Source organism: Fibrobacter sp. (assembly GCA_024398965.1).
In the GTDB taxonomy this organism is placed as follows: Bacteria; Fibrobacterota; Fibrobacteria; order Fibrobacterales; family Fibrobacteraceae; genus Fibrobacter.
Window position 1 is genome coordinate 57672 of record JAKSIF010000008.1, and the last position, 43032, is coordinate 100703.

30 protein-coding genes (1 of these 30 cut by a window edge) are annotated in these 43032 nt (G+C 50.8%); 17 read left to right on the forward strand and 13 right to left on the reverse strand.

What is annotated here, in order from left to right; genetic code table 11:
* Together MJZ26_05555 and fabF are read left to right on the forward strand one after the other, a co-directional pair.
* Positions 1-1192 carry the 3' portion of an AMP-binding protein gene (locus MJZ26_05555; protein MCQ2105238.1) on the forward strand. Its footprint begins 551 nt before the window's first position, so the window shows 1192 of its 1743 coding nt (coding positions 552-1743); its start codon lies off the left edge, out of view; it ends in the stop codon at positions 1190-1192.
* Between the two features lie 10 nt (positions 1193-1202).
* Positions 1203-2453 (forward strand): beta-ketoacyl-ACP synthase II, encoded by a 1251-nt coding sequence (gene fabF, locus MJZ26_05560; protein ID MCQ2105239.1) that lies wholly within the window; start codon positions 1203-1205, stop codon positions 2451-2453.
* Positions 2454-2490: 37 nt separating this feature from the next.
* Here the strand turns inward: fabF and MJZ26_05565 are convergent, their stop codons facing one another.
* Entirely contained in the window at positions 2491-3432 is a 942-nt protein-coding gene (locus MJZ26_05565; GenBank protein ID MCQ2105240.1) for an Rpn family recombination-promoting nuclease/putative transposase, read from the reverse strand.
* Positions 3433-3736: 304 nt separating this feature from the next.
* Here MJZ26_05565 and MJZ26_05570 point away from each other — a divergent pair, with 304 nt between their 5' ends.
* Positions 3737-4054 (forward strand): hypothetical protein, encoded by a 318-nt coding sequence (locus MJZ26_05570; protein MCQ2105241.1) that lies wholly within the window; start codon positions 3737-3739, stop codon positions 4052-4054.
* A gap of 123 nt (positions 4055-4177) precedes the next feature.
* Here MJZ26_05570 and MJZ26_05575 read toward each other — a convergent pair whose 3' ends face one another.
* From MJZ26_05575 to sstT, 4 genes are all read right to left on the reverse strand, one after another.
* Positions 4178-4441, reverse strand: coding sequence for a type II toxin-antitoxin system RelE/ParE family toxin (locus MJZ26_05575; protein MCQ2105242.1), 264 nt, complete (start codon positions 4439-4441; stop codon positions 4178-4180).
* A 73-nt stretch (positions 4442-4514) separates the two neighbouring features.
* Entirely contained in the window at positions 4515-4817 is a 303-nt protein-coding gene (locus tag MJZ26_05580; protein MCQ2105243.1) for a type II toxin-antitoxin system RelB/DinJ family antitoxin, read from the reverse strand.
* A gap of 158 nt (positions 4818-4975) precedes the next feature.
* The gene (cysS, locus tag MJZ26_05585) at positions 4976-6436 is read right to left on the reverse strand and encodes a cysteine--tRNA ligase (GenBank protein ID MCQ2105244.1); all 1461 of its coding nucleotides are present in this window, start codon (positions 6434-6436) and stop codon (positions 4976-4978) included.
* Between the two features lie 177 nt (positions 6437-6613).
* Positions 6614-7834, reverse strand: coding sequence for a serine/threonine transporter SstT (sstT, locus tag MJZ26_05590; GenBank protein ID MCQ2105245.1), 1221 nt, complete (start codon positions 7832-7834; stop codon positions 6614-6616).
* Between the two features lie 61 nt (positions 7835-7895).
* Between sstT and MJZ26_05595 the strand changes: the two genes are divergently transcribed.
* The 3 genes from MJZ26_05595 to MJZ26_05605 are packed head-to-tail and all read left to right on the forward strand — an operon-like array spanning position 7896 to position 10246.
* The gene (locus MJZ26_05595) at positions 7896-9026 is read left to right on the forward strand and encodes an adenosylhomocysteinase (protein MCQ2105246.1); all 1131 of its coding nucleotides are present in this window, start codon (positions 7896-7898) and stop codon (positions 9024-9026) included.
* A 51-nt stretch (positions 9027-9077) separates the two neighbouring features.
* Positions 9078-9680, forward strand: a complete 603-nt coding sequence (locus MJZ26_05600) for a hypothetical protein (protein MCQ2105247.1) — start codon at positions 9078-9080, stop codon at positions 9678-9680.
* A gap of 5 nt (positions 9681-9685) precedes the next feature.
* A complete protein-coding gene (locus MJZ26_05605; GenBank protein ID MCQ2105248.1) occupies positions 9686-10246 on the forward strand; it encodes a 3'-5' exonuclease in 561 nt (186 codons plus the stop codon).
* A gap of 6 nt (positions 10247-10252) precedes the next feature.
* Here the strand turns inward: MJZ26_05605 and MJZ26_05610 are convergent, their stop codons facing one another.
* The 3 genes from MJZ26_05610 to MJZ26_05620 are packed head-to-tail and all read right to left on the reverse strand — an operon-like array spanning position 10253 to position 15292.
* Positions 10253-11575, reverse strand: coding sequence for a hypothetical protein (locus tag MJZ26_05610; protein MCQ2105249.1), 1323 nt, complete (start codon positions 11573-11575; stop codon positions 10253-10255).
* Positions 11576-11581: 6 nt separating this feature from the next.
* The gene (locus MJZ26_05615) at positions 11582-14152 is read right to left on the reverse strand and encodes a DNA topoisomerase III (GenBank protein MCQ2105250.1); all 2571 of its coding nucleotides are present in this window, start codon (positions 14150-14152) and stop codon (positions 11582-11584) included.
* A gap of 3 nt (positions 14153-14155) precedes the next feature.
* Positions 14156-15292, reverse strand: a complete 1137-nt coding sequence (locus tag MJZ26_05620) for a glycosyltransferase (protein ID MCQ2105251.1) — start codon at positions 15290-15292, stop codon at positions 14156-14158.
* A 205-nt stretch (positions 15293-15497) separates the two neighbouring features.
* Between MJZ26_05620 and MJZ26_05625 the strand changes: the two genes are divergently transcribed.
* The 3 genes from MJZ26_05625 (at position 15498) to plsX (ending at position 17313) form a co-directional block, all read left to right on the forward strand.
* The gene (locus MJZ26_05625) at positions 15498-16025 is read left to right on the forward strand and encodes a DUF177 domain-containing protein (protein MCQ2105252.1); all 528 of its coding nucleotides are present in this window, start codon (positions 15498-15500) and stop codon (positions 16023-16025) included.
* Positions 16026-16042: 17 nt separating this feature from the next.
* Positions 16043-16228 carry a 50S ribosomal protein L32 gene (gene rpmF / locus MJZ26_05630; protein MCQ2105253.1) on the forward strand — a complete coding sequence of 62 codons (186 nt, stop codon included), beginning with the start codon at positions 16043-16045 and terminating at the stop codon, positions 16226-16228.
* Positions 16229-16308: 80 nt separating this feature from the next.
* Positions 16309-17313 (forward strand): phosphate acyltransferase PlsX, encoded by a 1005-nt coding sequence (gene plsX, locus MJZ26_05635; GenBank protein ID MCQ2105254.1) that lies wholly within the window; start codon positions 16309-16311, stop codon positions 17311-17313.
* 98 nt (positions 17314-17411) lie between these two features.
* Here the strand turns inward: plsX and MJZ26_05640 are convergent, their stop codons facing one another.
* The gene (locus MJZ26_05640; GenBank protein MCQ2105255.1) at positions 17412-18353 is read right to left on the reverse strand and encodes an Rpn family recombination-promoting nuclease/putative transposase; all 942 of its coding nucleotides are present in this window, start codon (positions 18351-18353) and stop codon (positions 17412-17414) included.
* A gap of 434 nt (positions 18354-18787) precedes the next feature.
* On the opposite strand from MJZ26_05640, the gene fabD reads away from it, so the two are divergent.
* The 6 genes from fabD (at position 18788) to MJZ26_05670 (ending at position 24045) form a co-directional block, all read left to right on the forward strand.
* Positions 18788-19708 carry an ACP S-malonyltransferase gene (gene fabD / locus MJZ26_05645; protein ID MCQ2105256.1) on the forward strand — a complete coding sequence of 307 codons (921 nt, stop codon included), beginning with the start codon at positions 18788-18790 and terminating at the stop codon, positions 19706-19708.
* Positions 19709-19824: 116 nt separating this feature from the next.
* Positions 19825-20565: a 3-oxoacyl-[acyl-carrier-protein] reductase gene (gene fabG, locus MJZ26_05650; GenBank protein ID MCQ2105257.1), complete on the forward strand. Its 741-nt coding sequence runs from the start codon at positions 19825-19827 to the stop codon at positions 20563-20565.
* A gap of 53 nt (positions 20566-20618) precedes the next feature.
* Positions 20619-20858, forward strand: a complete 240-nt coding sequence (gene acpP, locus MJZ26_05655) for an acyl carrier protein (GenBank protein ID MCQ2105258.1) — start codon at positions 20619-20621, stop codon at positions 20856-20858.
* Between the two features lie 139 nt (positions 20859-20997).
* Complete coding sequence (gene rnc / locus MJZ26_05660; protein ID MCQ2105259.1) at positions 20998-21816, forward strand: ribonuclease III; 819 nt, start codon at positions 20998-21000, stop codon at positions 21814-21816.
* A gap of 55 nt (positions 21817-21871) precedes the next feature.
* Positions 21872-22234: a four helix bundle protein gene (locus MJZ26_05665; GenBank protein MCQ2105260.1), complete on the forward strand. Its 363-nt coding sequence runs from the start codon at positions 21872-21874 to the stop codon at positions 22232-22234.
* Positions 22235-22296: 62 nt separating this feature from the next.
* Positions 22297-24045 carry an extracellular solute-binding protein gene (locus tag MJZ26_05670; GenBank protein MCQ2105261.1) on the forward strand — a complete coding sequence of 583 codons (1749 nt, stop codon included), beginning with the start codon at positions 22297-22299 and terminating at the stop codon, positions 24043-24045.
* Between the two features lie 6 nt (positions 24046-24051).
* Here the strand turns inward: MJZ26_05670 and MJZ26_05675 are convergent, their stop codons facing one another.
* The 4 genes from MJZ26_05675 to MJZ26_05690 all read right to left on the reverse strand — a co-directional run bounded on the left by MJZ26_05675 (position 24052) and on the right by MJZ26_05690 (position 28242).
* Positions 24052-25674 carry a hypothetical protein gene (locus tag MJZ26_05675; GenBank protein MCQ2105262.1) on the reverse strand — a complete coding sequence of 541 codons (1623 nt, stop codon included), beginning with the start codon at positions 25672-25674 and terminating at the stop codon, positions 24052-24054.
* A 91-nt stretch (positions 25675-25765) separates the two neighbouring features.
* The gene (locus MJZ26_05680) at positions 25766-26527 is read right to left on the reverse strand and encodes a transporter (GenBank protein ID MCQ2105263.1); all 762 of its coding nucleotides are present in this window, start codon (positions 26525-26527) and stop codon (positions 25766-25768) included.
* 105 nt (positions 26528-26632) lie between these two features.
* Positions 26633-27394 (reverse strand): porin family protein, encoded by a 762-nt coding sequence (locus MJZ26_05685; GenBank protein MCQ2105264.1) that lies wholly within the window; start codon positions 27392-27394, stop codon positions 26633-26635.
* Between the two features lie 257 nt (positions 27395-27651).
* Entirely contained in the window at positions 27652-28242 is a 591-nt protein-coding gene (locus tag MJZ26_05690; protein MCQ2105265.1) for a PorT family protein, read from the reverse strand.
* 207 nt (positions 28243-28449) lie between these two features.
* Between MJZ26_05690 and MJZ26_05695 the strand changes: the two genes are divergently transcribed.
* Positions 28450-34527 carry an InlB B-repeat-containing protein gene (locus MJZ26_05695; GenBank protein ID MCQ2105266.1) on the forward strand — a complete coding sequence of 2026 codons (6078 nt, stop codon included), beginning with the start codon at positions 28450-28452 and terminating at the stop codon, positions 34525-34527.
* 159 nt (positions 34528-34686) lie between these two features.
* Positions 34687-43032, forward strand: an 8346-nt coding sequence (locus MJZ26_05700) for a hypothetical protein (GenBank protein MCQ2105267.1), incomplete at its 3' end; no start/stop codon positions are given.

Consider the following 43032-nt stretch of genomic DNA (forward strand, 5'->3'; position numbering starts at 1 on the left):
GGAGTTTGCCCGTCCTACAGGTGAGGCTGGAACCCGTAATGATGATATTATGCTGGTCTACTTTACCAGCGGTACTTCTAGCAATCCCAAGATGGTGGCACACACCTTTACTTATCCGTTGGGACACATCAATACCGCTCGCTTTTGGCAGCATGTTGTTGATGGCGGCCGTCACCTGAGCATTGCCGAGACCGGTTGGGCAAAGGCCATGTGGGGTAAGATTTACGGCCAGTGGATTGCAGGTTCTGCCGTATTCGTTTACGACATGAAGGTGTTCATTCCCGGTAAGATGCTGGAAAAGATGGCTCAGTTCAAGATTACCACCTTCTGCGCACCTCCTACTGCTTACCGCGCCTTGCTGCTGCAGGACCTGAGCAAGTACGACTTGTCTAGCCTTACCTACTGCGTAACTGCAGGTGAAGCTCTTAGTTCCGACATTTACAACAAGTGGCTGGAAAAGACCGGCCATAAGCTTCGCGAAGGCTACGGCCAGACCGAATCTACCCTTATTACGGGAAACTACGAATGGATGGAACCCAGACCGGGTTCCATGGGCATGCCTTCTCCGGGTTACAAGCTGGACATCATTAACGCCGACGGTACATCTTGCGGTGTTGGGGACGTTGGCGAAATTATCATCCGCATTGACGACGGCAAGCCCTTTGGTCTGTTCGGCGGTTACTACCGTGATCCTGAACGTACCGAAAAGGTTTTTGAAGGCGGCGTGTACCACACGGGCGACACTGCCTGGCGCGATAAGGATGGCTACTTCTGGTTCGTTGGCCGTACCGACGACTTGATCAAGACCTCCGGCTATCGTGTAAGCCCCTTCGAAGTGGAAGAAGTTCTCCATCAGCACCCTGCTGTAATGGAAGTGGCTGTGACTGGTGTTGAAGACGCCACCCGCGGTCAGGCCGTGAAGGCTACTATCGTGCTCCACAAGGGCTACGAAGCTTCCAGGGAACTGGCTAAGGAAATCCAGCTGTTCACAAAGAAGGTGGCTGCCTCCTACAAGAGCCCCCGCTTTATCGACTTTGTATCTGAGCTTCCCAAGACCATTAGCGGTAAGATCCGTCGTGCCACCATCCGTGACAACGACAAGGCCGAGGCCGAAGCCAAGGCTAACGAAGCCGCCAGTGCAACTCCAGATAACCAGATCCAGTTCCCGGAAAAGAAAGTTTCTGAAAACTAGTGAGACATAGATGAACCGTAGAAGAATTGTAATTACCGGTATGGGTGCGGTGACACCCGTTGGCAAGAATGTTGACGAGTTGTGGGATGCTATCCAGCACGAAAAGTGCGGTGTTGGCCCTATCACCTTGTTTGATGCTACCGATTGCCCGGTAAAGATTGCTGCCGAAGTGAAGGATTTCAAGCCCGAAGAACACGGAATCGATCCCAAGGAAGCCCGCCGTATGGCCCGCTTCACCCAGTTCCTGCTGGCTGCATCCAAGGAAGCTGTTGCCGATGCAAAGCTTACTGAAGATGACCTCCACGGAGACAACATCGGTGTTATCGCAGGCTGCGGCCTTGGCGGTATCGACGTAGTTGACTCCACTTTCAACCAGTACGTTGCTGGTGGCAAGCGTCGCGTTTCTCCCTTGGCCATGGCCGAGCTTATTCCTAACGAAGGTGCCGCAAACGTTTCCATCAATCTTGGAATTACGGGCTGCGCCTGGACCGTCGCAACAGCTTGTGCCTCCGGCACTGACGCCATCGGCGTCGCCTTGGATGCTGTGCGTTCCGGCCGTCTGGATATCTGCCTTGCTGGCGGTTCCGAAAGCGGTATCAACGACTATTCCATCAAGGCCTTTGCCGGCATGCACGCCCTGACTGACAAGTTCAACGACTGCCCCGAAAAGGCTAGCCGCCCCTTCGACAAGGACCGTTCCGGCTTTATCATGGGTGAAGGCGGTGCCGTTCTCGTTCTCGAGGAATTGGAACATGCAAAGGCTCGCGGTGCAAAGATCTATGCAGAACTTGCCGGTTACGGTGCAAGCGCTGACGCCTACCATATCACTAGCCCCAAGCCCGATGGAAGCGGCTGTGCCAAGGCAATGCTTCGTGCCATCAAGGATGCTGGCATTGAACCTACCGACATTGACTACTACAATGCCCACGGTACTTCCACTCACCTGAACGACGTGACGGAAACTGCAATGCTGAAGATCGCTCTAGGCGAACACGCTTACAAGATCAAGGTCTCCAGCACCAAGAGCATGACCGGCCACTGCGTTGGCGCCGCCGGTGTCTGCGAAGCCATCATCAGTACTCTTGCTGTTCGCGATTCCTTCTTCCCGGCTACCATCAACCTGGAAAATCCGGATCCAGAATGCGACCTGGACTACGTTCCCAATAAAGGCGTGAAGGGTAACATCGATGTTGCCGCTTCTGCTTCTCTTGGCTTCGGCGGTCACAACGGTGTTGTGATTATCAAGAAGTACAACGGCTAACTCAGCAGCCACTTTGAAATAAACAAATTGGTTTCATCTATTTTCCAATCTTTTCGGCGGCTATTTTGCATGCCAGTTCCTGCACCTTTTCGAGAGGCAACTTAAGAACTCGAGCGACTCGTTCCACAGGGTCGTTATCTCGAAGAAACGCTTCTGCAGCACTCAGATTGGCTTCTTCACGGCCCTCGCGGCGGGCGGTACCGATGCGCGTACTGATTTCAGCTTCTGTGACCATACCTGTTGCAATCTCCGTGATAAAGTTCTTCTCGAGGGCGTTCACCGCCAGACGGCTGTAAACATCCGCTATGACGGGATCCTTCGTTTTGGGGGCATCCTTCGCAGAGGCCATCTTGGTGAAAAGCTCCAGCCATTCCGTCTCGGCAGTGTTCAGGTTCAAGACCTTCGCATCCACCTTACTCAAGTCGATTACAATATACCTTTTTTTATCATATACAGGCAAGGCGCCGGGATCACCGATGCTAGAAAAGCGGAAGAGGCCCAGTTCCTCGCGGTAGCTTTTGCAAAAGCTAACCGGGAAGTTGCAAATCCACACGCTGTAGGTTGTAGGCATCAGATAGGGATGGTCTTCCTTCTCGGCCTCGGTGCGCTGGCTGTCAAAGTGAATCTTCGACTCGATGGAAAGCTGGTCCGCATAAAGTTCCACACGGTCCGTAAAATCCTCGTGAGACGCCCGCTGCATCTCCAGGTCCACGAACTCATCGTTGTTGAGCTTGGCGTGTACATCGAAACGGACCTCCTCCACATCGATTGCGGAGGTCAGCGTCGATGCGGGCTTCTTGCGTTCGATGCTTACGATCTTGCGCTCTTCGGGCAAGTGCAGAATCGCATTCAAAAAGTGAATCAGTGTAACGTCCTTCGAAAAGATTTCCTTGAAGACCTTGTCCCGGGTCGGATCCAGGAACGCATGCTGTTTAATGATTTCGACTTGCTTTTTGACTTTTTCCTCAAATGTCGCCATTGTAATTCCAAAGCGGGAACGCCCCCGCAATAGCGCAAGGCGGATTCGCCCTACATATTATTAACACGCGAAAAATCGAGAAATGTCCTGTATTTTTAGGTAAAACAAATGTAAAACTGTGATTCTTTGGAAACATTACGCCTGGATTTCTCCGGGCGTTTTTTGTTACAAAGAGATATCAACGATTCCACAGAACGAACTAATTGGCTTCAGAAAAATTCACTAGGGAAATACCTGGTTAAGAAAAGAATAAATCATGAACCTCTGATTCGAAATGCTTTTCTAAATTCTATTAGAGGCTTGGATGATTATGTTGAAAAATAGATGGCTGTTCATTTTGTGCTGGATGTTGTTTTTCGGGACTTGTTTCGCTGCAAATCTTCTGAATGAATTGAGTGATGAAGAAATGACGGAACTTCAGGAACTTATTAAACAGCCTCCTCCAGGCCCTTGTCATGGCGTTGTTTATGTTGAGGAATGCATTCGCTGGGTTAACGATTCCACAAACGTCAAAAAGGAAAAACATCCTGATTACAAGTGGGAGGTGTGGCGTCAATGTTGCGATGATATTCGTGATTCCATTGATGCTACGAAACCTAAGCGAAAGAAAAAGCGAAAATAGATTGCTGGCTAAAAATATCCCCCGACTCCCTCACAGTCATCGGAGAATTCTTTTCAGAGTAGAAAATTTCTGAACGAAATAAATATTTCAGAAAATGTTAATTTACTTGCGAAAGGAATACTGTTATGGTCTGGCTTTATAGTTTGCTTGCGGTTCGTTCAACAAAGATGGAACATCTTGACCGACATAAAATACTCGCAAGACCACGACCTGTATTTTTTGTACTACGTAAAAGATATTGTAATTGCCTTCGTTCATTTTTCGAACGCCACGACTTTGCCAAGGCTCTTCCGCATATATTGGGTATCGTTCCGGAAAAACAGATAGTCCCAGAATAGAATCCTGTAACTTTTTCAAAATTTTTTGTGCTGCAACAGGAGCATTCAAGGAATTGCATATATAATCTGCGATTCCCTCTAAGTCGTTTTTTTTGCGTTATCGGAGACCAGAACCTGGTAGCTCATACATGGTATTTTTTCTTGATGTCAGAAAAAACGGCGGCAGCGGGAGTCATGCGACCGGCCTTCATGTCTGCATAGCCTTTTTCTAGTTCAGCATCGAATTCCGCCTTGGACAATCTGGACTCATCAACAGGTCGTTTGGGTAACTTCACCTCAAAAGGCAGTCCCTGTTGCAAAATAATTTGCTTGTAAAACATGTTGATGGCGTTGGACACAGGAATCCCTAAAGCGTCCAAGATGCTTTCGGCTTCTTTCTTGACTTCGGGCTCAATACGAGCATAAAGGTTAGCACTTTTTGTCATATCTTAAATATATAAATTTGTGCGCACAAACGCAATACATTTGTTTTTGGTTGAAAATTTTCCTTGAACAGCAAAAACCAGCAGCCTAGGTCGACAAAGAAACCGCCCGGATTTCTCCGAGCGGTTTTCTTTAAGCTTTATCCTTTAACCTTTACGCTTTATTCCTTCACGCTCCAGGTGGTGCCTTCCTTGCTGTCCTTGATCACGATGTTCATGGCGGCAAGTTCGTCGCGGATGCGGTCGCTTTCGGCCCAGTTCTTGTTTGCGCGGGCTTCCTTGCGGAGGGCGAGAAGTTCTTCTACCTTGGCGACGTCAACGCCAGCGGCACCTTCGTCAGCCTTCTTCTTGTAATCCTGACGGGGTTCGTCCAGCTTCAGGCCAAAGACCTTGTCCATGTCCAGAACGAGGGCTGCCTTTTCGCCGTCGTCGATGTCGGACTTCAGCATGGTATTGAGGATACCGAGAGCGCGGGGCATGTTCAGGTCGTCACCGATGGCGGTCTTGAATTCTTCCTGGAAGGCCTTGGCGGCTTCGCTTGTAATTGCAGTTGCCTTGCCGATGAGGGCGTCGGTCTTCTTGTGCAGGCTCTTGAGGCCTTCCTTGGCGCCTTCCAGAGCTTCCCAGGTGAAGTTCAGGTAGTTGCGGTAGTGGCTGCCCACTGCGAAGAAGCGGTAATCCAGCGGATTGAAGCCGCGGTCTACCAACAGGTCAACGGTAAGGAATTCGCCGCTGGACTTGCTCATCTTGCCGAATGTTGTGGCGGTGGTGCCGTCTTCCAGCTTTTCTTCGCTGGCGGTACGGAGGAATTCTCCGTGCATCCAGAAGCGGGAGAACTGAACGCCGTTGGCGCATTCGCTCTGTGCAATTTCGTTAGTGTGGTGGACGCGGATGTGGTCGGTACCGCCGCAGTGAATGTCCAAGGTGGGGCCGTTGTACTTCATGGCCATGGCGGAGCATTCCACATGCCAGCCCGGGAAGCCTACGCCCCAGGGGGAATCCCATTCCATGGCGCGCTTCTTGTCGGTGGGACTGAACTTCCAGAGAGCGAAGTCGGTAGCGGCACGCTTTTCGCCCATGTCGATACGGCTGCCCTTGCGGAGGTTTTCAACGTCCAGGCGGGCGAAGTCGGCGTAACGGGGGAACTTGAGGCTATCGAAGTAGATGCCGTCGGAAGTGCGGTAGGTAAAGCCCTTTTCTTCCAGGGTCTTCACCAGGTCAATCTGTTCCTGGATGTGCTGGGTGGCGGGAGTCCAGCGGGTGGGTTCCTGAATGTTCAGACGATGCCAGTCGTTCATGAAGGCGTCGGTGTAGAACTTGGCGATATCCCAGACGGACTTGCCTTCGCGGGCGGCGCCCTTTTCCATCTTGTCGTCTCCGGAGTCGCCATCGCTAGTGAGGTGGCCTACGTCGGTGATGTTCACGATGTGGTTCACCTTGTAGCCGTAGTAGTTCAAGGTGCGGACCAGGAAGTCTTCAAAAATGTAGGTGCGGAGGTTGCCGATGTGGGCGAAGTGGTACACTGTAGGGCCACAACAGTACATACGCACGGCGGGAACGCCTTCTGGAAGAGTAAACAGTTCTTTCTTGCGTGATGCGGTGTTGTAGAATTGAAGTGCCATTTGAGCCTCCGGTTAAGTTGCGGGACCTTTGTTTGCTACAGTCCCATTTCGGCGCTGTAATTTAGAAAAAATGGTTCGCCTTGACTAATTGAAAAACTTTATGGTCTTTAATAAAAACCGCCTATGAAAAAGGTCTGCCTTAAAAGCAGACCTTTTACCACAATTTTTGTAAAAGAGTTAAATCTTTTCGCCGCACTTTTTTCTGTGGTGGTATTCTGCTGTGGCGGTAAAGATCACGTCACTGCTGGAGTTGAGGGCAGTTTCCATGGAGTCTTGCACCACGCCCAGGATAAAGCCTACGGCAACCGCCTGCATAGAGATGTCGCCGCTAATGCCCAGGATGGAACAGGTCATGGGAATCAGGAACAGGGAACCGCCGGCAATACCGGAAGTTCCGCAGGCGCCGATAGCGCTCATGACGCAGAGGATGCAGGCTGTCAAGAAGTCCACGTGGATGCCCAGGGTGTTGGCCACAGCCAAGGTCATGACGGCGATGGTCACTGCCGCACCGCACATGTTGATGGTGCAGCCCAGCGGGATGGAGACAGAGTAAAAATCTTTTTCGAGACCCAGGCGTTCGCAGAGGGTCATGTTCACCGGGACGTTTGCTGCGGAGCTGCGGGTGAAGAATGCGGTAACGCCGCTATCGCGAAGGCAGCGGAACACCAGGGGGTAGGGATTTTTGCGGAGTGTGATGGCAACGATAAGCGGGTTGAGAACGAGGGCGACCACCAGCATGCAGCCTACCAGCAGGCCAAGCAACTTGCCGTAGTCAGCAAAAATGCCCATGCCGTTTTCTGCCACGGAGGAGAATACAAGGCCGAGAATGCCGAAAGGTGCCATCTGGATGATCCAGCGGATAACCTGGGAAATGGCTGCAGAGGCGTCGGTAATGACGGTGACGCAATGGTCAACGGGAAGTTTCTTGAGGGCAAAGCCAAAGACGATGGACCAGAAGAGAATGCCGATGTAGTTGGCGCCAGCGAGAGCTGCTATCGGGTTCTGAACGCAGTTCTTTACCAGGTTGGTAAGCACTTCGCCGATGCCACTAGGTGCGGCACCCTCGGCTGCCGTTGCGGTCAGTTTCATGGTGACAGGGAACAGTTCGCTGCCAGCAACAGCCAAGGCTGCTGCGCCGATGGAGCTGATGATGTAAAGTATGATCACCTTGCGGAAACGGCTGCCGATGCCTTCACCAGCACCTGCAATGGAGCTTGCCACCAGGGCGAATACCAGGATGGGGGCGGCTCCCTTCAGGGCTCCTACAAACAGGGTGCCCAAAATTCCAATTCCGCTCAGTTGTGGAAAAAGAAGTCCCAAGACGGCGCCCAAAACGAGACCGATGATAATTCGAATAATGAGACTAAGCTCAATCCATTTCTTTACAAGAGTCTTCATAGAAATATCCTTTTGCTTTTGGGGAGAAATATAGCAACACTCGATTTACTAACTTTGCCCTATGCTTTTTGATGATGTTATCAATGATTCCTACGAGCCCCGGGAATATCCGGCCTTGTCTCAATTATCGGATGAATGGATTGGATCTCGCCCCTTTGAAGGCTTGAAAATCCTTGTTGCAACACCGATTTTTAGAAACACTCTTGTTCAGTATCGTGCGCTGATTGCGGGTGGTGCCGAAATCTCCGTAGGTCGTGCCATTAGTGACGTCGGCGCGTCCATGCCCTGCGATGACGCTGTGGTGGCGATGCTGAAGGAATTCGGAATTCCTGTTATAAGCGATGTTGAAATCCGTGCCGGAGCCATTTCGGATGATTACTTTGATTTGATTTTGGATTGTGCAGGCCAATTCTCCTTTTGCCGACCCAAGGTTGGCTTTGTTGAATTGACTCGAAGTGGTGTTCAGTATTTTGAAAATTCATCCTATCCTGTCTATGTTGCAGATAGTGGCATTGTAAAGCGTATCGAGACCACCTTGGGAACCGGCGATGGTTATTTCCGCGCTTTGGAACAGCTAGGCTATGGGATGACTGGCTTTGAAGGGAAAAAGTTGGTTGTCTTCGGTAGTGGAAAGGTTGGCGCAGGAATAGCCCTTCATGGTGTTCGTCGCGATATGAACGTGACTACGGTAACGGATACACGAAATCGTAATTCCGGAACGGACTTTAGCGGAGTCCTTGTAAACAACGGTGTTGGCATCGTAGACTTTATGGATGATGGAGCAGTATCCGGAGCTATCCATGGGGCGGATTTCCTGGTGACCGCTACAGGAATCAAAAGCGCCCTGTCGTTGTCTGCCATAAACACCCTCTTTGCAAATCCTCAGATTGTCGTAGCCAATATGGGCGTCGAAGATGAACTTGGCGAAATGGTTCCTGCCTCAAGAGTTCTGAACAATAAGATTCCTTTGAATTTTATCCTGGAAGAACCTACTCATCTGAAATACATCGATGCAAGTCTTGCCCTGCACGCCGCTCTTGCAGAACGCCTCCTAAAGGAAACGGAGAAGAATGGTTCAAAATTCCCCTTTACGGGAGTTCAGAATCCTCCGTCAGACTTGGAACAGCGTCTTCTTGTGACCACAATCCAGCTCGGTATGATTGGCCCGGAAGTTTACGACATGATGCGATAGGCGGATACAAAAAAGGTTTTTTGATATATATTAGATTGCAAAAATTGGAGTATGAAAATGTTTGGAAAATGCAAGTTTGTAAATCGAGCCTTGGTTGGGGTAGCCTTGGTTTTTGCAATGGCAGGCGTTTCTTCTGCTGAGGATCTGATTGCGCAGGCTTCCAATGGCGCAACTGTGATCCTTCACGATAATGGTCGCTGGGAATATTACCAGAACAATTCAAAGATTCGCGATGTTCGTCCCACAGCAATTCCCGAAGATGCAAAGTTTGAGATTACCATAGACTACGAAAGCGTAGACAAGTTGAAGAAGGATGTCCGCATGGCTATGGAGGCAGACTTTGCCACCGAAGAAGAAATCAAGGACAGTCTTCGCAAGGTTCCCAAGGGTGGCATTGTATATTTCCAGGTTCCCACGAAGCAGATCAAGCCTGGCATGCATCGCGACCTGACCTATTCTATCTACGATACTGGGAAAAATCCGATTTTCACCAAGACTGTTAGCGATACCGAGGCCACTCCCAGCGAATCTCATGGCGTGTCCAATTTGCTGGTGGTTCCCCTCTATGCGCGCCCCAAGGCCAAGGTTCTCAAGGCCAAGGTGGTTAGCGAAGTTGGCCGCTCCACTCTTGAATTTGAAATTCCTATCAAGTAGTTCAAATGAAGTTTGCCGTAGTAGACCTGGAAACCACAGGTGGAACGCCGGAGAATGGTCGCGTTACTGAAGTAGGGATTGTCTTGCTGGATGACCAGGAAGTTGTCAAGACCTACCAGGTTTTGCTGGATCCGGGAATGCCTATCCAGCCCTTTGTCCAGAAGCTGACTGGCATTACCGACGAAATGGTCCAGGGGCAGCCGCAGTTTGGTGCGGTGGCAGAAGAAATCGCCGAACTGATAAAGGACCGAATTTTCGTAGCCCATAATGTGCAATTTGATTCTCGCTTCATGCGGGCGGAACTTCGTCGTTCCTGCATTAAGGCGGACCCACCGCGTCTTTGCACGGTCAAGCTTTCTCGAAAGTTCTTTCCGGGTCTTCCCAGTTACAGCTTGCACAACCTTATAACGTCGCTGGAACTGCCTGATTTTAACCACCATCGTGCCTTGGCCGATGCCATGGCTGCTGCAGAAATTTTAAAACTTTGTCTGCAAAAAGCTGGCCCCGATAAGATAAAGAAGGAAGTAAAGAACATTACCAAGGCGGAAGCCGAAGTGATGTTCTAGCCTGCGCTAATCTGTGCAGGTTTCCTCCATGGCCTTTTGGGGATTTAGTATTCCCGCCCTGTACTTCAACTTCAGAATTCTTGCGGCGGATTCTTCGATGCGCTTCTTGTAATTGGCTCCCTGCTTGGAAAGCTTTACAAGTATCCTGACCATTTCTACGCCTTTCTGAGGGTAGGTGATCATAAACATGTCGTTACCTGCGGTAAGAGCCGTGGTTACCAGCTTGTTAAAGTCCTTTGCAGGATAGTTCTTTCCCTTGACACGTTCTGTTCCGCTAACCCAGGCGCGAAGGCTAACTCCCCATAGGTCGTCGGTAAGAATGATTGTCTCCGGAGACATGTCTCGAGCCATTTGCACAATCTTGGGCTCGAATACGGCAGGTTTGTTAGAAATGCGGATGAACCTGACACTGCTCATCATGGTAATGGGAATGTCGTCGGATAAGGCCTTGAATAACTCGATATTCTTTTGGATTCTGGAAACAGGTGTGGCGCTGACGGCGATTTGCAAGTCGCTGTTGGTCCAGGAGTCATAACCGGGGAAGTGTTTGGAAGCACAAATGATTCCGTTGCTTTTCATGCCCGAGACGAAGGACCGTACTTTGTTTGCGTTGGTGGTGTCGTTTCCCCAGGAACGGTTGGATTCTTCCATAAAGGAATTCTTGTTTCGACTATCCTTGGACGGGTCAAGAACCGGGGCGAGATTGACGTTGACGCCGTAATGTCTTAGGTCAAAACTGATACCTTTTGCGAGGTCCTCGATATCCTCGTTTTTCATGGTCCGCATGACCTTGGCGCTAGGCGTCTTGTTCCACTTGGGGCTGATTGCCGAGGCTCTGTTTACGATGCCGCCTTCCTGGTCGATGGCGACAAGGGGCGGGATTCTCATGGCGCTGTTGACTTGCTCAATGTTTTCCGAAAAACGGACCAGGTTTTGCAAGTGGGATTTCATGACCAGGTAACCGCCAAATTCATTGTTAATCATGAAATCTGCGGGAGTCATGTAGACCATGACCATCTGGGCGGCCTTCTGCTTAATGCTCATGGATTTCCAGAGTGGCATCAGCTCGTCAGGAAGCCCGTAGGGATTCTTGCTGTTTGGCGTAAAGGAAATGGTCTTTTCGGAAAGGCTTTTTTGATGGACTTGTTTTTGCTCCGGGTCTGTCTGCGATTTGGAAGTGTCCGGGACAACCTTAAGAACCGCGCTATCTAGAGAAGATGGCTCCTGATCTCGAAAGACAAGAGGCGTGCTTGACACGGTGGCGCCTGCTTGAGAAAACAATGCCACAAGAATCAAGAATGCACTGACCGCAATAAACCGGGATGTCATAAAGGGCTACGGAACGAAATCTTCGCCGCCGTTCTTGGCTGCAGGTTTCTTGCTTCCCCAACGACGGGGCTTGAACTCGCGGGGCGGGAAGTCGAACTTCAGCTTGCCCAACTTGTCTACGTACAGGAACGCATCGAAGGTGCGGTGCGTTTTGTTGCTGCGGAAACCCTTCAGCAACGCGGTCTTTACGCCCACGCCGGAAAGCATCTTCTGGATTTCCTCCAGAGGAATTTCCTTTCCCAGCAGGATCTTTGGAAGCTGGATACCGCTGGGTTCCTTCTTCAGGTAGGAATCGCTGACGTAGCCGGTCAGGGTCTCGAATACAGGCGCTCCGTCCAGGGGCGAAACGCCCACTTGTGCGCCCAATTCAACCTCGGCGCCTTCGCGGTTGTCGTCAAAGACAAATTCAATCTTGTTCTGGTCGTTGATGATGACCACGGCGGAGAATTCGGCGCCCTTCTTGCTTCTAAAGCCGGCAAGGGGGCCAATCTTACGGTTGGTCAGGAGTTCCACGATTTCGGCTTCGGAAAGGCGCTTGCCGCCAATCATCTTGCGGATGACAATGCCGTCTTCGGTGGTGTAGCGGCTTACGGTCTCAAAAACCTTCTTGCCGTTGACCGGGCTGAAGCTTGCCTCGCCGGTAGTACTTTCTTCCTTGAAACCCTTGATGTTTGTCACCATGGTCTTGGTCATTTCCACGATGCCGTTCATGAAGCTTTCGCGGGTTTCCTTGCCCTTTTCGATCTGCTCCATCTTGTATTCCCACTCGCCGGTCAGTTCCGGGCTGGTGAGGGCTTCGATGTCCATGGCCTTCAGGACCTTGATCAAGTCGAATGCCTTGGCGGTGGGAATCATGTCCTTGCCGTCGCGGACAACGTACTTGTCGGTAACCAGCTTTTCAATGATGGCTGCTCGGGTAGCCGGAGTTCCAAGGCCCCGTTCCTTCATGGCGTCGCGGAGTTCTTCATCTTCCACCAGCTTGCCGGCACTTTCCATCATAGAGAGAAGGGTGCTTTCTGTATAGTGTGCAGGGGGCTTGGTAAAGTCTTCCTTGGCGTCGATTTCCACAGTCTTGGCAGAGTTGCCCTTCAGCTGCGGGATGTTGGACTCGTCGTCGGCATCCTTGCCATAGACTACCTTGAAGCCGGGTTCCACCAGGATCTTGCCTTCGGTAAGGAAGGTCTCGTCTTCAACAGTGGTAACGCGGGTGGTGTTCAGGTACTTTGCAGGGGGGTAGAACACAGCGATAAAGCGCTGGCAGATCATGGTGAAGATCTTCTGTTCCGCCTCGGTCAAATCCGTGGGCATGACGCCGGTGGGGATAATGGCAAAGTGGTCGGAAATCTTGGAATTGTCGAAGACCTTGGGTGTCTTTACAACCCAGTTGTTGTTCAGTGCGTTCTGGGCGTAGCCGGCCAAGGGGCCTTCGATCTTGCTCAGGGTGGTCTTTACCGGGCCTACGTAGTCTTCGGGCAGGCACTTGCTGTCGGTACGGGGGTAGGTGGTTGCCTTGTGGCGTTCGTAAAGAGCCTGTGCAATGGAAAGGGTGGTCTTGGCGCTAAAGCCGAAACGGTTGTTGGCTTCGCGCTGGAGGGTGGTCAGGTCGTAAAGCGGCCCGCACTTCTGGAAGCTTGGGGCGGTGGTTTCTTCGATAGAACCCGTCTTGCCCTTGCACTTGGCAAGAATTTCCTGTACCTTCTTTTCGTCAAAAATCTGCTTTTGCTTGTTGTCACCGATGGTGGTGAACCACTTGCCTTGATAGTTGCTGCCATCGTTGCTGAAGTCGGCCTCGATGGTCCAGAACTTCTTGGGCACGAACTGGTGGCGTTCTTCTTCGCGGTTAACAATGATGGCGAGGGTCGGGGTCTGCACACGGCCGCAGGGGGTAATCTGGAAACCGCCCATGGAACTGTTGTAGGCGGTCAGCCCGCGGCTGCCGTTCATGCCAATAAGCCAGTCGGCTTCGCTTCGGCAAAGGGCTGCAGCCTTCAGGTTTTCCATGTCGGCGCCGTCGCGCATGTTGTCGAAAGCATCCTGGATGGCCGCAGGGGTCATGCTCTGCATCCACAGGCGCTTGATGGTCTTGCCCGTGAACTTGCCCTTCAGCACGTAGTCCAGGATGTAGAAGAAAATCAGTTCACCTTCGCGGCCAGCATCGCATGCGTTCACGATGGTGGTTACGTCCTTGCGCTTGATCAGCTTGCTCAAGATGGAAAGCTGGGCCTTGGTGGTGGGGGTGGCAACCAGGGGGAACTTCTCCGGCAGCATGGGGAGGGTGCTCATTTCCCACTTCTTGTAGCGTTCGTCGATTTCCTTGGGGTCGGCGATTTCCACCAGGTGACCGATGGCGTGGCTTACGATGGTCTCGTCACTTTCGTAGACGCCGTTGCCTTTGGTAAAGGACTTCTGGCCAAGGACCTTTACCAGGTCCAGTGCCACGCTGGGCTTTTCTGCGATAATGAGGGTCTTGCCTTCTACAGCGGGCTTGGCCTTTGCAGCGGTCTTTGCGCTCTTGGTCGTCTTAGCCTTTGCTGTGGTGGTTTTGGACTTTGTAGTCGTTGCCTTTGCAGTTGCCATATCTTACTTCCATTTGAAGCGGCCGAACAGGCCGAACAGCACGGCCAGTACGGTAAAGGGGGCGTGGATGAACTCTACCGGGATGCACCACTTGATCAGGTGCTCCTGCTTGAATACCCGTAGCCCTCGGAGGATTAAAACCAGGTCGCCAACGCACTTGACGACGAATGTGGCCGCCATGGCCACGAAAACGTTGAAACTGAAGGGGGAAAGGATTGCCGCCACGCACTGCATGGTGAGGAACAGGAACACCATGCTCAATACAAATACGATCTTTGGTGTGTAGTAGATGGTCTTGGAGGCCCAGCGTTTGCGCTGCTCCCAGAGTTCCTTCAGGGTTTCCTTGCCGTTTGTTGTTACAAAGGTGCTTTCCGAAATACAGTACCGCATGGCCCAGGGGCGGTCGGCAGCCAGTTTCTGCATCAGCAGGTCGTCGTCGCCGCTCTGGATCTTGATCACGTTCTCGAAGCCCTTGACGCTCTTGAAGAAACTCTTGCGGTAGGCCAGGTTGTTCCCGGTGCTGGTCAGGGGAAGGTGCATGGCCAGTCCTGCGGTTCCTGCCACTCTATATATAAGAGTCTCTACGGCCTGCATGCAGATAAGAATGCTGGACTTTCCCGGGGTGGTGGGAATGTAGGAGTGGCCGGCTACAAGTTCAATGCCCGGTTCGAATTCCGCCACGATGCCGGTAACCCAGGTGGGCTTCACGATGCAGTCCGCGTCCGTGAGGCAGAGGATTTCTCCTTCGCAGGCCTCGATCATTAAACTTAGGGCATGCTTCTTGGGGCTGACTCCCTCCGGAATATCCTTGATGGAGAGAACGTGGAACTTTTCCGGGTACTTTGCCTCGTATTCGGCTAAAATCTTCGGGGTGTCGTCGGTGCTTCTGTCATCGGCCACCCAGACTTCCCAAAATCCGCGGTAATCCTGTGCCATGACAGAATCCAGCGTGGCCCTGATGCCCTCCGCCTCGTTTCGGGCGGCAATCAGCACGCTTACCTTCGGGGCCGGCTCCACATCGGAATTGCCCTCACGGACAATCCCCAGGGCACGGAAGAACCGCACCTCCAGGATAGCGTAGAAGAGGCAGAAGGCAACCAAAAGCCCAATAACGATGTATGTGACAACAGAAAAAATCATTGGATTCGCGCAAAATGTAGTTCAAGAAAAACGTCCTTTGAGTGATGATTACATGAAAATGCCGTGGCAAAGGCTTTTTCCCTGAATCTCTATCTTATATTTTTCTTACAAACGTGCTGAAAATGTAAAAGGATTTGAATAGTGTTCTTTTGAAAAAGCCTTTTTATTGACTCAAAATCACCGATTTACTACATTTGCACCCACTGTGAGAATCGATATTGCACAAACACTGACTGAACCCGAAGACCGCCAGGTGGTCTGGTCCCATGCCGACGCCCCTGAACTCTTCGACGAACTGCACCTAAAGGGCGATCTGGTAGCTCAGGTGCTGGTTAGCCCCGAAGGCGACAACAAGTGGCTTGTGACAGGTACGATCTCTGGCGTGCAAACGCTGACCTGTTCCCGTACTCTGGACCCGTTTGACCGACCCTTCTCCACTGAAATCGTGGTCGAAGTTGAACGAATCCAGGTGTCAAAGCAGGAACTTGATGATGAAGACGTAGACGTCTATGCCTACAAGATTCCTCTGGGACAGTACTTCGTGGACGTATCCGAGTGTGTTCGTGAGCTTATTTTGCTTCAGGAACCACAAGCACCCGTGAAAAATCCTGACGAAGATTTTATCTTTGTAACAAACAATCAAGCTGGCGATGAAGCCGATGGCGAAAAGCCAATGGATCCTCGCTGGGACAAACTCAAGGCCCTTAAAGACAAAATGTCCAAGGGTAACTAGACTAACAGGAGTTAAAAATGGCAGTACCTAAAAGAAAAACCTCTACCGCTCGTCGTGACAAGCGCCGCACCCACTGGAAGATGGAAGTGCCCGCCATGGCTACTTGCGATCATTGCGGTTCCGTGAAGCGTCCGCATCGCGTATGCCCGGTTTGCGGTTACTACAATGGTGTCGAAGTTGTCGACATGAAGGCCGAAGCCTAATTTTTAGTGTATATTAAGGTAAGCTCTGGTGTACCCGGGGCTTACCTTTTTTTGATTTTTGATGTATAAGGAAGTGTACCATGGTTAAAGTTGCATTGGATGCCCTGGGTGGCGATTTTGCTCCCGACGTAGTGATTGATGGCGCCATTAATGCTGCCAACAAGGATGCTGATTTGCACATTGTTCTGTGCGGACCGGAGGCCGAGGTCAAGGCTGGTCTCGAAAAGCGTGGCTATACTGGTCACGGCATTTCTGTTGTGGACGCACCGGATCCGGTGGCCATGGATGAACATCCTGTCATGGTTCTTAAGAAGAAGCCCCACTCCGGCCTGGTAACCTGCGTTGCCCTCCAGAAGATGGGCAAGGTAGATGCATCCGTCAGTGCTGGTAACTCCGGCGCCATGATGGCTAGCTGCCTTATGCTTCTTGGCAAGACCACCGAAAAGTTTGGCCGTCCGCCTATCGGTTGCGTAATCCCCACCGCCGAAAAGCCCATCGTCCTTGTTGATGCTGGCGCTAACGTAGACGAACGTGCTTCTGTACTCGTAGACTTCGCTATTGCTGGTTCTGCATTTGCCGAAACTTACTTCGGTCGCGAAAAGCCGAAGGTCGGTCTCGTGAACATGGGCGAAGAAGAACACAAGGGCCCCGCAGTTTGCCAGGAAGCCTACCAGCTCCTGAAGAACGCTCCCGTGAACTTCATCGGCAACATCGAAGGCGAAGACCTGATTATGGGTAAGGCCGACGTGGCTGTTACCTCCGGCTTTACCGGCAACGTCATCCTCAAGATGATCGAAGGCTTCTACGAAATGCATCACAAGATGTTTGGCAACATCGATTCCGAAGCTGGCCGCAAGTTCGACGAAATGTGGGACTACCGTATGACTGGTGGCGCTTTGCTCCTGGGCCTCAACGGTACCGGCATTATCGCTCACGGCCGTTCCGACGCTCTGGCTATTGAAAAGGCTGTGGAAGTTGCTGCCAAGTATGCCCGCCTCGGCGTGGCCAAGGCTGTGAACGCTCGCCTTGCCGAAATCAAGGACGACGCTACCGCTGCAGCTTCTGCCGAAGCTCCTCAGGCTTAATTAAATGTCATGCCGGCGTAGTCGGCATTGTCTGGTTTAGCAATTAAGGCTCCGATGGTTGTTCATCGGAGCCTTATAATTAGAGTTCAGTGGTAGGATTAGTTTTTTGCGTTCTCGGAGGCAATCTTACTAGCCAGTTCCTGTACCTTTTCAAGAGGCAGCTTGAGAACCAAGGAAACTTTTTCTACGGAATCACCATAACGAAGAAGCGCCTCTGCAGCACTCAGATTGGCCTCTTCACGGCCCTCGCGGCGGGCGGTTCCGATACGCGTACTGATTTCAGCTTCTGTGACCATACCTGTTGCAATCTCCGTGATAAAGTTCTTCTCGAGGGCGTTCACCGCCAGACGGCTGTAAACATCCGCTATGACGGGATCCTTCGTTTTGGGGGCATCCTTCGCAGAGGCCATCTTGGTGAAAAGCTCCAGCCATTCCGTCTCGGCAGTGTTCAGGTTCAAGACCTTCGCATCCACCTTACTCAAGTCGATTACAATATACCTTTTTTTATCATATACAGGCAAGGCGCCGGGATCACCGATGCTAGAAAAGCGGAAGAGGCCCAGTTCCTCGCGGTAGCTTTTGCAAAAGCTAACCGGGAAGTTGCAAATCCACACGCTGTAGGTTGTAGGCATCAGATAGGGATGGTCTTCCTTCTCGGTCTCGGTGCGCTGGCTGTCAAAGTGAATCTTCGACTCAATGGAAAGCTGGTCCGCATAAAGTTCCACGCGGTCCGCAAAATCGTCGTGAGACGCCCGCTGCATCTCGAGATCCACGAACTCATTGTTGTTGAGCTTGGCGTGTACATCGAAACGGACCTCCTCCACATCGATTGCGGAGGTCAGCGTCGATGCGGGCTTCTTGCGTTCGATGCTTACAATTTTGCGTTCCTCGGGCAGGTGCAGAATCGCATTCAGAAAATGAATCAGTGTAACGTCCTTCGAAAAGATTTCCTTGAAGACCTTGTCCCGGGTAGGATCCAGGAACGCATGCTGTTTAATGATCTCGACTTGTCTTTCGACTTTTTCTTCAAAAGTTGCCATTATAATTCCAAAACGGGAACGCCCCCGCAATAGCGCAAGGCGCTTTCGCCCTACACTTTATAACACGTTTTAGACGATGCAACGAATCATGATTTCTTGTAAAATAATTGTAAAAGCAAAAATTCAGACAAACTAATAACGGAGTTTGTTTCGACAGCATTCTCTGCAGATTCAATTTTGCATCAATGGCTTTATTAAATACTCCAATTTTCCCAGAGGTTTCCAACCTGGATGCTTCGAATTCAGATGTGAATCAGTGGCTTTGGTGACGTTCTTTGCCTTTGCAGACTTGGATGATGCGTTTTTGGAGACCTTACGGGAGTTGTTGTGCATTTTTTATATCGTTGAATTTGAAAAATATCCCCTGATGTCCCCTCAAATTTTTTAAGTTTGGTATGTATTTCTATCGTTGTTTCATTCAAGGAAAATAAACAATGTCTAAGACTATTCTTCTTTTCCCTGGCCAGGGCGCACAGTACGTCGGTATGGGCCAGACCCTCGCTTCTACTTTCGAACCTGCAAAGAAGATCATGCAGGAAGCTGACGAAATCCTCGGCTTCTCCCTGTCCAAGCTCATGGCTGAAGGTCCGGAAGAAGTTCTCAAGAGCACCGACAATACTCAGCCCGCACTCTTCACCGTGTCCGCAATGGTCATGGAACTCCTGAAGTCCGAAGGTTTTGAATTTGACTACGTTGCAGGTCACTCCCTGGGTGAATACTCTGCAATCTACGCTGCCGGCGGCTTCAGCTTTGCCGATGGTCTCCGCCTGGTCCGCACCCGCGGCGAACTCATGGCTTCTGCCGGTTCCAAGAACCCCGGTGCCATGGCCGCTATCATGGGTCAGGAAGAAGCAAAGATTATTGAACTCTGCGAATCCGTAAAGGATGCAGGTGTTGTGGTTCCGGCTAACATCAACTGCCCGGGTCAGATCGTCGTGTCTGGCGCTCAGGAAGGCGTTGCCAAGCTCTGCGAAAACTGCGGTGCTGCTGGCATCAAGGCCATTCCTCTGGCAGTGTCCGGCGCTTTCCACTCTCCGCTGATGCAGTTCGCTCAGCCGGGTCTGGCCGAAGCTATCGCCAAGACCACCTTCAACGATGTGGCTAAGCCGGTCATCGCTAACGTGATCGCTGAACCTGTCACCTCCGGCAAGGAAATTGCAGACCTGCTGGTCCGCCAGCTGGTGTCCCCGGTCCGCTGGAACGACTGCATGAACAAGGCTATCTCCCTCGGTGTAACCCAGGGTGTTGAAGTGGGTTCCGGCAAGGTTCTCATGGGCCTCATGCGCAAGATCAGCCGCGATGTGAAGGTCACCCCGGTAGAAACCATCGAAGCATTTGCTGCTCTGAAAGGCTAATAGCTATCAGCTATGAGTTATGAGCATTGAGTTAATGTGTGGCGCCGAAGGCGCGATTATAAAAACTCATCGCTCAAGGCTCGTTACTCACAACTTTTTTATAAAGGAACTATCAAATGGGTAAACTTACAGGTAAAAAAGCCATCGTTACCGGCGCTTCCCGTGGTATTGGTCTCGCTATCGCTACCGAACTGGCTAGCCAGGGTGCAGACGTTGCCATCCTTTCCACCTCCGTCAAGGATGAACTTGCCGCAAAGCTCAGTGCCGAACTGGGGGTCACGGTCAAGAGCTATGCTTGCGACGTGGGTAACTCCGAAACCGTGCAGAACGTGTTCAAGCAGATCATTGCTGACATGGGCACTGTAGATATTTTGGTGAACAACGCTGGCATTACCCGCGACGGTCTCCTGATGCGCATGAAGGACGAAGACTTCGACGCCGTCATCCAGACCAACCTCCGTTCCGTGTTCCTTTGCACCCGCGCCGTGGCTCGCACCATGATGGGCAAGCGCGCAGGCCGCATTATCAACATTACCAGCATCAACGCTATTCGCGGTCAGGCTGGCCAGGCCAACTATGCCGGTGCTAAGGCTGGCGTTATCGGTATGACCAAGTCCAACGCCATGGAATTCGCTTCCCGCGGCATTACCGTGAACGCTGTGGCTCCTGGCTTTATCGGCACCGACATGACTGCCAAGATGGACGACGCTACCAAGGAAAAGTACGCCGCTTCTATCCCCCTGCAGCGCATTGGCGACCCCGCTGACGTGGCTAAGGCAGTGGCATTTTTGGCATCCGACGACGCTTCCTACATTACCGGACAGGTTTTGGGCGTTGACGGGGGCTTGAACGCTTAGTCATTTTTTACTAAATTTGAACACAAACAATCAATCCTAAAATGGAGTATACAATGAACGAAGAAATTTTTAAGAAGGTAACCGACGTTATCGTTGCCAAGCTCGAAGTTAAGGCTGAAGATGTGAAGCCCGAATCCGAATTCAGCAACGACCTCGGCGCTGACTCTCTCGACCGCGTCGAACTCGTTATGGCTCTCGAAGACGAATTCGAAGTCGAAATCCTCGACAGCGATGCTGAAAAGTTCCAGAAGGTTGCTGACGTTGTTGCCTTCATCGAATCCAAGAAGGCTTAATCTTACTTAGCCTAAGATTCTTTGGAATTGAAAAGTGGTCTCGGCTAAAACCGGGACCGCTTTTTTATTTTCTAACAGGGATTTGCGGTATCGCCGTTTGACGTAGACCGATACCTTCCGCATAACATAGGAGTGACATTTGGAAAACGAAAACATGTTGCATAAAATCCTGAAGCTCTGGTTTCGCCAGAAGCCCGATGGCGGGCTTGAGGCAAAGCTCGGGTACAGATTCAAGGATCCGGAACTGCTGGCCCATGCCCTGGTCCATCGTTCCTTTTCCATGGAGAACAGCCTGCCTTACGAAAAGAACAACGAACGCCTGGAGTTCCTGGGCGATTCCGTTCTGAACATGCTGACCACGGAATACCTCTACAAGATGTACCCCAACGATCCCGAGGGCGACCTGGCCAAGCGCAAAAGTGCCATCGTGTCGGGCCATGCCTGCGCTCAGTCCTCTACGGAATGGGACCTGAGCGAGTATATCAAGGTGGGCAAGGCCGAGGCCAAGATGAACAACCGCGGCAAGGAAACCATCATTGCCGATGCCTACGAGGCTGTGCTCGGTGCGGTCTATCTGGATGGCGGCCTGGAAGAAGTCCGTGCCATCTTGAACAAGTTCCACTTCCCCCGCATTAAGGAAATTATTGTGGCCGAAGACTTTGTGAACTACAAGAGCGAACTGCTGGAGTATGTTCAGGGCAAGCTTCGTACCACCATGACCTTCGTGCTGGTTGGCGAAAGCGGTCCGGACCACCAGAAGGAGTTTATTTCCGAAGTCCACATCAAGGACAAGGTGTATGGCCAGGGCGTAGGTCCCAACAAGAAGAAGTCCGAGCAGGAAGCTGCTCGGGTTAGCCTAGAAATGCTTAAGGCCGAAGAGGCTGCCAAGGCAGAACAGGACGGCGCAGAAAAGACCCCCTCCAAAACCAAGAAACAACGACACGTGGGACTACCCTAGCAGTTAACAATTAACAGAGAACAATTAATTCAAGATGAAGAATGAAGGGTGAAGGATGAAGAATGCGATTGTTGAAAAGAGTGAAAATTTTGCTTTTAGGATGATAAGGTTATTTCAAAACTTGACTACGAAGAAGGAATTTATTTTATCGAAACAAATACTTCGAAGTGGAACAAGTATTGGCGCAAATATTGCTGAAGCGGAATTGTCCATCAGCAAGAAAGAATTTATTGCGAAAATGCAAATATCCTTGAAAGAATGTGCTGAAACCATTTATTGGTTAAAGTTGCTGAATAAAGGGACTTACATTACAAATTTGGAATTTTCTTCGTTGAATAAGGATTGTCTAGAAATTCGTAATATTCTAACCGCAATTATTAAAACATCGAAAACATCTGTGTCTCGAAAAAAATCGTAGAAGTAAATATGAGAAAATCATTTTTAATATTTCATATTTCATCATTCATTCTAACCGCCTTTTTGGCGGTTGGTTGTCAAGAGTCTAATTCATCTGCGGGAAAAAAGTCTGCTGCTGTTTCCGAGGCGGATTGCCCTGTATTGCCGCAAGATCCCGAGGCGACAGGCGAGTTTGACCCGGTGGCATCCAAGGAGGCTCGTGCCTGTGGCGCCATCACCCTTTGGGGCTCCGCTATGCCCAAGTCCTTCAACATGTGGGAAGACTACAACAGCTTCTCTGCAGAACTGATGGGCATGATGTTCGAACCGCTGGTTTCCCTCCATTCCACCGAAGACAAGGAAGTGGGAATTCTCGCCGACAGCTGGACCGTTGGCGAAGACGGCAGGACATTTACTTTCCATGTGGATCCCCGCGCCAAGTGGAGCGACGGCAAGTCCATTACCGCCGAAGACGTGCAGTACTACTACGACGTCATTATGGACGAGAAGAACCTGACTCCCATCTTCAAGGTGGGCCTTTCCCGCTTTGACCGTCCGGAAATTATCGACAGCCTTACCATCAAGATGGTGGCCAAGGAGACGCACTGGGGTAACTTCTGGGAAGCCGCCGGCATGCTGGCATTCCCCAAGCACGCCTGGCAGGGCAAGGACTTCAACCAGATTCGCTATGAATTCCCGGTGGTGTCCGGCCCCTACAAGATCAAGACCTTCCGCGAAGACCGCTATGTGGAACTGGTCCGCCGTGCAGACTGGTGGGGCTTCAAGAAGAACTGGAACCACGGCAAGTACAACTTCCAGAAGATCCGCTACCGCTTCATGAACGACCAGACCAAGGCGCTGGAAGCCTTCAAGAAGCAGGACTTCAACGCCTATGCCATCTATACCAGCAGCATCTGGATGAAGCAGACCGACTTTGACGCCGTCCAGAAGGGCTGGGCCGTAAAGCAGCGTGTGTTTAACAAGGAACCCATCGGGTTCCAGGGCATGGCCATCAACCTGCGTAAGCCTGAGTATCAGGATGTCCGTGTCCGTCGCGCACTTTCCTTCATGCTGAATCGCGAGGCCATGAACGAAAAGTACATGTACGGCCAGTACTTCCTGCTGAACAGCTACTATCCGGACCTGTGGCCGGGCAACCAGAACCCTACGGCGCCTGTATACAGGTTCAATCCTGACTCTGCACGCGCCCTGTTTGCGGAAGCCGGCTACAAGGTCAACTCTCAGGGTGTTCTTGAAAAGGACGGCAAGCAGTTCGCCATCAATTTCATTACCAGCAGCGAAGACCTTCGCCACTTGACTTTGTTCCAGGAAGACCTGAAGAAGATTGGCGTAGTTGCCACCATCGAACAGATGAGCCAGAGTACCTTGCGCAAGCGTCTGGACGATGCGGACTTTGATCTTTACTGGGTGAACTGGGGCGCGGGCCGCCTCCGTGATCCTGAGGCAAGCTGGTTCTCCAAGACTGCCATGGACAAGGGTACCAATAATCTGAGCGGCCTCCAGGATGCCGTGGTAGACAGCCTTATCAACCTGCAGAAGACGGAATTCGACCTGGCCAAGCGTAACGAAATTCTCAAGGCATTGGACAACCGCCTGGCAGAACTGGTTCCCTACGTTCTTATGTGGCAGTGCGATCACCACCGCATTCTCTACTGGAACCGTTACGGCATGCCCGAGAAGGTGCTAGACAATTTCAACCGCGAAGACGCCATCCCGGTTTACTGGTGGCTCGATCCGGCTAAGTCTGCCGCTCTCGATGCCGCCATGAAGAAGGGCGAGGCTCTCCCGGTTCCGGAATACGACGTAAAGTAATTCCGGCTATCGGTTCCGGTTCTTCTCTGCGTTCTTCTTGATTCGTTCCAGGAAGTGCCTTGGAGGAAGCCTGAGTGTAAGGCCTAGGTAGGCATTGTCCCAGAGATCTTCTGCATGGACCCAGCCGATTTCGATGCCTACCAGGTTTGCAAGTTCTATAAAGCCGCCAAGATAATAGGTGGGTAAGTCGTCGTCCATGACGTAGTTGAACCTTACGCCGCCATTTATTTCTTCGCCGAGGCTCAATTCTGCCGTAAGCACAGGAACGGTGGAACTGTAGATGTTTACCTCGTCGCATTCTTCTTCGCCATAGTACGAATCGCAGAATTCGTAATTGACCCTGTTGTTTGCGATGCCGCCACCTATGCCGATGGCGAAACTCCTGGTGAATTCAAAAACCAAAAGCCCGCTTAGGTAGGGCGTAAATTGGGATATGGAATCGTTCTCGCCTAGGTAGTAGCCATCGAATCCTTTGGCGGAACTGGCTTCGTCAAAGGCCATGTAGACGCCTCCCAGAATCTGGAAGGTTACGTTGAATCCGCTTTCACTAGCTTTGGGGGATTCGTTGTCTTCCTTGGGAGTGGGCTTCGGGTAATCATTGTCCTCGTCGTCGTTACCGTATGACTTGTAGGAAGCCTTGTAACTTTTGGGTGTACTGTTGCGGACTGCCTTTGGTGCGACCGGTTCTTCAGTTTTTTTGTCGCTCCATGCGAATCGACCCTTGAGCCCGTTCTTGACCTCATCCTCATAAAGATTGATTTTGTCGTGCCAGCGAACGTCGTTCCTGGCCAGATGAATGTTCATTCCGTGCTTGCTGATACTGATGGTAAAGATTGTGGAGCCGCTGGAAAATCCGTAGTCGAATAGCTGACGCCCGTTCAGAAAATATACGCCGTTGATTCCATTCAAGGTCTTGACAGAAAGAGAGGTTCTTCCGTAATTCTTTTCGACATCGAAATACAGGGAGCCTTTCTTGTTCTTTGCCTGTGACTTGCTGTTTTCTATCAGGTCCTGGAATACCGGGGCCAGGTTTCCGCTGTTGTCGCTGTGGAGTATAATTGAACCGCAGGCTGCGTACCAATGCTGCATCTGTTCTTCAAGCTGAGTCGTGGCGCTGGTCTTTGGCTGTAGGGTAAAATCGTAGCTGATTTCAATGCCGTCGTTGGGGAGGGGTTCCGCGGCGTAGTCTCCTTCCAGCGTGTAGAATCGGGCAGGGTAGAAGGCTTCGATCTGGAGGGCTTCATAGCAGAGGTTGATCGCCTGGCGTTTTTTTTCGACGGAGTTGAAAAGCTTGGTGGAGCTAAGGCGGATTTCGCCTGTAATTCTAAAGAAGGACGTTTCGAATTCGGGCAGTTCCGTTTCGTAGAAGCTTCCGCATTCCGTGTCCAGCGTTTCGGTGAGGGAAATGGAACCGCATCGTTCGTTCATGACCTCAATGCGGCCTGCTTCTTCCCAGAGTTCGTTCAGCTGTTCCTTTTCGTAGTCGGAAAGTTCTTCGCTTTCACGCATCTCCTTCAACTGGGAAATCTTGCTTTGGATGTTCTCTACGGATGTGGTCGTTACGAACCTGGGCTCTGCCCAGACAAGGCTAATGCCAATCATCAGTATGGTCAGTAGAACGTTACGCATCGTAGGTACCGTAAATATAAATTAAAAAAGGCCCCCTGATTCGGGAAGCCTTTTGATGTAATTCAGCAGATTGTGGAATCAGCTCTGCAAATTAGAAGTTGTAGTCTACGCCAACCCAGAGGCCTGCTGCGTCACCGTCCATGTCGCCGGAGCGAACGATGAGGCGAGCGTCAAGAAGCATGTTGGGGATAACTGCGAACTTTGCACCGAGCCAGATATTAACCTGGGTGTCGCCAGAGTCGTCTGCACCGAAGTCGCCATCATTCCAAGTGTCTTCGGTGAGCTGCAGCTTGAACTGGAGGCCGAGATAGGGGGTAATGATGGTGTTGGGAATGGTGTAGCCAGCTTCGCCAGCGATATGGATTTCGAGACCGCGTTCGTAGTTGTCGTGTTCAAAGCCCCAGTCAATGCCTGCTTCAGAACCGAATACGAAACCCGGAACGTTGGTGGGCATGGAGAACTGTGCACCGAGATAGAGGTCCATTTCGTCAGAGGAAACTTCGTCACCGCCGATGGGGAGGCGGAAGTCGATGAATGCTGCTACGATAGGAGCAACCTGGTAGCGTGCGCCGATAGTCAAGTCGCGGAGACCGTCACCGCCATTGGGGCAACCGTCGCAATCCACTTCGTTCCAGAACTGATAGCCCCAACCCTGGAGGGAGAGTTCCAAATTCTGTACAACGGAGTAACGTGCGCCGATCTTGAGGCCTGCCTGAGACCAATCGTCGTCCCAGTCGTAGTAGAGGCCGCCTTCTACGGTACCCTTGCCGGCTTCCTGAACCGGATAGTAGTCCCAAGTTGCGAAGGATGCTGTTGCGGCAAGTGCTGCAGCCAGTGCGATTTTCTTGAACATAGTTGCTCCTTGTTTTTGAATTTCTGCGGCAAATTTAGAAATTTTTGACACCAAAAAAGCCCCTCCCTTGATAGGAGGAGCTTTTTCTGTCTAATCTTGAAAAAATTAGAAGTTGAACTTTGCGTTCAGGTCGATGGACATCGGAGTGTCTTCGCCGTAGTAGTCTTCGCCTACGCCGAAGCCGAAGGATGCGTCGAGGCTGATCATCTGGTTGATGGCGTAGCCAACACCAACGTAGATCCACAGACCGAGGGTACCGCTTTCGTCAGAACCCGGGAGTTCGTCACCGTCGTGGGTGTATTCACCCAGGTGCATGTTCATATCAATGCCGACGTACGGGGTAACAGGGCCGCCGAGAACGAAGTCAGCTTCTGCACCGACGTTCAGTTCCCACGGAGGAGAAACTTCGTCGTCACCTTCGGTGGTGATGGCGAGGCCAGCTTCAGTACCCAGGTCGATCATGCCGAACTTCTGAGAGAACTGGACACCAAAGTGGAAGTTCCATGCGCCTTCTTCGTTGTAAGAATCGTCACCGAACGGGAGGTTCACGTCAACGAAAGCGTTCATGGTGGGCATGAACTGGTAACGGACCATGAGAGGAATGTTGCCGAGGCCATCTGCTTCCAGATCGTTGCCATCGAAGTCAGAGTAGAAGCGGAACGGAACAGCGAGGCCCAGTTCCAAACCCTGGATAACGGAGTAGCGAGCGCCGACATACATGCCGAGGTCGCTGTAGTCACCCTGCATGTCGTAGCCTACGCCAACCTTGGCCTGGCCCTTGCCTGCTTCGAGAACGGGGAACTTGTCCCAGGTTGCAAAGGATGCGGTTGCAGCGAGAGCTGCAGCGAGAGCAATCTTCTTGATCATGTTTTTTCTCCTATAGAAGGTTAAGTTGTTTTCCCATAATATAGTGTTTAACTCGTTGTCTGTCAATGAGTTGGATGAAAAATTTCTTACTTTTTGGAAGGGCTGATTTTTGAGGGCAGCGCATTTGCCGAAGGCTTTATGCGTTTATTCATAAAAAAACACCCGCCACAGGGGTCTGTAGCAGGTGTTTTTTGTAAAATTTCGCGTTTTTCGCTAAAATTAGGCGAATTTTGCCAAAATCTCGATTCTACGATCGATTACATGAACCAGTAGGTTACGCCGAGAGCGAACTGGAGGTTCTTTGCGTCGATTTCTTCGGTGCCAAAGCCATAGTCCACTTCTTCAAAGACGTTGGTGAGGCCCATGTTCACGCGGAAGTCGATGTCCAGCATGGGGAGGATGCTGGTGCCAACGCCAAAGGCGAGGCCGAATTCGAAGGTGTTGGTTTCGGGAACAAATTCATCGGGCACATCTTCGCCATCATAGGCTTCGGAGTGGCTCAGGAGGAAGCCAAGAGTGGGGCCAGCCTGAACGTAGAATGCCGGGATAATGGAGAAGCGAACCATAACGGGGATATCCAATGCCCAAGTGGTCATGGTAGCCTTGTCGTCGTCGTCGCCGCAGGAGTTACGCATGTCGATCATAACGCCCGGAACAACAGCCAGGGGGAGTGCCGGAAGGGTGATCTTTGCTTCAACACCAGCTGCAAAACCGAAGCTGCTGGCGATGTTATCGGCGTTGTCGCCCCACATGGAGCTCATGTTTGCTGCGGCGTGGCCACCGACGCTGATCTGTGCGAATGCTGCAGATGCGATAACGCAGGCAGCGAGGATGATTTTCTTGAACATTCTGTTCTCCTTTTTTTGTTTGAATGTTTTACAAATATAGCCATGGTGTGGTGGAATGTAAAGGGATTTTTCATAAAATGTTACAATATGCTTACGGGAAACAGGTGGTTGTTCCTCGTCACAGAATATTCCGGTTTGACGTAAAACACAGCCATAATAAGGGGTTTGTGTATATCTTTAGTAAAGAAAAGTATACTAGAGGGTTTTATGAAGGCAAAAATCAGTTTGTTCTTGTTTACCATGCTCCTGGTTTCGGGCATGGCTTTTGCCGCGGGTGGATATTATAACTTGGTTTCTATCCAGACTGGTATCAGTTACCCCATGTTCGGAGGTTTTGGTGCCGCCGACTCCACCTTGGTCCTGACCCAGGATGTTAATACCTGTAGAGACGCAAGCTGGGCCGTATACTTCAACAATTCCTACCATTCAGCCGACGGTACCGGCAAAATCGGCCGTTATTCCGGCTTTGGCTGGCAGCAGGCATTTTCTGCAACAGGGCGTTGCGTTGCCTCGGCAGAATCCACCCCTGAGAATCTTTACAAGATGCTCAAGACCCATTGGGTCGATGCCATGGTGGCAAAGAACCTGAGCCTTGGTAACGATATCGACCTGGGAGAAACTTCTTCTACTGCCGGAAAGTGCGTTGCCAACCATGTCCCGCTGCCCTTCCGCGAAAATACGGTTTTCGATGGTCAGTGGAAAAAGATTTCCAACATGTGCTATGTTGGATCGACTATGGATAAGCCTGTTGGATTTTTCGAGTCCGTCAGCAATTCCGTGGTTCAGAGAATCGACTTTAATCACGCTCGAGTTGTTGTTAAGGGCGGTTCCAACGATGGTGCCGACTACTATCCCGTAGGTGCGGTGGCCGGTGCTGCAATCCTTTCTACCATTGACAGCATTTCCATTGCCAACGATTCCCTCGAGGCACCTCTTGCCGGCGGTGTGGTTGGCGCGTCTATCAATACTACATTGCAGAACATTTCTGGTGATGAAGATATCTTCATTACTAACGCACAGCTCATTACTACCGGTTACGCAGGTTCTGAATATATCGAAACCGCCGCCAGCACCGATGCCCAGAAGATTTCTCTTGCTACTCCGTACAGCGTGTTCCTTGGGGGCCTGGCTGGCGTTGTTATCCGCTCCAACGAAGATCCCTCCCTTACGGGAGTCTCGGTCAAGGTAGATGTTCACGATTCCGTTTCGGCAAATCGTTCCGCCCTGGGTGGCGCCGTAGGCTTGCTTTTTGCTTCCACTGAAACAATCTCCAACGTAAATGTGCTTGTCAAGAAAAAGATGAACGAATCCATTCCCTCCCGCATTTCCGGCGGTAGCGCCATGGGTGGCCTTGTGGGTTATGTATCGGTTTTCTACGAGAACAATTCCCCTGTTTTGGGTCGAGTGACAATTGAAAATAGCTCCTTTGCTGGTGAAATCAAGAACGCCGCCTCAGACGCCATAATTGCAGTTGGCGGTCTTGTGGGCCGCGATTCATCGCTTGCTCGCATGGGCTTTTCTATCAAGAACAGCTCTGCAGAAGTGACTGTTGACGATAATCTTGAAACTGCAGGTGCTTACCACTACTATGCAGGTGGTATCCTGGGGTATAGCAACGACTGTATTAGCTCCGTTGTAGAAGATGACTTTGTTTCTATTACAGGTTCCAAGGCGTCGGGCTCCATCGCTATCGCCGCAGAAGGCGATCTCCACGTGCAGACGTTTGTGGGCGGCATTGCCGGCGCAGGCTGCTTTGCCATGGGCGAAGTCGGAATCAAGAACGACACTTCCGCGGTTGAAATTTCCACCAACATCAAGACCGGTAACGATGAACAGTTCGATTCCGTGACCGTCGGCGGTATCCTTGGTGCGCTGAATGTAGCCGGAAACCAGGGCGCCACTCTTTCTAACCTTCTCTACACTGGTAACATTTCTGTAGAAGACGGCCTAGGCTATGTTTTTGCCGGTGGCGTCATTGGCCGATTCCGTGGTGCCGAAGGTGGTAAGTCCATTAGCTTTAACGATATCATGGTAAAGTCTGCTGGCAAGCTGATTGACTATAACGCAACTGCTGCAAGTAAGCCTGCCGGAACAAATGTCAAGTCCACGCTTATTGGCGGCCTTTGCGGCAAGTGCCACGAAATCGAAACCATTGAACGGGTGGGTGTAAACGGTGGCATTTCTGTTGCCGGTAAGTATGCAGGCGACTCCCTGTTTGTGGGCGGCCTTGTTGCCCGTTTCCACAATACGAATCATAACCTTAAGCTCGAAGCGAACTTTACCATTGGTGATATTTCCGTAGGTTCCGTTACTGCCGGGGTGAACAAGGTTGGCTACTTGCTGGGCTTTGGCCTCTTGAAGGCTGATGGCTATAGCATTCGTTCCAACTACCACTATGGCGAAAATGATCTGGACGTAAATCCCTTTGGCGTCATTAGCGAAACGGATCTTAGCGACGACGGTTTTACCGCAAGCTGGAAGACCAACGATCTTATCTTGTTCAATATCCGTAATGGAGAAAACAAGGCTTATACAAACAAGCATCACGACGGTACTGAAATTGGCGAGAACATGAAGAAGTCTTCTTTTGCCGGTTTCTTGAATGGCGCCTTTGACAAGGAACAGGGCGAAACTTACGCCTGGACATTCGTTGCCGGCAAGAATAACGATTTGCCTCTGTTTGCTGATGGAAAGAACGATGCTGTTGAACCCGATGCAACAACCCTCGTAGTGACTTTCCTGGACAAGGATGGCGAAACCATTGTTCAAAAGAATGTAGAAGATGGCGCCTCCCTGGAATTCCCTACAGAAGAGGAAGTTCCTGAATTTGCTGGATGGCACTTTGTTGGCTGGGAAGAAGTAGATGTTGTCACCGTCCATTCGGACTTGTCTGTAAATGCAATCTACGAAATCAATACTTACGAAGTGAAGTTCTTTGGCAAGGATCAGAAGACCCAGATTGGTGAAACCCAGGTTGTGAACTATGAGGGTGCAGCAGTTGCTCCCGAAGCTCCGACTCTCGTTGGTTACAATTTCAAGGGCTGGGATTCCTACGCTTTTGAAAGCGTTACCTCGGTCTTGAATATCAATGCCGTTTATGAAGCCATTGAGTACGAAGTGACTTTTGCCAATTACGATGGATCGGTTCTTAGTTCAAGCATGGTTGCCTATGACACCTGGGCTCCGGAACCGGTCAACGTTTCTCGTGAAGCTACTGCAGCCTACGAATACACCTTTGTAGGCTGGGATCCCGAAGTTACCGCTGTTGCAGGGGAGGTAACCTACACGGCGGTTTACGATTCCGTCAAGGTCAAGTATGACGTTGCCTTCTATGACTTTGACGGCAAGCAGATTGGCGAAACCCAGAGCGTAGAATACGGCGCCGCCGCAGAAGAACCCGAAGCCCCTGTGAGTGCCGGCCGTGTATTCAAGGGCTGGAGCGATAAGACCTTCAAGGAAGTTGTAAAGTCCTTGGAAATCACCGCCCTCTACGATAGCGCAAGCTTTAACGTAACACTGCTCGACTACAAGGGCGACACCCTGACTGCTCTTACCGATGTCCTTTACAACAAGGATCTCTCCGGTCAGGCCAGCCCCGCCCGCGAAGCCACCAAGGAATACGCTTACACCTTCAAGGGCTGGAGCCCGGAACTTGGCAAGGTTGTTTCCGACACCACAGTGAAGGCGGTTTACGATTCCGTCAAGGTCAAGTATGACGTTGCCTTCTATGACTTTGACGGCAAGCAGATTGGCGAAACCCAGAGCGTAGAATACGGCGCCGCCGCAGAAGAACCCGAAGCCCCTGTGAGTGCCGGCCGTGTATTCAAGGGCTGGAGCGATAAGACCTTCAAGGAAGTTGTAAAGTCCTTGGAAATCACCGCCCTCTACGATAGCGCAAGCTTTAACGTAACACTGCTCGACTACAAGGGCGACACCCTGACTGCTCTTACCGATGTCCTTTACAACAAGGATCTCTCCGGTCAGGCCAGCCCCGCCCGCGAAGCCACCAAGGAATACGCTTACACCTTCAAGGGCTGGAGCCCGGAACTTGGCAAGGTTGTTTCCGACACCACAGTGAAGGCGGTTTATGATTCTGTAAAGGTAAAGTACGATGTAGCCTTCTATGACTTTGACGGCAAGCAGATTGGCGAAACCCAGAGTGTGGAATACGGTGCTGCCGCAGAAGAACCCGAAGCCCCTGTGAGTGCCGGCCGTGTATTCAAGGGCTGGAGCGATAAGACCTTCAAGGAAGTTGTAAAGTCCTTGGAAATCACCGCCCTCTACGATAGCGCAAGCTTTAACGTAACACTGCTCGACTACAAGGGCGACACCCTGACTGCTCTTACCGATGTCCTTTACAACAAGGATCTCTCCGGTCAGGCCAGCCCCGCCCGCGAAGCCACCAAGGAATACGCTTACACCTTCAAGGGCTGGAGCCCGGAACTTGGCAAGGTTGTTTCCGACACCACAGTGAAGGCGGTTTATGATTCCGTAAAGGTAAAGTACGACGTAGCCTTCTATGACTTTGACGGCAAGCAGATTGGCGAAACCCAGAGCGTGGAATACGGCGCCGCCGCAGTTTTGCCTGCAGTTCCTGAACGTGAAGGCTTTGATTTTGTTTGCTGGAGCGATTCTGCCCGAGTTGTAACGAACAGCCTGGAAATTCGCCCCATCTATGTGCCGGCGGTTGTGTCCAGCTCCAGCAGCGAGCCCGAGAGCTCCAGCAGCTCCGAAGAAATCGAAAGTTCCAGCAGTTCCTACCTGTTTGCCGAGAAGATGATTGAAGACTCTTCCATGGTGCTTACTGGCGATGCCTTCTTCGTTGGTTATAAGGTGTCTGTAGTTGACCCGGCCCTGGCAACAAGCGTACGCCTGGTGGTTACTGGCGACAATGGCTACTCTATGGACAAAATCCTGGTCGATTCCCTGGAAACCAGCACCTACAGCGACAGCCTTAGCCTTTTGCGTCTGCCCGCCGGTAACTATACCGCTGAACTGGTAGTGGCCAACGACTCTGCGGCAGATAGCTTTACTTACAGCTTCTTTGTTCAGCCCGAGATTACGGTAATGGCAAGAAGCTGGCAGATGATTTCCATGGCCGGTGTCGACATGAATAAGATGGACCTGGGCCGCGATGCCAGCTTCTACTGGTGGAACGAACAGAACCCCATTGGCGACTACTGGCAGTACCGTGCCTACGAAGGCGAAGAACTGGAGGCAACCCGCGGCTACTGGTATGGCACATCCGAGGGCCGTTCCATTGTCCTTCGCGAGGTTACCGGCAAGGTGGACTCCTCCATCGTCTGGGATCTAGATAGCCTTTTCAGCGGCTGGAACCTGGTTGCCAACCCCTACAACTGGTATGTGGACCTTTCCAAGGGCAAGAGCGACAACGGTGACTCCGTGCAGTTCTGGCGCTGGAATCCGGAAACCTCCGAATACGACATTCCCAAGGTTCTTGGCCCCTACGAGGCAATTTGGGTAAAGGTGAACCGTGCAACCAGGTGGTCTATGCCCTCGGCTCCGCTGTTCGACCTTGAAAAGATCAGTTCCGACAAGAAATTCTCCTCTATGGAGAAGGTGGCCTCCCTGCGTAAGGGTGCCGCCCGCAAGGCTTCTGCCTCCAGCTGGACCCTTCTGGCAACCCTTTCCGACAACTACGGCAAGACGGACTCCTGGAACGTTCTTGGCGCCGGTCTCCAGCCGGAAACCATGGAAAAGGCCCCCCTTGGAATGGGTGAATACGTCCGTATGACCATTGCCGACGGCAAGAAAAAGCTGGCCAAGTCCGTGAAAAACGTTGCAGACGAGTACGAATGGACCCTGAATGTGGGGGCAAACAGCTCCCGAGACGGAAAAATCGCCTTTGCCGGCGTTTCTGAGCTGAACAAGCTGGGTTACAGGCTCCTTGTGACCAGCGATGGCAAGACTGCGGAACTGGGCGAGGGCGAAACCTTCCCGGTTGCCCTGGCTAAAATCAGTAAAAAGGTGAACATCCGTGTAGTAAAAACAGGCGCTGTTGCCTCTTCTCGCCAGATTAGAGGGCTTTCCATGGCTCAGGCTTCCGGAAAGCTCCTGATGCAGGTGGATGTGTCCACCGCCCTGGCCGGGGCCGCCTCCCGCTACGTTCTGGTGGATGCCAAGGGCAAGACCGTGGCAAACGGCCGCTTTACCGCCCTGGCTGGCTCCAATAGCGTTGCGTTAAAGGCTCCGGTTTCCGGCCAGTACTTTATGCAGGTCCAGGTGGGGAGCCAGACATTAACCCGCAGGTTCTCGGTCAAGTAGATCTTTGTTTGGTGAATAGGCCGTCGGCGTATGTCCGGCGGCCTTTCTTGTTTAAGAATTTCTTACAAATAGCTATATTTTCCGTTATGTTACACGGACTGCCAATGCCAGTCCTTACCGTTGCTGTGCGGTAAAAAGAGTTTTGTGAAGGAGAATCTTATGAAGAAGATCTCGGAATACTTTGGTTTGGTAACCCTTATGGTGGCGTCTTTCGCCTCCGTTTCTATGGCGCAAGGTACGAGCCAGGTGACGAAGTTCCTGTGTCGTTTCCCAACCTACGATTCGTTCGGTACAGAAGAAATCAAGGTTGCCAATGAGAACATACTTAGTAACCTAGAAAATTGCGATTTGGATGATAGTGATTATCCTATTGTTTACAAATGCACCCTTCACGGGGAAGAGATTTCCTTACCCACCGGCTATCCCGATTACTCCTGTACGGAATATACGTACGACAAGACCTACTTCTGCTTGAAGCTGGATGGTGATGCTATCAAGCTGAAACAGTCCGATGTAGATCTGCTTGCCGACGGTTATACTTGCTTTGAGGATTGGTTTACTGAACTGGATGTCTCCTATGCTAGTGCGCAGGTCAGCTCTCGCAATGTAAGTGGTGGTGTCCTTGGTTTTATCAGTGAAAATTCCGCCTCTGCCGATAAGCTTGTTCTTGAGTCCGATATTGATTTTGGTGAGATGGGGGCTGATGGTTCCTGCAATAGGCCTTTTACCGCACTTATCAGTAGTTCCATCAAGACGGTTGATGGCGACTCTCACAAAATCAAGAATCTTTGCAACACTTCCGGTGGTTTTGCGCAGTCTCCTTACGGTAATGGTTATGATGCAGCCCCCGTGAACATTAATTTTAAGGATATCACATTTGAGACTGCCCGTGTACACGGGGGTGTCCTTGCTGAATCCTGGGGTGGCTCTGACGGTAGCAGTGTTGTCAGTGCTGTGAATGTTACTGTAGATGGCGCTGTTGTAACTGCTGCTTCTGGGACGGCTGGTGGCTTGACCGGTTTCCTTGAACCCGGTTCCGTGCTTGATGGGGTTACTGTAAGTAATGTAACCGTTGAAGGTGAAAGTAGTTATGACCGTGTAGGTGGTATTGCCGGAGCGATAAATGCAGATGCATACGGCTACGCTTATAGCACTTCGATTATGAAAACACGAGTCATGGGCACTAATTCTCTTAAAGGTAAAAATGCTGGTGGCCTTATTGGTTACATAAGCCATAACGCAGATGTTACCATTTCTAACTCCAAGGTGTCTGGCGTTACGGTTAAGGGCTCCTATGCCGGTGGTATGGTTGGCTTTATTGAACCTAAGGCTTCCTCCGTCAGTGTCATCTTTACCAGTGATACCACGGATCAGTCGACTGTTACTGCTGCAGGGTATGAGTCCTATAGTGCCAGAGATAACTTGATGGAAAGTGGTGTTGGGGCTAAGGCTGCGTTTGCTGGCGGCTTGATTGGCGCTGCCCAGACTTCTCGCGATTATTCTGGAGATGTGCAACACACGTTAATGATGACGATTGAAGATTTTTTGGGAACAAACTTGACCATCAATACTGATGTTGCAGCAGCAGATCAGCCTACTGGAACGGATCCTAAAAAAGTGTTCCTGGGTGGTGTGGCTGGCTACATGTTCGTTTCTGGTGATGGAATGATATCCAGAAAAATGAAGGTGTCCTCTTTATCGATTACCAATAACGAAATAGATGCAGAATCCTATATGGGCGGTATCTATGGCCAGGTTACAGCAAAGGGTACCAAGGGTGCAACGAATTTTGCAAAAGATACCGTAACTTCGGCAACCCTTTCTAAGGGCGCCTATGCAGGTGGTTTTATCGGTCATTTGTATGGTGCTGATGCGTATTCAGGATCTTCTGCCGTTATGGAAGACTCCTACTTTAGTGGAGCTATAAACCCCAGTTGCGGTAAGCGTTCTGCCATTGGTGGCTTTGTGGGCTATTTCGAAGCAAAGAAAACTGACGATAGCTATGTGGATATTAACAAGTCTGTAGTAGAAGCCGACATTACGGAAAATTTTGGTAAGTGTGGAACCGATGATGTTGCAGGAATTGATTCCTCCAGCGTCGGTGGCCTTGTCGGTCGAACTGCGGAAAATAATAGAGCTCGTATAAGAAATACGTATCTCAAGGGTAATATCACCTATAGTGCCCCGGATGGATTGACGACTGCCTGGGTTGGTGGTATTCTTGGATCATCGGAGTCATATGGTGATCGATGCATTATTAACGACAAAACCATAATTTATTCCACTTATCGAATTACCACGGATGATGTTATCACTGGTGTCGGTGTATGTACTGAAGACGAATGGCATCTAGGTGTTCCTAACTGGAGTGCTTCTATTGGCAACGAAAGTGTCAAATCTTTCCTAAATCTTCGTACTTCAACAGGAACCTCGACTGGACCGTTTGGTTATCGTAATAACCATTTATACACAAGCACATGGGGCGATAACGATTCTTATTCGATCCTTAAGGATGGATCGAGTGTCAATGGAGAAGTTTCTCAGGATGTGTTAAAGTCCGATATAGCTGCAGCAGTCTTTAACACTGTTGATGGTGTATGGACTCGCAGTGAAGCTGTTAACGAAGGCTATCCCAGCTTTGCCGATGACGAAAACCTGCCCATATACACGGTAGTCTTCGACCTGTCTTCGGCATTTAGCGATTATGCAGCTGCAGATGATCCTGATGCCGCAACAACTCCTATGCCATCGGAAATGCAGGATCTTTTGGATCGCTATGAACCCTACGAATACTACTCCTATATTGTAAATGACTGGAGTAGTTCTCGCTCTAGTTACATGCGTCAGGGTGTCGTAGCCTATACCAATAACAAGGGACAGTTGCCTGCGGCTTTGGTGGCCGACATGAAGACCGTTGCCGATAATTCTTACTGGGTAGGTAAGGTTGGAACTACAGACTACAAGCTGAATTCTACCGAAACTTACTCTGCCCCGCTGGTTTATACCCTTACTCCCAAGAAAACATACCAGTTTGTGTATAGGAATTGCTTCTATGATGGCGGAATGGTATGCTATTCTTCCGATGAAGGAGGCTTCTTCTTGTCCGCCGCATTGGACGAGGTTTCCGATGATGGTTCAAATGATTGGACGTTGTTGCCTACTTTCTGGAATACAATCGATAATCAGTACTATGATGCGGTCCTTTTGATAAAAGAAACCGATTTTACTGCAAATGTTGTAAATGCTGCTGGAGAAGATGCCTTTGATGCATCTAACATCATTGCTGGAGAAACTATTTATACCTATGGAGCCTTGATTGACTATCTGGTGAAAGGGAATGTTCCCTCTACAGAACCACTCTACTTCGTCTATATCAACTCTAGCACGAGGAGCAACGCTGCCAGTGCGCAACTTGTTGTACGTTCTTCTGGACTGTATGACAAGTGGGTCGGTAACATCAATTACTACAACGCAGGAACAGATCAGATTCTTCCTCAGAAGCTGAGCTACGAAAAGGCTGCCATTAATGATAGTAAGAATCCGGTTTACGTCCCCTTGACCAACAATTTGAGCTTTGACTTTGTCGCTCCGGGTTATACTTACGACGGTTACAAGGCCTCCTTTGTAATTGGAGGAGCTACCCCGGCAAAGACAGACGCTCCCACCTACTTTGCAGGCAAGAATGAATTCCAGGCCTTGATCAACGATTCGAAATACGAGGCTGGATGGACTACGGAATTGCTTGATGCCGGTACACCCTTGAACATGGATTCTGTTGCAATCGGTAAGGGCCGCTTGATGGAAAGTGCCGCTGCAACTTTGACGTCTCAATTGATCATTGAACCGGTGCTTACAAAGATTCCCTACACGGTTACGTTCAACCTGGACGCATTCACCGATGTCTACTATGGTGATGACGAAACCGAAACCGAATGCGCCAAGGGCACCGCAGCAGAAGGCGCCTGCCCCAAGAAGTATGTTATCAATGATGTTTACTTCCCCAGGAAAATCTATGGTGCCGTGAACGTTGCAGGCGAGAAGAGCTACCAGAAAGTCCAATGGCGTGTAAACGAAAACGATGATAATGGTATTTCCGTCTTGCAGCTGACCGTTAACAATCTTAGAGAAAAGACAGCCGATGAACTGAACAGTCTCACTGAGACTGAAAAACTGGATTACATCAACAAATATATTCAGAGCACTGCTGATGCAGATGGCAATTACTCGTTTACGATGTATGGCTTTGCTGAGGCCAATGTAAAGCTAGCCTCTTCCATGTACTTGGAAATGTTGGGCGTTGCCTCCGCATACGACAAGGATGATCCGTCCCAAAACGTTAAGGACTTTGTCCTGACAGACGAAGCTGATTACCATGGTCACTTTGAAATCTCCCAGAAGTATGGTGCAGGTGTTGACGATGTGTCTACCCATACGTCTACCTGGTCTCGAATCATGGACATGGGCTCTCCCAACTATAAGGACTGGAGCCACAACATCCTTATTCCGGGTGCAAATGATACCCTGTACTTTGATGTGAAGTTCGTTCCCGATGCAGGTTACGATATTGAGTATATATCCTACGAAACCACAGCCAGTGGCTACAGTGCCGGTCCTGCTCCTGGCAAGCCGGAAAATCCCTTTGGTTATGACAACGACACTAAGAAGCTGGTCTTGAACCCGTACCTGGTCAACATGGCCGCGTTCTACGTCAAGTTTATCTCTAACGACTATAACGTCTCCTTTACAGCTCCTGAAGAAGGTATGTACATTACCGGGGACGACTGGGGCCGTGACTGGACTTCGCCTCAGGCCTATTCTGCCGCGGATATAAACAAGGACTTCCCGAAGATCTATGCTCTTGATAAGTGCTACGGATGGTCTCCCAGTGTAACTCCGGAAGAATTGCCTGATGAATGGCCCTTCCCGGCAACGAAGCTTACAGAAGAGGTGATGAAGTACCTTTCTCTCGGAACTGAAAATACCTTAGTGCTTGAAGAATTGGTTCCCTGTAATCCTCGCACGAAATCCATAACCGTATCGAGTAAGTTCGGTACTGTAACGCTGTCTCAGGTTATTGGTGACGGCGAAAATGTGTATCCCTTCAAAGAGGGTGGCTATACAAGGGTTCCGTCGACTGTAGAGGGAATTCCCTTCCAGATTAAGATTGAACCTCTTGAAAGCTATGTCGTGAAGAGCATTACCTATAGCTTCCGTAATCAGTACAATAATCTGGAATCGACTCTTCTGGACTACGATCCTGAGTATCTTCCCGGGATTGTTGTTCAAGGTCTTCACGACAGTCCATCTATTGACGTGGAATACTACGCTCCTGGTTCGCGCTTTGTAAAGTATGACCTGGGTATTGGTGAAACGGATTCTGCCGAAGTCTACTTCCCCGAAGACGCTCTGCTGACCCAGACGTTCACCATGGAAGATGCGAACGAAACTAAGCCGTGGCAGCCCTACAGGGTTGGTAAGCATTTCAAGGGCTGGTCCTTGACTCCTGAAAGCGATGTAGTCGATATCGATCTTTATTCTTTAATTGATGCGGATCTCATTTCCCGCCTGAGCATGAAGGAAAACTATCCCACCACACTGTACGCCGTGTGGGATGAAAACTTTGATGGTGGTCAGGTGATGTTCGACCTTGAACAAGGTGATGTGGAACATGGTTCCGTGAAGGTATACCAGGAATGGGATGGCAAGAAAATCTACCATGACATTTCTGACGCTGTGACCTTGGTCTATAAGCAAGAGGGTGAAAGCTATCTCTTTGGTGTAGAAGCTATTCCTGACGCCGGTTACGAAAATGCAGGAGTCTCTGTTGTAAGACTTTGCGCTGATGGTTTGGATGCCGAAAGATGTGAAGGCACGACCTTTACTCCCGATGACAATGGTATCTATAGCATTTTGGCTGCCTGGACGTCTGCAGTCGATGTGGCCAGCACCATCAGGGTTTCGGCAACCTTCGCCAAGACCGCTTACAACTTCGCCTTCAATATGGGTAATGCCCCATCCAGTGTCTACAAGACTTCGGAATGGATTGATTCCAAGGATAATATGCAGCTGGACGAAGTGTTCCCCGAAGGTGTTGCCCGTACCGATGCCTGCTTCGGTGGTTGGGCCTTTGCAGATGGCGAATCCGTTGGCTTCAGCAAGCTGAGCGGCGACGACTTCTTTGCCGCACTTGCAGCAGCAACTCCTGAGAAGCAGACTGTTCCGCCTGCAGACCCCGATGGCGAAGCTGGCGAAATCGACGTCTATAACCTCTACCCGGTTTGGACAACTACCGACTGCGCTCCGAAGACTGTGAAGGTTGCTTCCAGCAATGCTCCTAGCAGCGGCAAGTTTGTCTTGACTCAGGGCGCAATCAAGCTGGATGTCACTGCAGCTGGCGTTACGGTTCCTGCCGATGCCAAGATGGATGTTCAGTTTGTTGTTGGTGCAGGCGCAAGTGTCGACGCCGCTGTAACCTACGACGTAGCCCTGCTTGACGCTGATGGCGAACCGGTCAACGAAGGCCTTAACGACAGCAAGCTCACTCCTGTCGATAACGTAGCCTCCTACACCTTCGCAGGTAGTGTTGCTGTTACGGACGATGAACTTGAGGTTGTTTCTTATAACTTGAGCGCTACGGTCGAGTACGACGAAATGACCGTGGTCTTCGACGTGAATGCCGGTGACGAAGATGTGTTCTACGGAAGCGACTGGAAGAAGACTGCCACCTACTCCATGGACATGGCCGCAGACGAACTGAAGCTCCCCAAGAACATTTATCGTTCCTACATCAGGCTTCTTGGCTGGTCTTTCTCTACTGATGAAGATGCTAATATCTATACCGCCTTCGACAGCGACATGGTTGGCGAGTACATCGAGGCAAAGGCCGCTTCTGCCGATGGCTCTGTAACTCTCTTTGCCCGTTGGGATGAATCCGAAGGCCCGCAGGTTTACACTGTTGTGAACGGCATGTCTGAAAAGGGTGTTCTCCACCTGGCTCAGACCGTGGGTACAGAAGAAGTTCCCTACGTTGTTGAACAGGGTATGCAGATTCCGGTTGCCGCCGAAACTGAATTTACCGTAACCTACGAACCTAAGCCCGGCTATAAGGTGGTTAGCTTCAAGGCTACCGACCTGCAGGGTGTGGAAATTGCTGACGCCATTACAACCACAATCGCCGCTGACGTGGTGGTTGGTACGTTTAGCCTGAACAAGGATATCGTGATCGTTGCAGTTCTTGAAGCTGCTGGTTACGAAATCGTTCTTGACGCAAATGTGGAAGCCGATGCCGAAGATCCTCTGTTCTACGGTTCTGATTGGGAATCCGTCAAGGAATTCGACCTGACCGACAACAAGGAACTTCCCACGAACCTGTATCGCTCTGGTCACAAGGTCACTGGCTGGACCATGACTCTCGACGCAGACGCACCGGTCTATAAGGAATTCAATGCTACTTTGGAAGCTGCAGCAACTGCTGCTGCAACTGGAGATGTTCCTGAAAAGCTCAAGCTGTACGCACACTGGGAAGCTTCTTCCGAAACCGCTATGACAGTTAAGTCTGCCAACAGCGCAGAAGAAGGCTCCCTGAAGATCTTCCAGGCTGTAGAAGGCAACAACACAACTCCGATGGTTGTTCCTGCTGAAGGTCTTGTTGTGCCTGTGGGCTTGAACGACGTGCAGCTTGTTGCAGTCTTTAGCCCGGCCGAAGATTTCACCTTGACCGATGACTTCTATATGTTTGTTAAGGCCGACGGTGCCGATTCCGCAGCCCTGGAAAAGGTGGCGGATGGTGCTGCCTTTGCTTTGGCTCGTAACGTTTCCATTATGGCTCCGGTCATCCAGAAGAACTACAAGTTCGCCTTTGATGTAAACGCCGGCGATGCCAACGTGTTCTACGACAATGCTCTGCCCGAAACTGCCACTTACAATGTGGATGCAGAAGAAGCCGATCGCGTTCTTCCCACCGGTATTTACCGCGCAGGCAAGACTCTTGATGGCTGGGCATTGTCTGCCAACGCTACTAGCGGCGTAAAGGTCTTTGACGCAGCCTTTGTTTCTAAGGTGCTGGCCTCTGACGCTCCGGATGCTGCCGGCGTAAGAACCCTGTATGCCGTATGGACTGCTTCTACGGAAGAGCCGATTGTGGTGACCGTGGATGTGGAAAATGCTTCCAGCGGTACCATGAAGCTGTATCAGGTTCTTGGCGATGCCGCTGCCGACAAGGTTGAGCTGGCTCTGGTGAACAACCAGGTGTCTGTTCCGGCTGTTGCAGGCATGAAGATTTCTGCAGACTTTACCTTGGCTGACAACTTCGAATTCACGGATGCAACTCCCATTGTCGTAACGGCTGCCAGCGCCACCGCTGATGATGAACCGGCTGTCTATGCAAATGGAAGCGCCTTCGAAGTTACCGAGAACGTGACCATTTCTGTGAACGTGAAGACCGATAGGCCGACCTTCGCCTTTGATGCAAATGCAAACGGTGGCATGGTCTACTATGTTGGCGAC

Coding starts and splice junctions, on each gene's coding strand:
- fabF (MCQ2105239.1), top strand. CDS start 1,203: ATGAACCGTAGAAGAATTGTAATTACCGGTATGGGTGCGGTGACACCC.
- MJZ26_05565 (MCQ2105240.1), bottom strand. CDS start 3,432: ATGGCGACATTTGAGGAAAAAGTCAAAAAGCAAGTCGAAATCATTAAA.
- MJZ26_05570 (MCQ2105241.1), top strand. CDS start 3,737: ATGATTATGTTGAAAAATAGATGGCTGTTCATTTTGTGCTGGATGTTG.
- MJZ26_05580 (MCQ2105243.1), bottom strand. CDS start 4,817: ATGACAAAAAGTGCTAACCTTTATGCTCGTATTGAGCCCGAAGTCAAG.
- cysS (MCQ2105244.1), bottom strand. CDS start 6,436: ATGGCACTTCAATTCTACAACACCGCATCACGCAAGAAAGAACTGTTT.
- sstT (MCQ2105245.1), bottom strand. CDS start 7,834: ATGAAGACTCTTGTAAAGAAATGGATTGAGCTTAGTCTCATTATTCGA.
- MJZ26_05595 (MCQ2105246.1), top strand. CDS start 7,896: ATGCTTTTTGATGATGTTATCAATGATTCCTACGAGCCCCGGGAATAT.
- MJZ26_05600 (MCQ2105247.1), top strand. CDS start 9,078: ATGAAAATGTTTGGAAAATGCAAGTTTGTAAATCGAGCCTTGGTTGGG.
- MJZ26_05605 (MCQ2105248.1), top strand. CDS start 9,686: ATGAAGTTTGCCGTAGTAGACCTGGAAACCACAGGTGGAACGCCGGAG.
- MJZ26_05610 (MCQ2105249.1), bottom strand. CDS start 11,575: ATGACATCCCGGTTTATTGCGGTCAGTGCATTCTTGATTCTTGTGGCA.
- MJZ26_05615 (MCQ2105250.1), bottom strand. CDS start 14,152: ATGGCAACTGCAAAGGCAACGACTACAAAGTCCAAAACCACCACAGCA.
- MJZ26_05620 (MCQ2105251.1), bottom strand. CDS start 15,292: ATGATTTTTTCTGTTGTCACATACATCGTTATTGGGCTTTTGGTTGCC.
- rpmF (MCQ2105253.1), top strand. CDS start 16,043: ATGGCAGTACCTAAAAGAAAAACCTCTACCGCTCGTCGTGACAAGCGC.
- plsX (MCQ2105254.1), top strand. CDS start 16,309: ATGGTTAAAGTTGCATTGGATGCCCTGGGTGGCGATTTTGCTCCCGAC.
- MJZ26_05640 (MCQ2105255.1), bottom strand. CDS start 18,353: ATGGCAACTTTTGAAGAAAAAGTCGAAAGACAAGTCGAGATCATTAAA.
- fabD (MCQ2105256.1), top strand. CDS start 18,788: ATGTCTAAGACTATTCTTCTTTTCCCTGGCCAGGGCGCACAGTACGTC.
- fabG (MCQ2105257.1), top strand. CDS start 19,825: ATGGGTAAACTTACAGGTAAAAAAGCCATCGTTACCGGCGCTTCCCGT.
- acpP (MCQ2105258.1), top strand. CDS start 20,619: ATGAACGAAGAAATTTTTAAGAAGGTAACCGACGTTATCGTTGCCAAG.
- MJZ26_05665 (MCQ2105260.1), top strand. CDS start 21,872: ATGAAGAATGCGATTGTTGAAAAGAGTGAAAATTTTGCTTTTAGGATG.
- MJZ26_05675 (MCQ2105262.1), bottom strand. CDS start 25,674: ATGCGTAACGTTCTACTGACCATACTGATGATTGGCATTAGCCTTGTC.
- MJZ26_05680 (MCQ2105263.1), bottom strand. CDS start 26,527: ATGTTCAAGAAAATCGCACTGGCTGCAGCACTTGCCGCAACAGCATCC.
- MJZ26_05685 (MCQ2105264.1), bottom strand. CDS start 27,394: ATGATCAAGAAGATTGCTCTCGCTGCAGCTCTCGCTGCAACCGCATCC.
- MJZ26_05690 (MCQ2105265.1), bottom strand. CDS start 28,242: ATGTTCAAGAAAATCATCCTCGCTGCCTGCGTTATCGCATCTGCAGCA.
- MJZ26_05695 (MCQ2105266.1), top strand. CDS start 28,450: ATGAAGGCAAAAATCAGTTTGTTCTTGTTTACCATGCTCCTGGTTTCG.